General features: G+C 70.8%; 46 protein-coding genes and 1 riboswitch (1 of these 47 running past the window's edge). Of the genes, 25 read left to right on the top strand and 21 right to left on the bottom strand.

What is annotated here, in order from left to right; translation table 11 throughout:
- Window positions 1–763: the 3' portion of a glycoside hydrolase family 3 protein gene (locus tag ACTH43_RS09465; protein WP_441444658.1), read on the top strand. Its footprint begins 1,640 nt before the window's first position; 763 of the gene's 2,403 nt are visible here — the last part of the coding sequence; its start codon lies beyond the left edge, outside the window; the stop codon is at window positions 761–763.
- Window positions 764–851: 88 nt separating this feature from the next.
- Here ACTH43_RS09465 and ACTH43_RS09460 read toward each other — a convergent pair whose 3' ends face one another.
- Window positions 852–1,301 (bottom strand): type I restriction-modification enzyme R subunit C-terminal domain-containing protein, encoded by a 450-nt coding sequence (locus ACTH43_RS09460; protein WP_441444657.1) that lies wholly within the window; start codon window positions 1,299–1,301, stop codon window positions 852–854.
- Window positions 1,302–1,579: 278 nt separating this feature from the next.
- Window positions 1,580–1,672, top strand: a riboswitch (TPP riboswitch).
- A 235-nt stretch (window positions 1,673–1,907) separates the two neighbouring features.
- Here ACTH43_RS09460 and ACTH43_RS09455 point away from each other — a divergent pair.
- Together ACTH43_RS09455 and ACTH43_RS09450 are read left to right on the top strand one after the other, a co-directional pair.
- Window positions 1,908–2,708: a 3-oxoacyl-ACP reductase gene (locus tag ACTH43_RS09455; protein WP_441444656.1), complete on the top strand. Its 801-nt coding sequence runs from the start codon at window positions 1,908–1,910 to the stop codon at window positions 2,706–2,708.
- Entirely contained in the window at window positions 2,708–4,039 is a 1,332-nt protein-coding gene (locus tag ACTH43_RS09450) for an LLM class flavin-dependent oxidoreductase (protein ID WP_441444655.1), read from the top strand. The genes ACTH43_RS09455 and ACTH43_RS09450 overlap by 1 nt, the downstream gene beginning before the upstream one ends.
- 109 nt (window positions 4,040–4,148) lie before the next feature.
- Here ACTH43_RS09450 and ACTH43_RS09445 read toward each other — a convergent pair whose 3' ends face one another.
- The 6 genes from ACTH43_RS09445 to ACTH43_RS09420 all read right to left on the bottom strand — a co-directional run bounded on the left by ACTH43_RS09445 (window position 4,149) and on the right by ACTH43_RS09420 (window position 9,681).
- Complete coding sequence (locus ACTH43_RS09445; RefSeq protein WP_441444654.1) at window positions 4,149–5,009, bottom strand: endonuclease/exonuclease/phosphatase family protein; 861 nt, start codon at window positions 5,007–5,009, stop codon at window positions 4,149–4,151.
- A gap of 101 nt (window positions 5,010–5,110) precedes the next feature.
- Window positions 5,111–5,995, bottom strand: a complete 885-nt coding sequence (locus ACTH43_RS09440; RefSeq protein ID WP_441444653.1) for a MurR/RpiR family transcriptional regulator — start codon at window positions 5,993–5,995, stop codon at window positions 5,111–5,113.
- A 21-nt stretch (window positions 5,996–6,016) separates the two neighbouring features.
- Window positions 6,017–6,955 carry a carbohydrate ABC transporter permease gene (locus tag ACTH43_RS09435; RefSeq protein ID WP_441444652.1) on the bottom strand — a complete coding sequence of 313 codons (939 nt, stop codon included), beginning with the start codon at window positions 6,953–6,955 and terminating at the stop codon, window positions 6,017–6,019.
- On the bottom strand, window positions 6,955–7,875 hold the full coding sequence (locus tag ACTH43_RS09430) for a carbohydrate ABC transporter permease (protein WP_441444651.1): 921 nt from the start codon (window positions 7,873–7,875) through the stop codon (window positions 6,955–6,957). Before ACTH43_RS09430 ends, ACTH43_RS09435 begins: the two co-directional genes overlap by 1 nt.
- A complete protein-coding gene (gene ngcE, locus ACTH43_RS09425; RefSeq protein ID WP_441444650.1) occupies window positions 7,875–9,296 on the bottom strand; it encodes an N-acetylglucosamine/diacetylchitobiose ABC transporter substrate-binding protein in 1,422 nt (473 codons plus the stop codon). Before ngcE ends, ACTH43_RS09430 begins: the two co-directional genes overlap by 1 nt.
- Window positions 9,297–9,456: 160 nt before the next feature.
- Window positions 9,457–9,681: a hypothetical protein gene (locus ACTH43_RS09420; protein WP_441444649.1), complete on the bottom strand. Its 225-nt coding sequence runs from the start codon at window positions 9,679–9,681 to the stop codon at window positions 9,457–9,459.
- Between the two features lie 257 nt (window positions 9,682–9,938).
- Between ACTH43_RS09420 and ACTH43_RS09415 the strand changes: the two genes are divergently transcribed.
- From ACTH43_RS09415 to ACTH43_RS09405, 3 genes are all read left to right on the top strand, one after another.
- The gene (locus ACTH43_RS09415) at window positions 9,939–11,162 is read left to right on the top strand and encodes an IS110 family transposase (protein ID WP_441444648.1); all 1,224 of its coding nucleotides are present in this window, start codon (window positions 9,939–9,941) and stop codon (window positions 11,160–11,162) included.
- Between the two features lie 78 nt (window positions 11,163–11,240).
- Entirely contained in the window at window positions 11,241–11,828 is a 588-nt protein-coding gene (locus ACTH43_RS09410; protein WP_441444647.1) for a hypothetical protein, read from the top strand.
- Window positions 11,825–12,013 carry a hypothetical protein gene (locus tag ACTH43_RS09405; protein ID WP_441444646.1) on the top strand — a complete coding sequence of 63 codons (189 nt, stop codon included), beginning with the start codon at window positions 11,825–11,827 and terminating at the stop codon, window positions 12,011–12,013. The genes ACTH43_RS09410 and ACTH43_RS09405 overlap by 4 nt, the downstream gene beginning before the upstream one ends.
- Before the next feature lie 16 nt (window positions 12,014–12,029).
- Here ACTH43_RS09405 and ACTH43_RS09400 read toward each other — a convergent pair whose 3' ends face one another.
- Window positions 12,030–13,061, bottom strand: a complete 1,032-nt coding sequence (locus tag ACTH43_RS09400) for a Gfo/Idh/MocA family protein (RefSeq protein ID WP_441444645.1) — start codon at window positions 13,059–13,061, stop codon at window positions 12,030–12,032.
- Window positions 13,062–13,668: 607 nt separating this feature from the next.
- Here ACTH43_RS09400 and ACTH43_RS09395 point away from each other — a divergent pair.
- The 7 genes from ACTH43_RS09395 to ACTH43_RS09365 all read left to right on the top strand — a co-directional run bounded on the left by ACTH43_RS09395 (window position 13,669) and on the right by ACTH43_RS09365 (window position 21,033).
- Window positions 13,669–15,303 carry a sodium:solute symporter family protein gene (locus tag ACTH43_RS09395; protein WP_441444664.1) on the top strand — a complete coding sequence of 545 codons (1,635 nt, stop codon included), beginning with the start codon at window positions 13,669–13,671 and terminating at the stop codon, window positions 15,301–15,303.
- A 136-nt stretch (window positions 15,304–15,439) separates the two neighbouring features.
- Window positions 15,440–15,568: a putative transporter small subunit gene (locus tag ACTH43_RS09390; protein ID WP_345076133.1), complete on the top strand. Its 129-nt coding sequence runs from the start codon at window positions 15,440–15,442 to the stop codon at window positions 15,566–15,568.
- Window positions 15,569–15,722: 154 nt separating this feature from the next.
- On the top strand, window positions 15,723–16,172 hold the full coding sequence (locus ACTH43_RS09385; protein ID WP_441444644.1) for a DUF2871 domain-containing protein: 450 nt from the start codon (window positions 15,723–15,725) through the stop codon (window positions 16,170–16,172).
- Between the two features lie 137 nt (window positions 16,173–16,309).
- On the top strand, window positions 16,310–17,296 hold the full coding sequence (glpX, locus tag ACTH43_RS09380; RefSeq protein WP_441444643.1) for a class II fructose-bisphosphatase: 987 nt from the start codon (window positions 16,310–16,312) through the stop codon (window positions 17,294–17,296).
- A gap of 116 nt (window positions 17,297–17,412) precedes the next feature.
- Window positions 17,413–18,102 carry an NUDIX hydrolase gene (locus ACTH43_RS09375; protein ID WP_441444642.1) on the top strand — a complete coding sequence of 230 codons (690 nt, stop codon included), beginning with the start codon at window positions 17,413–17,415 and terminating at the stop codon, window positions 18,100–18,102.
- 261 nt (window positions 18,103–18,363) lie between these two features.
- Window positions 18,364–19,605 carry an amidohydrolase gene (locus tag ACTH43_RS09370; protein WP_441444641.1) on the top strand — a complete coding sequence of 414 codons (1,242 nt, stop codon included), beginning with the start codon at window positions 18,364–18,366 and terminating at the stop codon, window positions 19,603–19,605.
- Between the two features lie 477 nt (window positions 19,606–20,082).
- Entirely contained in the window at window positions 20,083–21,033 is a 951-nt protein-coding gene (locus ACTH43_RS09365; protein WP_441444640.1) for a VOC family protein, read from the top strand.
- 120 nt (window positions 21,034–21,153) lie between these two features.
- On the opposite strand, the gene ACTH43_RS09360 is transcribed toward ACTH43_RS09365, so the two are convergent.
- Entirely contained in the window at window positions 21,154–21,360 is a 207-nt protein-coding gene (locus ACTH43_RS09360) for a hypothetical protein (RefSeq protein WP_441444639.1), read from the bottom strand.
- Window positions 21,357–22,073, bottom strand: coding sequence for a DsbA family oxidoreductase (locus tag ACTH43_RS09355; protein WP_441444638.1), 717 nt, complete (start codon window positions 22,071–22,073; stop codon window positions 21,357–21,359). Before ACTH43_RS09355 ends, ACTH43_RS09360 begins: the two co-directional genes overlap by 4 nt.
- Window positions 22,074–22,436: 363 nt before the next feature.
- Between ACTH43_RS09355 and ACTH43_RS09350 the strand changes: the two genes are divergently transcribed.
- The 8 genes from ACTH43_RS09350 (at window position 22,437) to ACTH43_RS09315 (ending at window position 36,548) form a co-directional block, all read left to right on the top strand.
- Window positions 22,437–25,217 (top strand): ABC transporter transmembrane domain-containing protein, encoded by a 2,781-nt coding sequence (locus tag ACTH43_RS09350; RefSeq protein WP_441444637.1) that lies wholly within the window; start codon window positions 22,437–22,439, stop codon window positions 25,215–25,217.
- 112 nt (window positions 25,218–25,329) lie between these two features.
- Complete coding sequence (locus ACTH43_RS09345; RefSeq protein WP_441444636.1) at window positions 25,330–26,787, top strand: UDP-glucose dehydrogenase family protein; 1,458 nt, start codon at window positions 25,330–25,332, stop codon at window positions 26,785–26,787.
- A 128-nt stretch (window positions 26,788–26,915) separates the two neighbouring features.
- Window positions 26,916–28,154, top strand: a complete 1,239-nt coding sequence (locus ACTH43_RS09340) for a glycosyltransferase family protein (protein ID WP_441444635.1) — start codon at window positions 26,916–26,918, stop codon at window positions 28,152–28,154.
- The gene (locus ACTH43_RS09335) at window positions 28,144–29,487 is read left to right on the top strand and encodes a glycosyltransferase family 4 protein (protein WP_441444634.1); all 1,344 of its coding nucleotides are present in this window, start codon (window positions 28,144–28,146) and stop codon (window positions 29,485–29,487) included. The genes ACTH43_RS09340 and ACTH43_RS09335 overlap by 11 nt, the downstream gene beginning before the upstream one ends.
- Window positions 29,484–30,749 carry a glycosyltransferase family 4 protein gene (locus ACTH43_RS09330; protein ID WP_441444633.1) on the top strand — a complete coding sequence of 422 codons (1,266 nt, stop codon included), beginning with the start codon at window positions 29,484–29,486 and terminating at the stop codon, window positions 30,747–30,749. The genes ACTH43_RS09335 and ACTH43_RS09330 overlap by 4 nt, the downstream gene beginning before the upstream one ends.
- Window positions 30,749–32,725, top strand: coding sequence for an ABC transporter ATP-binding protein (locus ACTH43_RS09325; protein WP_441444632.1), 1,977 nt, complete (start codon window positions 30,749–30,751; stop codon window positions 32,723–32,725). Before ACTH43_RS09330 ends, ACTH43_RS09325 begins: the two co-directional genes overlap by 1 nt.
- Window positions 32,725–35,166 (top strand): phosphotransferase, encoded by a 2,442-nt coding sequence (locus ACTH43_RS09320; protein ID WP_441444631.1) that lies wholly within the window; start codon window positions 32,725–32,727, stop codon window positions 35,164–35,166. Before ACTH43_RS09325 ends, ACTH43_RS09320 begins: the two co-directional genes overlap by 1 nt.
- On the top strand, window positions 35,163–36,548 hold the full coding sequence (locus ACTH43_RS09315) for a UDP-glucose dehydrogenase family protein (RefSeq protein WP_441444630.1): 1,386 nt from the start codon (window positions 35,163–35,165) through the stop codon (window positions 36,546–36,548). Before ACTH43_RS09320 ends, ACTH43_RS09315 begins: the two co-directional genes overlap by 4 nt.
- A 270-nt stretch (window positions 36,549–36,818) precedes the next feature.
- On the opposite strand, the gene ACTH43_RS09310 is transcribed toward ACTH43_RS09315, so the two are convergent.
- The 5 genes from ACTH43_RS09310 to ACTH43_RS09290 form a co-directional block, all read right to left on the bottom strand.
- Window positions 36,819–37,436, bottom strand: a complete 618-nt coding sequence (locus tag ACTH43_RS09310; protein WP_441444629.1) for an endonuclease domain-containing protein — start codon at window positions 37,434–37,436, stop codon at window positions 36,819–36,821.
- Window positions 37,437–37,900: 464 nt separating this feature from the next.
- Window positions 37,901–41,038, bottom strand: coding sequence for a YhgE/Pip family protein (locus ACTH43_RS09305; RefSeq protein ID WP_441444663.1), 3,138 nt, complete (start codon window positions 41,036–41,038; stop codon window positions 37,901–37,903).
- Between the two features lie 89 nt (window positions 41,039–41,127).
- Entirely contained in the window at window positions 41,128–42,048 is a 921-nt protein-coding gene (gluQRS, locus tag ACTH43_RS09300) for a tRNA glutamyl-Q(34) synthetase GluQRS (RefSeq protein ID WP_441444628.1), read from the bottom strand.
- Between the two features lie 10 nt (window positions 42,049–42,058).
- Window positions 42,059–42,706, bottom strand: a complete 648-nt coding sequence (locus ACTH43_RS09295) for a GNAT family N-acetyltransferase (RefSeq protein WP_441444627.1) — start codon at window positions 42,704–42,706, stop codon at window positions 42,059–42,061.
- Window positions 42,707–42,752: 46 nt separating this feature from the next.
- Window positions 42,753–43,547, bottom strand: a complete 795-nt coding sequence (locus tag ACTH43_RS09290) for a hypothetical protein (RefSeq protein ID WP_441444626.1) — start codon at window positions 43,545–43,547, stop codon at window positions 42,753–42,755.
- A 200-nt stretch (window positions 43,548–43,747) separates the two neighbouring features.
- On the opposite strand from ACTH43_RS09290, the gene ACTH43_RS09285 reads away from it, so the two are divergent.
- Window positions 43,748–44,284, top strand: coding sequence for a peptidylprolyl isomerase (locus tag ACTH43_RS09285; protein WP_441444625.1), 537 nt, complete (start codon window positions 43,748–43,750; stop codon window positions 44,282–44,284).
- Between the two features lie 120 nt (window positions 44,285–44,404).
- Here the strand turns inward: ACTH43_RS09285 and ACTH43_RS09280 are convergent, their stop codons facing one another.
- The 3 genes from ACTH43_RS09280 to ACTH43_RS09270 form a co-directional block, all read right to left on the bottom strand.
- Entirely contained in the window at window positions 44,405–45,592 is a 1,188-nt protein-coding gene (locus tag ACTH43_RS09280) for a hypothetical protein (RefSeq protein WP_441444624.1), read from the bottom strand.
- 99 nt (window positions 45,593–45,691) lie between these two features.
- Window positions 45,692–46,462 (bottom strand): VIT1/CCC1 transporter family protein, encoded by a 771-nt coding sequence (locus ACTH43_RS09275; protein WP_441444623.1) that lies wholly within the window; start codon window positions 46,460–46,462, stop codon window positions 45,692–45,694.
- Window positions 46,463–46,639: 177 nt separating this feature from the next.
- Window positions 46,640–48,901, bottom strand: coding sequence for an MMPL family transporter (locus ACTH43_RS09270; protein ID WP_441444622.1), 2,262 nt, complete (start codon window positions 48,899–48,901; stop codon window positions 46,640–46,642).
- A gap of 169 nt (window positions 48,902–49,070) precedes the next feature.
- Here ACTH43_RS09270 and ACTH43_RS09265 point away from each other — a divergent pair, with 169 nt between their 5' ends.
- Entirely contained in the window at window positions 49,071–50,225 is a 1,155-nt protein-coding gene (locus tag ACTH43_RS09265) for a DNA glycosylase AlkZ-like family protein (protein WP_441444621.1), read from the top strand.
- A gap of 366 nt (window positions 50,226–50,591) precedes the next feature.
- The gene (locus tag ACTH43_RS09260; RefSeq protein WP_441444620.1) at window positions 50,592–51,509 is read left to right on the top strand and encodes a rhomboid family intramembrane serine protease; all 918 of its coding nucleotides are present in this window, start codon (window positions 50,592–50,594) and stop codon (window positions 51,507–51,509) included.
- A gap of 837 nt (window positions 51,510–52,346) precedes the next feature.
- On the opposite strand, the gene pcp is transcribed toward ACTH43_RS09260, so the two are convergent.
- Window positions 52,347–52,976 carry a pyroglutamyl-peptidase I gene (pcp, locus tag ACTH43_RS09255; protein WP_441444619.1) on the bottom strand — a complete coding sequence of 210 codons (630 nt, stop codon included), beginning with the start codon at window positions 52,974–52,976 and terminating at the stop codon, window positions 52,347–52,349.
- Window positions 52,977–53,025: 49 nt separating this feature from the next.
- On the opposite strand from pcp, the gene ACTH43_RS09250 reads away from it, so the two are divergent.
- The gene (locus tag ACTH43_RS09250) at window positions 53,026–53,691 is read left to right on the top strand and encodes a GNAT family N-acetyltransferase (protein ID WP_441444618.1); all 666 of its coding nucleotides are present in this window, start codon (window positions 53,026–53,028) and stop codon (window positions 53,689–53,691) included.
- A gap of 46 nt (window positions 53,692–53,737) precedes the next feature.
- Here the strand turns inward: ACTH43_RS09250 and ACTH43_RS09245 are convergent, their stop codons facing one another.
- Window positions 53,738–55,576, bottom strand: a complete 1,839-nt coding sequence (locus ACTH43_RS09245) for an ABC transporter ATP-binding protein (RefSeq protein ID WP_441444617.1) — start codon at window positions 55,574–55,576, stop codon at window positions 53,738–53,740.
- Window positions 55,573–57,399 (bottom strand): ABC transporter ATP-binding protein, encoded by a 1,827-nt coding sequence (locus ACTH43_RS09240; protein ID WP_441444616.1) that lies wholly within the window; start codon window positions 57,397–57,399, stop codon window positions 55,573–55,575. Before ACTH43_RS09240 ends, ACTH43_RS09245 begins: the two co-directional genes overlap by 4 nt.
- Window positions 57,400–57,671 lie beyond the last annotated feature (272 nt).

Here is a 57,671-nt window from a genome sequence, read left to right as displayed (position 1 = left end):
CGGGCTACGGCTCGCCGCCTTCGCCGCGCTGCTGCCGTGCGGGACGGCGCTCGCCTCCTCCTGGGACCCGCAGGCAGTGCGCGAGCTCGCGGCCCTCCACGGCCAGGAGATGCTGCGCAAGGGCTCGGACATGGTCCTCTCGCCCGGGATGAACATCCACCGCGACCCGCTGTGCGGCCGCAACTTCGAGTACTTCTCCGAGGATCCGGTGCTGACCGGCGCGATGGGGGCCGCCATCGTGGCGGGGGTGCAGTCCCAGGGCGTCTCCGCCTGCCCGAAGCACTTCGCCGCCAACAACCAGGAGACCCAGCGCAACGTCAACGACTCCCGCGTCTCCGAACGGGCGCTGCGGGAGATCTACCTGCGCGCCTTCGAGATCGTGGTGCGTGACGCCGCGCCGCAGAACCTCATGACCTCGTACAACCGCATCAACGGGGTGTGGGGCCACTACCACTACGACCTCGTCACCACCGTGCTCCGCGGCGAATGGGGTTACGAGGGCAACGTCATCAGCGACTGGTGGATGCGCAGCGCGCAGGACCCGCTCTTCCCTGCCCTGCGCGACAGCGCCTACCGGGTGCGTGCCCAGGTCGACGTGCTGATGCCCGGCTCCGAGGTCCACTTCGGCACCACGCGGGAGGACGCGATCATCGACTCCTACGAGGCGCCCGACGGGATCACGCTGGGGGAGATGCAGCGCACCGCGAGCAATGTGCTGCGCTACCTGCTGCGCAGCGGCGTCACGGAGCGCCGCCGGCGGTGAATCCCGTGGCGCCAGCCCGTTTCGGGACGGATCGCTGTGCGGCTGTCAGGCGTCCCCGGGCAGGGGGAGGCTAGCAGCGCCAGGCCGACTAACGTGCCCCGGCCTGCACGGCAGGTGCCGCCGCGCGCTCGATGTCGTGCAGCACCGTGACCACGGCATTGGCATCGTCTTCGCTCGGCGACGAGTGAGCGCACCAAGATGCCGAGCCCGCGCTCACCTTCTCCCGCGCCTCCGGGGTGCCATCGCCCTGTTCGATGAGGATGCGTTCGAGCTCATCGAGGTCGGTCTCGGTCAGGGGCAGGTTGCGGCGCAGACGCCGGATGGCGGCAGGGTCGTCGTGCTCGCGGATGTAGGCGGTCACTTTGTCTCGGAACCGGGCCTGGTTCACGCCGACGGCGACCAGCGGCAGATCGACAGAGCGGGTTTGTCCGAGGTCGTCCTCGAAGTCGGTGAAAACGGCCCGGCGCTGGCGGGTGCCGAGGAGCTGCACGAGCGATCGGAGGGCACGCCGTGCCCGTTCGAGCACCGGCAGGATCACGCCCTCCCACCAGGCCTCCCCCGGCCACGTCCTCCAGTAGGCCTCGCCGGGGTCGTAGAAGGCGAGGCCGCCGAGGGCGCCGACGGCCGAGATTTCGAGCCTTTCGTCGTCCGCCCCCCGAGGGCTTTCCGGAGATGAGTCCTGATTGCTGAGGTGGTGGGGCGGCGCCGGACGGGCCCTGAGCTGAGCACGTCCCCGCGCGAACGGCTCCGAGCTCGGCCGCCCGGCGGGCAGTCATGAGACGAGGGCCTGCGGCGGTCGATGTGCTGGTACGGTCCATGATCGACACGGGGTGCCCCGACGGGGCTGAGATCACACCCGGTGAACCTGATCGAGTTCGTACTCGCGGAGGGATGTCGTCGATGAGCTGTGTGCTGCTGTGCTGCACGCCGTCGTCCCATGCACTGGTCCTCGCGGCGCAGGCCCCGCCTGCCGCGGCGGCGGAGGCGGCCTCGCTCCGTGCCCGAGCTCCTCGGACCCGACGATCAGGTCCTCGTGTCCGTTCCCGCGCGGTGCCGAGCCCCGGCACGGCACCGCTCCTCGTGCGTTGCGCTCCCACCCGCTGTGCGGCGGATGCGCTCGCCTGCCTGAAAGGACCGGCTGACCATGACCTCACCGACCCTCGACCCCACCTCCCGCACCGTCCCCGCGATCGCTGAGCAGGTCGTTCTCGTCACCGGGGGCGCGCGCGGCCTCGGTCGCGCGCTCACCGAAGCCTTCCTGCGCGAAGGCGCTCGGGTCGTCATCAACCATCTCACCAGCGAGGACGCCGCGCATGACCTCGCCAGCCGCCACCCGGGCCGTGCCGTCGCCGTCCGCGCCGACGTCCGGCAGCGAAGCCAGGTCGAGACCCTGTTCGAGCGGGCCGAGGCTGAGTTCGGCCTCCCCGTCGGCACCGTCGTGAACAATGCCCTGCCCGGCTTCTCGTTCAACGGCGACGCCCGCGCCAAGGCGCACGAGATCACCTACGATGCCTTCTCCGCGCAGTTCTCCGGCGCCGTGCAGGGTGCGCTGAACACGATCCAGGCCGCGTTGCCCGGTTTCGCCCGGGTGGGCTCGGGGCGCGTGGTCACCATCGGCACGAACCTGTTCCAGGACCCGGTCGTCCCCTATCACGACTACACCGCGGCGAAGGCGGCGCTGCTGGCACTGACCCGCACCTTTGCCGCCGACCTCGGCCCGCGCGGCATCACCGTGAACATGGTGAGCGGTGGCTTGCTGCGCACCACCGACGCGAGCTCCGCGACCCCCGAGGCGGTCTTCGACGCGATCGCCGCGAGCACTCCGCTGCAGTCGGTCACCACTCCCGCCGAGCTCGCCGATGCAGTGCTCTTCTTCGCCTCTCCGTGGTCCCGGTCCGTGACCGGGCAGAATCTCGTCGTCGACGGCGGGCTGGTGAAGAACTGATGGCCGCCGCGCCCCGCCGCCAGGTGCGGCTGAACCTGTTCGCGCACGCGTGCGGCCACCACGCCGCGGCCTGGCGGGCGCCGGGCTCCTCGGTGTCGCGTCTGGGCGACATCACGTACTGGGAGGAGCTCGCACGGATCGCAGAGCGCGGTCGACTCGACGCGCTCTTCCTCGCCGACGGCCAGTCGATCGCGCCCGCCGGGGCCGAGCGCGGGCCGACATGGTTCCTGGAACCGATCACCGTGCTCACGGCGATGGCCCGCGCCACCGAGCGGATCGGGCTGGTCACGACGGTCTCGAGCACCTTCTGGGACCCGTTCCACGCCGCTCGCCTGCTGGCGAGCCTCGACCACATCTCCCACGGTCGGGTCGGGATCAACGTGGTCACCTCGATGACCGACGACGAGGCTCGCAACCACGGCATGCCCGCGCTGCCCGATCATGCGAAGCGCTACGCCACCGCGGGGGAGTTCATCGAGGTGCTCCAGGGGCTGTGGGACTCATGGCCCTCCCAGAGCATCCTGGCCGATCCGGAGGGGGTGTACGTCGAAGCGTCCCTGCTGCGACCGCCACAGCATCACGGGGAGTCCTTCCAGGTCGCCGGGCCGCTGAACGTGCCGACGCCGCCGCAGGGCCGCCCGGTGCTGTTCCAGGCCGGGGCCTCCGAGCCGGGCCGCGAGCTCGCCGCCCGCCACGCCGAAGGGATCTACGCGGTGGCCTGGGACCTCGAGTCCGCGCTCGCCTACCGCTCGGACATCCGCGCCCGGGCCGCCGCGCTGGGCCGCGCCCCGGAGACGATCGCGGTGATGCCGGGCCTGGTCGTCCACGTGGCCTCGACCGAGGAGGAAGCCCGGCGGATGCGCGCGGACCTCGACTCCCGCCTGCCGGTCGCGGACTCCCTGCGCCAGCTCTCCTTCTTCATCGGCCAGGACGCCTCGGACTGGGAGCTCGACGCCACCGTGCCACCGCTCCCGCCGCTCGAGGAGTTCACCGGCCCGAAGGGGCGCTACGCCACGGTGCTGCGCATCGTCGACTCCGTGCGGCCGACCGTGCGCGAACTGCTGGGGCTGCTCGCCGCCGGCGGCGGCCACGCGACCGTCATCGGCACGCCGGAGTCGGTGGCCGACGAGATCGAGCGCTGGGTCGACGCGGGCGCGGCCGACGGCTTCAACCTCATGCCGCCCACCCTCCCAGGCGGGATCACGGACTTCGTCGACCAGGTCGTGCCCGTGCTGCAGCGGCGCGGCCGGTTTCGTCGCGAGTACGAGGGGGCCACACTGCGGGAGCACCTGGGTCTGCCCGAGGCTAGGCCAGCGACTTCTCCTCTGTGAGGGCGACCGGTGCGGCGGTCCGCTCGATGGCGTGCCTGAACACGTTCCCGCGGGAACGCTTTCAGGGCAGCGGAACATCGTGCGGCGAGCTCGGACGGTGCTGACTAGCTCAGCTCGGTGACATCGGTACCCGCACCCGCGCCCGCACCGGCAGATGATCGCTCGGGAACACCCCATCGGGGCGGGAGTCGTCGATCCGCGCGTCCAGCACCCGCACGCCCTGGCTCAGCAGGATCCAGTCGATGCGGAACTCGGACTCCTCGACCTCCCCGAAATGGGGGAAGGTGCTCCAGGCGGGGCTGAGCTGCTGCTCGGCCGCGAGCCAGGAGTCCTGCAGCCCGAACTCGTCGACCAGGACCGAGTAGGCAGGGGAGGCGCAGGCCACGGAGTTGAAGTCCCCCGTGGTGATCGTGGGCAGTCCGAAGAGATGGAACTGCTTCAGGTGGTCTGCGATCAGCTGCGCACCCTTGGCCTTGGCCTGGGTGATCACATGATCCAGGTGGGTGTTCAGATGCACCAGCTCCTGCCCCGTCACCCGGTCCCGGAACCGTGCCCAGACCGCAGCGCGCGGACCGGCGTTCCCCCAGGTCGCCGAGCCGATCTCGCGGGGGCGGTCGGAGAGCCAGAACTGGTTCCAGGTGAGCAGCTCGAGACGCTCGGTGTCGTAGAAGATCGGATTGATCAGCCCCTCGCCGCCACCGAGGGTCCCGACGCCGACGCTGCGGTACGCAGGGCCGAGCCCGGCTTCGAACGGGCCGTAGGTCCAGCCCTGCATCTCCTGGAGGCCCAGCAGGTGAGGCCGCTCCGCGGCGAGCACCGCCTCGATCGCGGGGGCGCGACGGGGCCAGTGCCCCGGATCCTCCGCCGTGGTCGAATCGGTCTGGAAGAGGGCGTTGAAGCTCATGACCCGCAGCGCAGCGGCGTCGTCGGTTCCTCGGTCGGTGGGAACGGACTGAGCGGGCACGGTCATCGGGACTCCTGGGACGGGGTGGGGTGGAAACAAAGTGCGGGGCGAGGGAGAATCGGCGGGGTGACGGCAGGGCCGGCGGTCAGGGTCGACGGCTCAGCCGGTCACCAGTACCGTTCGAGCGCCTCCTCGACGGAGGTGAGCGCGGCGAGGGAGCGGTCGTAATGGCGCACCACGACTCCGCTGGCGAGACAGTCGGCGAGGAACATCTCGGAGATCCGACTGGTGAGGGTGCCGGTGCGCATCGGGGTGCGGTCCTGGACGGCCAGCAGCACGTGATCGGCGATGTCGGCCGCGGGGGAGCGGGACAGCCGAGTGATCAGCACCGTGGTGCATTCCCGACGTGCGGCCTCGGTCAGCTGGGGGACGGCCTCGCTCTCGGTCCCCGTCTCGGAGACCACGATCAGCACGTCGCCGGGCCGTGAGGCGGCCAGCCCGATCACCGCCGACGGCGGGTCGTGGAAGCTGGTCGAGGGGATGGAGAGGCTGCGCAGCTTGTGCTCGAGGGAGATGGCGACCGCATGGGCGGAACCTGCTCCGGTGGTGTAGACGTGGCTGGCCTCGCCGATCGCCTGGGTGATCAGGGAGAACGTCTCCTGGTCGAGCAGGCGGGCGGTCTCCTCGATCGAGCGCGCACCGAGCACCGACAGGCTGCTGACCAGGTCCGGCAGCGGCGTCTCCGCCGTGATGTCGCCGGTGACGCGCAGCGCCGGGTCGGCGCTGCTGCGCTGCTCCGCCGCGAGCACCAGCTCCGTGCGCAGGTGCGAGAACTTCTCGATGTTCAGTGACCGGCACAGTCGGGTCACCGACGCGGCGGAGGTGCCGGCGAGCGCGGCGTACTCCGTGATCGTCATCCGCCCCACCTCGGCCGGGGACTCGAGCGCGGCGCGCGCCAGGAGCTGCTGCTGCGGCGGAAGCGTGGGCAGCGCGGTGCGGAGCAGCGGCAGGATCGGGAGCTGCTCGCGCTGATCGTGCACTTCTGGGGTCATGGGGACGAGCCTTCCTGTCGATCAGCGCAGGGCGCCGGTGGTCAATCCCGACTGCACCTGTCGTTGGAACACGATATAGACCAGGAGCACGGGCACCATCGAGATGATCAGGCCGGCGAAGAGCTGGGCGATCGAGGTCGGGGAGGTCTCGTAGTTCTCACCGAGTGCGAGGGCCACCAGCCCCTGGCTGAGCACGAAGTTCGACCGTTCCTGATCCTGCTGCGGATTCAGCACTTGGGGGAGCAGGAACTGGTTCCACTGGCCGAGGAAGTTGAACACCCCGATCGAGATCAGCCCGGGGCGTGCCAGCGGCAGCATGATCCGGAAGAACACCCCGAAGTGTCCGGCTCCGTCGAGGAACGCCGCCTCGGAGAGCTCGTTCGGCAGGGTGCGGAAGAAAGCGGTGAGGAAGAAGATCGAGAAGGGCAGCGAGAACGCGGCGTAGACGAGGATCAGCCCCACCGGGGTCGCGAAGAGCCCCAGCGCCTGCACGATCCGCACTAGCGGCACGATCGCCAGGAAGACGGGGAACGTCATCCCGGCCAGGTACAGCCAGTACAGGACCCGGCTGCCACGGAAGGGGTAGCGCGCCATGACATAGGCGGTCATCGCCGAGAGGGTCATCGTCAGCAGCACGCCGCCCGCGACCACCAGCACGGTGTTGAGGAAGAACGCGCCGATGTTCGATTCCGCCCATGCCCGGGCGTAGACGTGCAGCCGCAGCTCTCCGGGCGGGCCGAAGGGGCTGTTGTAGATCTCCACGTTGGTCTTCAGCGAGGACATCAGGATCCACAGCAGGGGGACCGCCACCACGAGCGCCCAGATCACCAGGACCAGCTGAGGGGTCTTGCCCAGCAAGCGGGACGGCCAGGAGTGGCCCGGGAGACGTTCCGGGGCCGTCGGCTCAGCGGTCGTCCGGTCAGCAGCCGTCGGCGCAGCAGTCTTCGGTTCAGCGGTCATCAGTACTGCATCTCCTCACGACGGGTCAGGCGGAAGGTCACCAGGGCCAGCGCCACCGAGGCGAGCATCATGACGGTGCCCATCGCCGCGGCGTAGCCGAACTGGGAGTTGAACGAGAAGGCGGTGCGGTAGAGGTAGGTCGACATCACGTCGGCCCCGAAGTCACCGGCGGTGCCGGTCATCGTCATCACCGCGACCAGGGCGTAGGAGTCCAGCGTCCCGATGCCCAGGTAGATCAGGGCCGTCTGCGCATGGGTCCAGATCAGCGGGAGGGTGACGTGGAAGAAGCTGCGCACCCTCCCCGCGCCGTCCAGCGCCGCCGCCTCGTAGAGCTCGGTGGGCACGCCGCCCATCGCGGAGAGGAAGAGGACCATGTAGAAGCCGACGGAGGACCACACCGAGGCCAGGGCGACGGCGAGCAGGATCGTGTCGGGGTTGCCCAGGGGCCCGTTCGGGATGATGGTCAGCAGGTCCGTGCCCAGCGCCTGCAGCACGCCCTGGAGCAGCCCTCCTCGTGAGGCGTAGAGGTAGCTGAACATGATGCCGATGATCACCACCGGCACCACCTGCGGGAAGAAGAACAGCACCCGGTACAGCTCGGCGCCCCGCATGGCCCGAAGATTGCCCGCGCCTCCGCGGGTGATCAGCGCCGCGAACAGCATCGCGAGCCCGAGCGTGAGCACCGGGATCACGATCAGCAGCACGGCGTTGTTCGAGACCGCCCGCCACCACGCCCCGTCCCGGAACAGCCGCAGGTAGTTATCCAGCCCGACGTACTCCAGGGAGGGCGTGAAGCCGGTCCAGTTCGTGAACGAGATCTGCACGCCCTGCGCGAAGCTCGACAGCACGAAGACCGTGTACAGGATCAGGCCGGGGGCGAGGAACGTGATGATCAGGGGCCAGCGTCCGCGCTGGTGCATCAGCGGGTCTGCTTCCGGATCGCGGTGTCGGCCTTCACCTCGTCGGCCTTCTTCTGGCAGCGAGCCAGGAAGCCGTCGACATCGAGATCGCTCAGCAGCAGCGCCATCAGCGCCGCCCGTGTCTCCTCGGCGAGGCTCGGGTACCAGGCGGAGAACTTGACGACCTGCCACGGCTCGACGGCGTTGGAGCGGTCGATCATCTCGGTGATGGTCCCGAACGCCTCGCTGAGCTCCTGGCCCTCGTGGGCGCCACGCACCATGGTCACGGAGTTGCTCAGCTCGGCGTAGTTGCGTGAGGCGTCCTTGCTGAGCAGCGCGCGCAGGAACTCGAAGGCGGCGGGCTGGTTCGCGGCCGCTGCCGGCACGTACCAGCCGGCCCCGGGGTTGTTCGGCACCAGATCGGCCAGCGCCGGGTCGGGGGAGGGCAGGGCGCCGGCGGTCATCCGGAACCCTTCGGGGATCGCGGACTTCATCTCGTTCTCGAGCCACGCGCCGACGGGGATGAACACCGCCTCGTGGTCCAGCCAGGCGGTCTGCGACTGGACGTGGGTCATCTGGGCGACGCCCGGGAGGATCAGCTCATCGGTCCTGAGCTGCAGCAGCGCTTCGGCCGCATCGCGGATCGCGTCCTGGTGCCAGGCGCCGTCCTCGAGGTTGTCGACGTTCTTCCACACGTCCTGGCCGCCGAACTTGGCCACCAGCGGCTGCAGCACGCCTTCATCGAAGTAGTTGGCGTGCATGCCGGTGAAGGCCCAGGGGTACATGCCCTCGGCCTTGATCTTCGTGGACAGGCTCATCAGATCGTCCCAGGTCGCGGGCACGTCCCAGCCCTGCTCCTCGAAGAGGGCGGCGTCCCGCCAGATCCCCCAGGCGTACTGCACCGTGTTCAGGCCGACCAGCTGACCGTCGACCATGCCGGCCTCCCGGACGCCTGGGTTCAGTGACTCCTCGACGGTGATCTCCGGATCGTCCCAGCTCGGCGCAGCGAGCAGGTCCTCGAACGTGGCCAGCTGGTCGTTGGCGGCCAGCGTGGACACGTCCAGGGCACCGGAGCCGGAGTTCTGGAACAGATCCGGCGGGGTCCCGTTGACGAACTGCGGCTGCAGGGTGCTGAGGTCCTCGGTGCGCACGATGTCCGCGCTGACATCGGGGTGCTTCTCGAGGAACAGCTCTTCGGTGAAGTCGAGGTGGGGGACCCCGCCGCCGCCGTCGAAGACGAAGGCGCTGAGCTCGCCTTCGCCGATACCGAAGGGATTGTCGGGGCTGGTCGGCGCGCTGCCCTCACCGCCGTCGGCGTCGCCGGAGGCGGGCGCCCCGGAGGTCGCACAGGCGGAGAGGCCGCCGATGCCGAGCGCACCGGCGAGGCCGAGGAAGGAGCGACGGGAGGAGCGGGGAGTGCGGGGGCCGAGCGGAGCAGACATGGCAGGCCTTTCGACGTCCGGAGGGTGAGGGTGCCAGCCTGAGCGCCGATCATGGCCGCCCGGTGACATCCTGATGAAAATATGACACAGAACTGGCTGAAATGGTGTGAACAATTTTCATCACCGGACGGGCGGGGCGAAAAAGAGCTGCCGGACGTCCTCAGACCCTGGCCAGGATCGCGTCGGCGAACACCACGGCAACCTCCGGGATGAGCTGCAGGTTGAACAGCGGCTCGAACAGCTCCGCCTCGAGGAGGAGCAGGCCGTGCGCTGCCGTATCGACGAGGTCGATGCGCGCGTACAGGGGAGTGGAGAGCCCGGTGACCTCGGCGATGGTGGAGAGCACCTGCTCTGCGAAGGCGCGCTCGGCGGCATCCGCAGACACCTGCTGAGGGGTCTCCCGGTAGCTCCCCCGTTACCTTGTGAGCACCCCTGATGGTCGGGGGTCTGGTCGCTCGGCCGGGTATGGCTTTGTTGCCCTGCCATCCATGGTCCGGGGGGTGTTGCCGCCCGGTCGAGAGACACGCGTTGACCGCTGATAGGGACACGGCCCAGCTCGTCTGAGGTCTCTTCGTAACGTGGGTGCCGGCATCGGGTGTCAAGACTGCGACCAGCAATGATGCTCCAAGGAAGGAAAGCATCATGGACACACGATTCGCGGTCGTCATCGGCCTGGACGTCGGAAAGACCGCCCATCACGCCTGCGCACTGGACCCGAACGGGAACAAGCTGTTCGACAAGCCGCTCCCGCAGGACGAGACCAAGCTCCGCGAGCTGTTTACCCAGCTGCAGAACTACGGCGAAGTTCTGATGGTGGTCGATCAGCCCAACACGATCGGAGCTTTACCGATCGCGGTCGCACGAGACTCCGGCTGCTCCGTCGCCTACCTCCCTGGGCTGGCGATGCGGAAGGCCGCAGACCTCTATCCGGGCAGTTCAAAGACCGATGCGCGGGATGCGTTCATCATTGCTGACACGGCCCGCACCATGCCCCACACGCTTCGGCAGGTTGACCGCGACAGTGAGGTTCTCTCGGCGCTCAAGGTCCTTGCCGGCTTCGACGAGGACCTCGCCCACGAGACCACCAGGGCGCTGAACCGGATCAGGTCTCTGCTCACGCAGATCCATCCTGCGCTCGAGCGCGTCTTCGTCGGCGGCTGCCTGGCCACCGGGCTCGTCCTGGACCTGCTGGAGAAGTTCGGCGGCCCGACCGGATTCAAGACTGCAGGCCGGGCCAAGGTTCTACGGTTTGCCCGGTCCCATTCGCGCCGCGATCCCGAAGCGCTGATCGACCAGATCTTCAAGGCGCTGGGCGAGCAGACCGTCATCGTCCCAGCAACCTCTGCAGTCGAGCTCGTGATCCCCAGAGTCGCTGGTCAAGTCAAGGAACTCAAGGAGCAGAGGGCGACGGTGGCGCGGGAGGTCGAGGCCATGCTGGAGGACTTCCCTCTCGCCTCGGTCTTGATGAGCATGCCGGGGATCGGCATCAAGACCGCCGCCCAGATCCTCCTGAACATCGGCGACGGCTCCGCGTTCGAGACCCCGGGCCACCTCGCGGCCTATGCCGGAATCGCGCCGGTCACACGAAGATCCGGGACCTCGATCCGCGGAGAGTTCCCCGCCAGATCCGGCAACAAGCGCCTGAAGAACGCACTGTTCTACTCGGCCTGGGTCGCCTCGAACCACGACCCGATCTCCAAGGCCTACTACGATCGCAAACGCGCCGAGGGCAAGCGCCACAACGCCGCCGTGATCTGCCTGGCCCGCCGCCGCTGCAACGTCATCTTCGCGATGCTCCGCGACGGCACCTACTACCAGGCCCCAGAACCCGTCCCTACTCCCGAGCCGGCCGCCCTCGCGGCTTGACTCGAAACATAGGGACACCCCCCCACGCAGCCCGCCGCCTCGTGCCAGCAGCGCACCTTTGGAGATCGCATGGGTTAAGTGCCCATCGACCAGGTACAGCGCCTTCTCGTGGCCTGCGGAGAGCTCAGGCACCTCGGGCTGCAGCATCACCGTGCGCTGCTCGGCGAAGATTTCGCGCCCGAGCGCCAGGGCCGCAGGATCGCCGGGGCGCAGCAGCCCTGCCAGCTGCGCGCCCGCACCCACTGTCGGCTTCAGCACCACGTGCCCGCCACCGGGACCGGAGTGCGCCGCGGAGAGCGCTGCGATCAGGGAGGCCTCCTCCGCGTGGAAGGTGGTGGGGATGCCCGGGATCCCCGCCTGCTCGAGCTCGGCGAGGTAGTGCTTGTCCATGTTCCAGCGCACCAGGGCGGGTTCATTGAGGATCTTGGTGGCCGCTCCGGCGCGGTCGAGCCAGGCATCGAACTCTGCTGGCCGCAGCGAGTAGTCCCAGGGGCTGCGCAGCACCACCAGGTCGAAGTCAGCCCAGTCGACCTCGGGGTCGGCCCAGTCGACGGCCCGGGCCTCCGCGCCGCGCGCGTGGAGCGCCCGCAGCAGCGGGCGGGCATCGAGCATCGTGTCGGCCGCGGGGAAGCGTGCGGGATCGGTGACGACGAGGCCGAGGGATGACATGGCGCGACCTTAGCGGCCCCAGCGGCTTAGCCGCCTTGCAGCGGGTCGGCCCGCACTCCGCCGTCGGCTGCGAGCAGCTGCTCGTCGACCTCGTGACCGACTCCTACCGCCTCGTCGTCGCCGCGCTGCCGCGCAGGCTGCGCCCGATCGATCCGGAGACCTTCGAGGGCCCCCTCCCCTGACCGATCGGGGCGCGCCTCAGGCGCCCGGGCCCACCCCGCTGAGCCGGTAGGCCTCGGTGAGGATCTCCATCGAGGCCATCGCTTCGCGTGGGCCGATCCAGAACGGCTCCGGATCCTCGAGATGCTCGTAGAAGTCGCGGATCAGCAACTCGTGGGAGACGCCCCAGTAGGAGCGGCCCCCGGAGGTGACCGAGCGCTCGCCGAGAGTGTCCACGCGCCCGTCGGCCCAGCGGATCGTGAGCCCGCCCTCGGTGCCGCCGCGCAGGCACACGTACGCGTTCTCGCAGTCCAGCTCGATCTCGACCGGACGGTGCTGGGGCGCGGTGAGGGTCGCGTAGAACGAGGTGGTCACGCCGCCGGGGTGATGCAGCAGCAGCTCCGCGGTGTCCTCGACCTCGATCAGATCGCCGAACCTGCGGGTCGCCACGTGACCGTCGGTGCGCTCCACACCGCCCAGCAGCCACTGCACCAGGTCCAGAGTGTGGATCGCCTGATTGATCAGCAGGCCGCCGCCCGAGCCCGCCCACGTGCCCCTCCAGGGCTTGGCGCGGTAGTAGTCCGCGCTGCGGGTCCACACCACCGAGGCCCAGGCCCCGCGCACCGCGCCGAGCTGCCCGGAGGCCAGCATCTCGTGCAGGCGCTGGCTGGCGAGGTTGTAGCGGTTCTGGAAGCAGATGCCGACCTTCGCGCCGCCGGCGCGCCCGTCGGCCGATTCGACCGCATCCACTAGCCGCTGGCCCTCGGCGAGGGTGTGCGCGAGCGGCTTCTCCTGCAGCACGTGCACCCCGGCGGCGAGCGCCGTGAGCGAGGGATCGACGTGCTCGTCGTGCGGGGTGGTCACGTGCACCGCGTCCGGTGCGAGCGCATCGATCAGCTCCTGGGTGCTCGCGAAGCCGGGCACGCCGGTGGCCTCCGTGGCGCGGGAGAGCGCCTGCGGGTCCGTGTCCGCCACACCCACGAGCTCGAGGCCCTCGATGTCCCGGATCGCTTCGAAGTGGACCACCGAGACATCTCCGCAGCCGATCAGCCCGATGCGCTTGCTCGCCATGTGTCCTCTTTCCTGGCCGCTGCGGCGCGGCCGACGTCGATGCTCCGCCACTTTACGCGGCTCCTCCCAGGGCTCGTGCGGCCGGGTGCATCATCATGCGCCCATCCCGGGGAGGAGTGCATTCCTGTGAATGGAGATGCAGGACACTGCCCCGATCTAGTTGTCCGACAATGAGTTTGAGCGCTCTGACCTGCAGATGTATCCGATAAGTTACCGATGAGGTGGCTATGCCGGGACCTCTGTGCGAGTATCTATACGGCCCCAAGCGCGGAGAGTGCTGGCGGAGCCGCCCCGATGAGGGGTCGGCGCCAGTCCCTCGCCGTTGCGGTCCCATCCTCGGAGCAGGTGTTTCTCACCGCCCGAGTCGATGCCGGACGGCACGCGCCCAGGGGGTCGATTGCCGGTCGGCCCACTGGTGGCGCCACCCCTGAGCGCAGCGCGCACTGCGCCGCACCACGGTGCGCGCAGCACAGCAGGCGGGGGACCGGGTGAAGGAGATCGATTCGCCGCTACGGAAGGAAGTACAGTGCCGCCCGCTTCAGGAGAGATAGTCCAGCTCGGGATCATCGGAGTCATCGCCCTCCTGCTCCTGTTCTACGGGGGCACGATGTGGATGTCGGTCGCGATCTCCCGCAAGAAGGAGAACGCCGACGACTACATGACCGCTGGCAACAACATCGGCTTCGGCGTCTCCGCCGCCTCGATGACCGCCACCTGGATCTGGGCGTCCTCGATGTACGCCTCGGTGACCGCCGGCTACACCTACGGCGTCTCCGGCCCCATCCACTACGGGCTCTGGGGCGCGCTGATGATCCTGTTCATCTACCCCTTCGGGAAGCGGATCCGCAAGGTCGCCCCCCGCGCGCACACCCTCGCCGAGGTGATGTACGCCCGCCACGGCCGCTCCTCGCAGCTGATGCTCGCCGGCTCCAACGTGCTCGGCTCGGTCATCTCGCTGACCTCCAACTTCATCGCCGGTGGCGCGATCATCGCGATGCTCTCCCCGCTCAGCTTCGGCGCCGGCATCCTGATCATCGCCGCCGGCGTGCTGATGTACACCCTGTGGTCCGGCTTCCGCGCCTCCGTGCTGACGGACTTCGCCCAGGTGATGGCGATGCTCGGTGCGGCCGTCATCATCATCCCCGCGGTCTTCTTCCTCGCCGGCGGGCCCTCGATGTTCGCCGAGGGGGTCGCCAACGGCAACGTCACCCCGCAGCAGGAGAGCTTCTTCTCCTCCGACGCCTTCATGAACCAGGGCGCTCCGTACATCGCCGCGGTGCTCGCCTACGCGATCGGCAACCAGACCATCGCCCAGCGCCTGTTCGCCGTGCGCGAGGACCTCATCAAGCCCACCTTCATCACCGCCACGATCGGCTACGGCGCGACCGTGATCGGGATCGGGATGCTGGGCGTGATGGCGCTGTACCTGGGCGTCGAGCCCATGGGCGGCGATGTGAACAACCTGATGCCGCAGATGGTGGGCACCTACCTGCCCGTCGCGCTGGTCGCGCTCGCATTCATCATGATCATCGGCTCGCTGTCCTCGACTGCAGACTCCGACCTGGCCGCGCTCAGCTCGATCGTGATGACAGACATCTACGGCCAGTCCGTCGGCCGCAAGAACGTGAACCCGAAGCTGATGATCCTCATCGGCCGCCTCACGATGATCGTCGCCACGGGCCTGGCCCTGTACTTCGCCACGGCGAAGTTCAACATCCTGGACCTGCTGGTCTTCGTCGGCGCGCTGTGGGGCTGCCTGGTGTTCCCGGTCATCGCCTCCTTCTACTGGAAGAAGGTCACCAACAAGGCGTTCACGCTCTCCGTGATCGCCGCCCTGGTGGTGTTCCTGCCGGTGCGGTTCACGCTGATCCCGATCACCGGTGCCTGGGCACTGGTGGTCGAGCTGCTCGCCATCATCGGCGTGGGCGTGGTGCTCGGCATCATGAGCTTCGGCTTCTTCGGGAAGCGCGTGGCCGTGATCGTCGGCGTCGTCTCCATCCTCGCAGTGCTGCCCTTCGGCTTCGGCTACCTGCGCGACTTCGAGACCCTCTCCGGCTCGCTGGTGGCCTACTCGGTCTCCTTCCTGGTCTGCTACCTGCTGAGCTTCCGGTCGACGCAGAACTTCGACTTCTCCTCGATCCGCAAGGTCACCGGCGATTTCGACGACGAGACCCTCACCGCCGATGAGGACATCGACCTCCCGGGCGCCACCGCTGCTGTGGGGCGTTCGACCGACAGCTGATCAGCCCGTCCACGGCAACTGCGCCACCCCTTCGTGGCGGCTGCGCCATCCATTCGCGGCAACCGGACCGGCCGCCGCTCCGTCCCCCGCGTGACCGTGCTCCGGCCGGTCCGCACCCTCTGAGAGGAGAACAGTCATGACCGCTCTGCTCACCATCTACGTGCTGATGTGGCCCGTGCTCGTGCTCGGCATCCTGATCACGATCGTCCGCGGCTTCGCCAAGGACGCCAAGGAAGCCCGCGACGAAGGCCGCATGATCGTCTGATCCGGGACTGTCTGACCCGGTCCCGGGCCATGCACCACGACGGCGCCCGTCGCCCCCGCACTGTCGGGGACGGCGGGCGCCGTCCTGCACGGACCAGCGCAGATCAACCCTTTGGCCGATCACAGGACTCGGCACGCTTTCTAGTGTTGATGACATGAACCGACTGCTCAGCACCTCATTCGTCTACATGATCCTCGGCGTCGCCTCCGGCCTCTTCTACCGCGAGTACACCAAGGCCACCGACGCTCTCGGGGTCGACACCCAGCTCAGCACCCTCCACACCCACTTCCTAGCGCTGGGGATGCTGGTCTTCCTGATCGTGCTGGCTCTGGACGCGGTCTTCTCCCTCACCGGCCGCCGCTCCTTCACGGTATTCTACTGGACCTACAACATCGGCCTGCTGCTCACCGTGGTGATGCAGGCCGTGCGCGGCATCCTCACCCTCGACGGCCAGGACCCCGCGACCACCACCGCCGCGATCCCCGGCATCGCGGGCCTCGGGCACATCATCCTCACCGTGGGACTGTTCGCCCTGTTCGTCTCCCTGCGCGCAGCCCTCAAGGACCGCACCGTGGCAGCGGAGCGGGAGTCCGTCACCGCCTGAGGGCGAGGGGCCCCGAGTCTCCTCGCGCGCACTCCGCTCCGGGTAGAGTCCGAGGAGCACGTCAGGCACCGCTCGGCCTGTCGAGACGGCAGGTTCGGGCCATGACATCGCCCTGAACTCGACGACGAGGAGACCTCATGATCACCCCCGCCTCCAATGCTCCCGACCGCAACCTCGCCCTTGAACTCGTCCGGGTGACCGAGGCGGCCGCCATCGCCGGAGCGCGCTGGGTCGGTGCGGGGGACAAGAACCGGGCCGACGGCGCAGCGGTCGACGCGATGCGCTCCTTCATGGACACCGTGCAGATGAACGGCACCGTCGTCATCGGCGAGGGGGAGAAGGACGAGGCCCCCATGCTCTTCAACGGTGAGTCCGTGGGCGACGGCACCGGCCCGGATGTCGACGTCGCGGTGGATCCGATCGACGGCACCCGACTGACCGCGCTGGGCTATAACAACGCGCTCGCGGTGTTCGCGGTCGCCGAGAAGGGGAGCATGTACGACCCCTCGGCCGTGTTCTACATGGAGAAGATGGTGGTGGGCCCGGAGGCCGCGGAGTTCGTGGACCTCCGGCTCCCGATCGAGCAGAACATCAAGCTGGTCGCCAAGGCGCTCGGCAAGCCGGTCAACCAGGTCACCGTGTGCGTCCTCGAGCGGCCGCGGCACGAACCGCTGGTCGAGCAGATCAGGGCGGCCGGGGCGCGCGTCAAGTTCATCATGGACGGCGACGTGGCAGGGGCCATCGCGGCGGCCCGCGGCGCCGGCGTCGACATGCTGCTGGGCACCGGAGGCACCCCGGAGGGCATCATCGCCGCCTGCGCGGTCAAGGCCACCGGCGGCATGATCCAGGGCCGGCTGGCCCCGATCGACGATGACGAGAAGCAGAAGGCGATCGACGCCGGGCACGATCTCGACCGCGTGCTGACCACAGATGACCTGGTCGCGACGGATAACTGCTACTTCGCGGCCACCGGCATCACCGATGGCGACCTGCTGCGCGGCGTGCGATACCGAGGAGACCGCATCGTCACCGAGTCGATCGTCATGCGCTCCACCTCCGGCACCGTGCGCATCGTGGAGGCCGAGCACCGCGCGGAGAAGTGGGACCGCTGGCTCACCGACTGAGCTCCGCGGTGGACTGAACTCGGTGCCGGAGCTCGGAGGCCGACCGTGCGGTGGCTACCTGTGAGTCGCCTTGCAGTTGAAGTCAATCTGACCATAACTATGCTTAATCTGGACACATGGCTCCCACCGCATCCGAGATCCACGTCGCCGTCGACCTCACCGTCCTGACCCTCCGGGACGGCGTGCTGAACGTGCTGCTGATCCAGCGCGAGGACGAGCCCCACCGAGGTGCCTGGGCGCTTCCCGGCGGATTCATCCAGCACGGCGAGGATCTCGATGCGGCCGCTTACCGGGTGCTGTCCGATGAGGCCTCGCTCGGCAGCGGCGCCGTCCATCTCGAGCAGGTGCGGACCTTCGGCACCCCCGGGCGTGACCCCCGCGGCCACGTCGTCTCGGTGTCCTTCATGGCGCTCGGCGCGGATCTCCCGGATCCCCGTCGCGGCGATGACGTGGCCGATGCCCGCTGGTGGGCGCTCGAGGACCTCGGCGAGGTCACGCTGGCCTTCGACCACGCCGCCGTGCTCGAATCCTCGATCGAACGGGCGCGCAGCAAGCTGGAGTACACCACCCTGGCCGTCACCTTCCTGCCTGAGGAGTTCACGGTCTCGCAGCTGCGCGGGGTCTACGAGAGCGTCTGGGGGACCACCCTGGATGCTGGCAACTTCCACCGCAAGGCCACCCGCACCGACGGCTTCCTCGTGGAGCTGGACCGGCATGCCGCACCCACCGGGGGGCGCCCGGCGCGCCTCTACTGCGCGGGTCAGGGCAGCTACCTGGTGCCGCCGCTGCTGCGCAACGGCGACTGAGGCCGCAGCTGCGGCGTCGTCCCCGTGATCGGGGTGTAATTGCGGCCTTCTGAGCGTCCGGCCTGCTGACCCTGGCCCGCTGACCCTGGCCCGCTGACCCGCTGACCCGCTGACCCGCTGACCCGCTGACCCGCTGACCCGCTGACCGTGACCCGCTGACCCTCTGACCGTGGCCCTTTGGCTCTGGCCCTCTGACGCTCCAGCCCGAGCGGCGCGCTCCGAGCGCGCCCGCCTGGGCGGGCATCATGGCAGGATCAGCGGGTGACTGATGACGCCACCACCCCCCAGCCAGACCTCGCCGAGGACACCCTCGCCGCCGCCTACGGCGCCCAGCGCGAGCAGGTCCATGCCCTCGCCCGCGCGATCCACGCGGATCCGGAGACCGCCTTCGAGGAGCGCCGCGCCCACGACCGCTGCGCCGGACTCCTCGAGGAGGCCGGTTTCACCGTCGAGCGGGGTATCGCCGAGTTGCCCACGGCCTTCCGTGCCACCCTCGGCTCCGGCTCCCTGGTGGCCGCGCTGTGCGTCGAGTACGACGCGCTGCCGGGGATCGGCCACGGCTGCGGGCACAATCTTATCGCCGGCGCCTCGCTCGGTGCCGCGCTGGCACTCGCGGAGCTCGTCCCCACGCTGGACGTGACGCTGCAGGTGATCGGCACCCCCGCGGAGGAGCACGGAGGAGGCAAGCAGCTGCTCATCGAGCGCGGCATCTTCGACGGTGTGCACCTGTCACTGATGAGCCACCCCACTCCGCACACGGACACCTATGACGTGCTGGGCTCGACCAGCCAGGCCGTCGGCCGCTGGCGCGCCACCTACACCGGTCGCGGCGCTCACGCCGCCGCCAATCCCACCGACGGCATCAACGCCAATGACGCCGCGGTGGTCGCGCAGGTCGCGGCCGGTCTGCTGCGCCAGCGGATCAAGGACGGCCAGCGCCTGGCCCTGGTTCCGCAGCAGTCCGGGGTCACGAACATCGTCCCCGAGACCGCCGTGGTCGACTTCGAATGCCGGGCGCTGACGATGCCCGAGTTCGAAGCGCTGCGCGACCAGCTGTTCGCCTGCCTCGAGGCGGGTGCGGTCGCGACCGGCGCCAGCCTCGAGATCGAGCAGACCGAGCCCGTCTACGAGCCGCTGCGCCAGGATGAGGTGCTGGGGGCCGCCTGGAATGCGGCGATGGAGCGACTCGGCCGGCCGCTGAACGGCTCGCTCGGTGTCATGGCCGCCTCGACCGACATGGGCAACGTGACGCAGCGGGTGCCCGGCCTCCACCCCTTCGTCGGCATCAGCGGTGCCGGGGGAGCGCTGCACACCCGTGAATTCGCGGGTCATGCCGCCTCCGTGGAGGGCTACCGGCTGATGGACGACGCCGCAGTGGCGATGGCCTGGGTGATCCGCGACGTCGCCACCACCGCGGGCTCCCGCGCCGCGCTCCTCGAGCGGGCGGAGCAGCTCGCCGCGGCTCATGCGGCGCGTCCGGACGTGACCGGGACGCCCGCCTGAGGGAGCGGGAACCGGCCGTTCCCCGGGTCTGCGGGCTCGACTCGGACCCTTGATGCGAAGGTGTGACCAGCAGGAACGTTCGTTCCAGTCGGTGGTGTGAGCCTCCACAGCGAGGGAACTAGGTCCCGGAACAAGTATCGTCGGGCCGCCTATCGTGGAGCCCACGCCTCCCCTCGAGCATCTCGAGGGTCGAGGTCGGGAGGGCCCCGAGTCGGCAGGGGAGAGCAGACTTGGGGACAGGGCGGTGAGCTGAGCTCACCGCCCTGAACCCTTTCCGGAGGGCCTCCACGAGCGTCCGCGCGAACGTCCGCGCGAGCGCCCGCACCGGCGCCTGCCGCCCGCCTCTGCATCTCGCGCCACAGCCCGGCGTGCCGCTCAGGTCATCGCCCATGAGCCACTCCACAGTCCGCTCTGGTTGAATTTTCTACCAACTCGGGGGATGATGGATCCATCGACCCCTCGATCGAAAGGATCGCCATGATCTCCTCCCCCCTCACCGCCACCGGCACGGAGAGCGACGCAGTGGATGAGCGGCACCTTTCCGGTGATCTCGCGATGGACGCCGTCACCTTGCGCGTCGGTGACATCGAGCTGATGAGCTCCTACTACGAGAACGCCCTCGCGCTGAGCCCGATCGAGGAGCGAGCGCGGGTGGACGGCGAGGTCCACCGCATCCTCGGCCGCGGGGACGTCCCCTTCGTGCGGCTGGTGGCCACCCCCGGTCTGCCCGCCGTGGACCCCGGCCAGGCCGGACTGTTCCATACCGCCTTTCTCTTCGAGGACCAGACTGCGCTCGCCGGCACCGTGCTGCGTGCCGCCCAGGATCCCCACTCCCGCTTCGCAGGCACCGGCGACCACCTCGTCTCCGAGGCCTTCTACTTCGCCGACCCCGAGGGGAACGGCATCGAGCTGTACTGGGACCGCCCCCGCGACCAGTGGCAGTGGAACAACGGCGAAGTCGCCATGGACTCCCTGTTCATCGACCCGCAGAAGTATCTCGGTGAGCACCTCACCGAGGACGTCCAGGCCGATCCGGGGATCCGCCCGGGAATCGTCGGCCACGTGCACCTGCAGGTCGGTGACGTGGAGGCCGCACGCCGGTTCTACATCGACACCCTCGGCTTCGAGGTCACCGCGGGCAACCATCCCGGCGCCCTGTTCGCCGCGGCCGGCGGATACCACCACCACGTCGCGATGAACACCTGGAACAGCCGCGGTGCCGGTCCGCGCGCCGCAGGCCTGGGGCTGGCCGACGTCGCCATCACCCTCCCGGCCCGGGTGGACCTCGACGCGCTGACCGCACGCCTCACCAGGGCGGGCATCGGATTCGCCGACGACGGCCGCTCCATCTCGGTCCAGGACCCCTGGGGGACTCCGGTCACCCTCAGCCTGCCCGGCACCAGCACCGAGGAGCTGCTCGCCCGCTGATCAGCGAGGACAGAGGAACGCCCGGACGCGCCCCAGTGGCGCATCCGGGCGTCCCTTCTTCTGTGCGGCTTCGTGCGGCTGGGTGCGGGTGAGCGTCGAGCTCACGCTGGCCTGGTCGCGCTAGTCGCAGGTGCCGTCCACCTCGCAGCTCGTCCCGCCCTGGATCGTCCCGCCCAGCAGGGAGGTGAGTGAGGTCAGCGCGACGGGGGCATCGGTCGTCTCCGCCGCAGGTGCCGCGAGTGCAGCCTCCGCCGTCGCCGCGGCGCAGTCCCTTGTCGCGTCGGCCCCGTCGGCCGTGCTGCCGGTGCCGTGCTGCATGCTGCTCATGCCTGGGCCCGCTCGGCCCGGGCCTCGTCGGCGATCTGCCGCAGCGCCTGACGGAAGGACTCCGTGGGGAGTGCCCCGGGGGCGGTGTACTTGTCGTTGAACAGGAAGAACGGCACACCGCGCGCGCCCATCGACGCGGCCTCGCGCACCTCTGCCTCGACCTTGTCATCGTGCGTCTCGCCGGCATGCGCGGCGCGGGCGGCCTGCTCGTCCAGGCCCGCCTCGACGGCGCGGGCGATCACGGTCTCGGTCTCGAACGGGTTCATGGTGCCGGTGAAGTAGCCGCGCTGGAGCTGCATGAAGAAGTCCGTCGCCGCGTCGATGCCGTGCGCCTCGCCGATGGCCTGCATGACGCGGTGCACGCCGCGGGTGTTCGCCATCGGCCGCCCGGTGACGTACTCGCGGCCCATCTCCTGGGCCATCTCCTGGATCTGCGCCTCCATCTCGCGCACCTTCGCCTCGTCCATGCCCTTGGCCTCGACCAGGTGGGCGATGTTGTCCTTCACGCTGTCGGTGGGCGAGGTCGGATCCAGCTCGAAGGAGTGGGCGCGCACGTGGACCTGGTCGCTGAGGCCCTCCGCCTCGATCGCATCGTGCAGGCGGGACTCGCCGATGTAGCACCACGGGCACACCACGTCGGTCCATACGTCGATCGTGATCAGCGGCTCGGTGGGCTCGCTCGGTGCGGTCCGGCTCTCAGGGCTCTGGGTCATCGGGATCCTCCGTCAGCGGTTCGGGGGTGGTGACACGGCCACCACTTTCCTTGAAAATTCTACTGCGCGGGCCCTCGAAAGGGCGGGGCGAGACGGGGTGGGGTGGGCGCTTCCGCTCCTGGCGCAGACTGAGGAAGTCCTCATCATCGTCTCACCTGGGGTTCACCGAGCCCGTCCAGCATGGGCACTGCCACGGACGATGACAGACTGGAGCGCCTCCCGCCCCGGTCCGTGCCTCCGGGCATCGCTACCCGACGTTCTCAGGACCGCCATGACCACCGTGAACCACCGCGCCCCGCACCACAGCCCCGCAGTCGCTGTGACCTGCCGGGCTGCCCAGCGATGCCAGGAGGAGCAGAGCGCATGAGCACGAACGCCACCCCCGACGTCCCCCTCCGGAACGCCAGGGACACCGAGCAGACGGCCGCAGAGCCCGCATGGATCGAGATCGGCTCCCCGAAACGTCGCACCGCACCGCCGACCTGGTCGGATGAGCTGGCGCGGGATGCCTGGGATGCGCCGGGCGCGGCGGATGAGACCGTGCACGCGGCCGCACCAGGAAGGTTCGAACTCCTGAAGCCGGCTGCTCCGGCCGACGATCCCGCCGGTGCCGACGTCGATGCCAACACCAGCGCGGCAGAGGCGACTCCGCACAGCCCCACCTCTCCGTCCCTGCGCGGGGTCCGGCTGCGACGAGCGCCCCGTGCCACGGCACGTCCGTTCCGACGTCCCGCAGCCCGCGACTCCGCGGGGGAGAGGTCGCCGCACCTCGCGGTCGAGGAGGTATCGCGCCCCGCAGCGGAGGACGCTATTCCCGCTGACCTCTGGGTCCAGGACCCAGCGGGTGAGCCGACGCCGTCCACCCACGAGATCCCGGTTCTCCCACCCGGCCCCGGCCCCGAGTCGCGTGGGGAGCCGGTGGCAGTCAGTCCCGAGGACCCCGAATCAGCGGAGCGGTGGCAGGTCATCCGCGATGCTGCTGCACCGGAGCCGGAGCCGGAGCCGGAGCCGGAGTTCGAGTTCGTGCCCGAGCCGGAGTCCGATACTGAACCAATGCCCGAGCCCGAGCCCGAGTCCGATACTGAACCAATGCCCGAGCCCGAGCCCGAGCCAGCGCCAGTGCGTGTGTCGGAGCCGATTGCGGAGCCCGAGCCCGTGGCCGGGCCTGAGTCCCTGCCGGAGCCAGAGCCGGTGCGTGAACCTGCCGGGCAGTCGCCGAGCCTCGTCGAGACTCAGGCTCCGCCGCGGCCCACGCTGACGCTGGATCCCGCGCCCACCGCGGATCCCGCGTCCACCGCGGATCCCGCGCCCACCGCGGATCCCGCGTCCACCACGGACCCCGCGCCCACCGCAGACCAGGCCCGGCGAGCCGGCACCCTCGGCGCCGCCCTCGACCTCGTGCTCCCCGATCTGCAGGCCCACCGCTCGACGCTGATCGTCGGCCTGGGCGCCCTGGTGCTGAGCATCTGGACTCTCGTCGCCCTGCCCTTCCCGCTCAAATACTCGATCGATGCCGCGCTCGCTGCGGCCGGCGCCGGCTCCACTGCCCCCACCGGCATCGGGGGCGACCCCGTCACCGCTCTGCTGCTCGCCGCCGGAGCGCTGGCTGCCCTGGTGGCCCTGCAGGCAGGATTCCGTGCCCTCGCGGTCGGCGCCCTGCACCGGATCGGCGGGCACGTCGCCACCGCACTGCGCGGTCGCCTGCTCGGTCATGTCCATTTGCTCGGCCCTGGGCGCGACGGCGAAGGCCTCGGCCGCACCGGCTCCCTGCTGACCGAGGACGTGGCACGACTGCGCGACCTGGTCGCGCACACCGGTCCGCGCCTCGCAGCAGGCCTGCTGGCACTGGCATCGCTGACCGTGATGATGCTGGTCGTGGAACCGATCGCCGCGGCGATCGTGCTGGTCACCGCGGGGCTCTACGCACTGGTGGCGCGGATTGCCCAGTCCGCGCAGCGACGGAAGGAGACGGCTGCCGAAGCCGACGGGGCACGCCTCGCCGAGACGGCCCACGAGCTGCTCGCCTCCACCCGCACCATCCAGTCCTATGGGCTCGAACAGCGGGCTCAGCGCAGCCTCGCCGAGCTCGGCGGTCGCTCCGCCCGCTCGCACGCTGTCGCCCGTCGCAGCAGCGCCGTCGGCGACTTCCTCGGCGAGCTGATCGCCGGGCTGGGCGTCGGCGCAGCGCTGCTCCTGGGCGGCTGGCGCATGAACGCCGGCACCATGACCCCCGGCGAGCTGACGATGGTGATCGCCGCTGTGCTGATCGCGGTGGTCCTGGCCCGCGAGATCGTCCACCACTCGACCGGGCTGCGAGCCATCGCTGCCGCCGGGGACCGGATCTGGGCGCTGCTCGAGCATCGTGCGGTGATCTCCGAGCCCGCTCGCCCCCAGGCCCTCGGCGCGCTGCGCGGAGAGGTGGTGTACTCGGCGCTCAGCACCGCTGGGCCGCGGGGCCCGCTGTTCGAGAACATCTCGCTGATCATCCCGGCCGGTCAGCACGTGGCCCTGGTGGGGCGCGACGGCACCGAGGCCTCCGCGCTCCTGTCCTATCTGCTGCGGTTGGACCAGCCCGACAGCGGGCGGGTGCTGCTGGATCGCTACGACACCCGCACCCTCGCCCTGGCGGATCTGCGCAGCGCACTGTCCGTGGTGCAGCGCGGATCGGCGCTGTTCAGCGAGACCGTGCGGGAGAACATCCGGGTGGGCAGGCCTGACGCCACCGACGACGAGGTCGTCGAGGCCGCTCGCCGCAGTGGCGCCGATGAGTTCATCACCCTGCTGCCCGAGGGGTACGACACCCTCCTCGCCCGCCGAGGTGCTGCGCTGACTGATGGGCAGCGTCGTCGGATCGCGATCACCCGGGCGCTGCTGCGTGACGCCACGGTGGTGCTGCTCGACGGCGCCGATGCCGAGCTGGACCCGGCCGACCACGAATCGGTGCATCGCGCCCTGGACTCCCTCACCGCCGGACGCACCGCTCTGGTCAGCAGCGACCAGCCGCAGTCGGTTCTCGATGCCGACCGGGTGCTGTGCTTCGAGAGCGGCGTGCTCGCCGAGGACGGCGCCCCCGGGCAGCTCGCCGAGGACCCGGACTCCTGGCTGGCGGCGTGGATGCGCGCCACGGGCGACACCTCCCGCTGACTCCAGCTCCTTCCCTGCCTTCCATCGCCACGTCACCTCGACGTCACCTGCGCCTGCCACGGTGCATACAGGGCCTGGCCCGCTCGGGGTCAGCGAGGAGGGAGCGACGCTGATGGTGATCTCCGTGATCGGAGTGGGGTACCTCGGAGCGGTGCATGCGGCCGCCATGGCCGAGCTGGGCCACGAGGTGATCGGCCTGGACATCGACGCCGACCGCATCGCCGCCCTCCAGGCAGGGCGAGCGCCCTTCCACGAACCGGGCTTCGAGGAGATCCTGCGCCGGGGGCTGCGCAGTGGCAGGCTGCGCTTCACCACGGACTACGCGGAGCTCGAGCCCGCCGAGGTGCACTTCCTGGGCCTGGGCACCCCACAGCGCAAGGACGGCTTCGGCGCGGACCTCTCTCATCTTGAATCCGCCATCGACTCCCTGCGCGAGGTGCTCGCGGCTCGTGGAGGCGCACCGACGCTGGTGGTGGGCAAGTCCACCGTCCCCGCCGGCACCGCCCGTCGGCTCTCCGATCAGGTCGAGCAGGTCGAGGGCGTGCAGCTGCTGTGGAACCCCGAGTTCCTGCGCGAGGGCTTCGCGGTGCAGGACACCCTGGAGCCGGACCGGCTCGTCTACGGGCTGCGCGAGCCCGAGGGGCCGCAGGCCGAGGCGGTGATCGCGATGCTCGACGCGGTCTACGCCGCGCTGCTCGCGGCCGGGGTGCCCCGCCTGGTGATGGGGTATGAGACCGCCGAACTGGTCAAGGCCTCCGCCAACGCCTTCCTGGCCACCAAGATCTCCTTCATCAACGCGATCGCCGAGATGTGCGAGGCCGTAGGCGGGGATGTCGCCGACGTGGCTCGGGCGATCGGGATGGATGACCGTATCGGGGCGAAGTTCCTGCGCGCCGGGGTGGGGTTCGGCGGCGGCTGCCTGCCCAAGGACATCCGTGCCTTCATCGCCAGCGCCGAGGAGCACGGTGTGGGGGAGGCCCTCGGTTTCCTGCGCGAGGTGGACCTGATCAATGAGCGTCGCCGGGCCCGGACCGTCGAGCTCGCCGGCGAGATGCTCGGCGGGGTCGAGGGCCGACGGATCACCGTGCTCGGCGCAGCCTTCAAGCCCGACAGCGATGATGTGCGCGACTCCCCGGCCCTCGATGTCGCCGACCGGCTGATGCAGGCGGGAGCGCGCGTCACGGTCACCGATCCGCAGGCCCTCGCCAACGCCGCCCAGCGGGTGCCGGGCCTGACCGTGGAGGCGGAGCTGGCCGCCGCACTGCGTGGCGCGGAGCTGACGCTGCTGCTCACCGAATGGCGCGAGTACCGCGACCTCGACCCGACCTGGGCCGCTGAGCTCGTCGCCGCACCGCACATGCTCGATGGCCGCACCGTGCTCGAGCCCCGGCGCTGGGCAGCGGCCGGCTGGGAGCTGCGGGCACTGGGCCGCTCCGCCCCGGCGCAGGCGACGACCCCGACGCAGACGGCGACCTCGACTCCGGAACCGACCGCGCACCCGGCCCTCGGCCCGGTCGGCCCGGCCGTGGCCCCGACTCCGATGCCCGGCAGAACCCTCACCTCCGCCTGACAGACCTGGTCATCGCCTCAGGTCGGCGAGCACTTCTACGGGATGAGAGCCTCCTCATCGACGACTCATCGACTCCTCATGGCCGCTCGGCATCCTTCTGATCGTCACCGAACGAGCAGGAGAGTCCGATGGACACCACGATCGCGCTGTACTCCCACGATTCCGTGGGACTGGGCCATGCCCGCCGCAACCGCGCCCTCGCCTATGCGCTCGCCGAGCAGCTGCCGGCGCTGACCGGCGGCGGCGTCAGCGGTCTGCTGATCGCCGGCCATCCGGACGCCGGCCGCGACCCGCTGCCCGAGGGCTGGGACTGGCTGGTGCTGCCCGGGATGACCCGCACCCGCAGCGGGTACGGCCCGCGCCGCCTCGGCATGGAACCGGATGCCCTGCGGGACCTGCGCAGCGCCACCATCGACGCGGCGCTGACCGCTCTGAAGCCGGACCTGTTCATCGCCGACCGCCACCCCTTCGGCATCGACGGCGAACTCGAGCCCGTGCTCGCGAACCTCCGTGCCTGCGGCACCGCCACCGTGCTGGGCCTGCGGGAGGTGCTCGACTCTCCGCGGGTCGCCAGCGCCGAATGGGAGGCCCTCGGCGGCGCCGAACACGTGGCCTCCTACCTCGATGCGGTCTGGGTCTACGGCGACCACCACGTCTACGACCCGCGCCTGACCGGCGAGCTGCCGCCTGCACTCGCGCGACTGGCCACCCCCACCGGCTATCTCTCCCACGGCCGACCCGCCGCCCGCCCGGCGACCCCCGGCCGCACCTCGCCGAAGCCGCCCCCTCCGTACGTCCTCACCGTCCTCGGCGGCGGCTCCGACGGCGCGGAGCTCGCCCGCCTCGCCGCGAGTGCGCAGCTTCCGAAAGGGCATCAGCACCTGCTGATCACCGGGCCGCAGATGCCCGAGCAGGAGATCGCCGAGATCCGTGCGCTGGCCACAGCCACGAGCGAGGCCACCACCGTGATCCGCAGCGCCGCGGACGTCCCCGAGCTGATCGCCGAGGCCGTCTCGGTGGTGTGCATGGGCGGCTACAACACGATGGCCGAGGTCATGGCGACCGACACCCCCGCCCTCGTCGTGCCCCGCCACCGCCGCCGCCAGGAACAGCCGCGCCGCGCCCAGGCCCTCGCCGCCGTCGGCGCCGTCGAGACCTGCGACCCCGAGACCCTGACCAGCGAGGACATCTCTGCCTGGTGGCGCCGCTCGGTCACCGGCCGCACCGACCGCGGCCACATCGACCTCGGCGGGCTCGCCATCGTCGCCCACCTCGCCGCCCAGCTTCTGCCAACCCCGCTTCTGGCCGCCCAGCTCCTGCCCGCTTCCGTCCCCGCCCACCCGGAGGTGTCCCGCCATGTCGGTTGAGAATCCCCACCGCATCGCCTACGTCCTGAAGATGTACCCCCGCTTCTCGGAGACGTTCATCGTCTCGGAGATCCTGGCCCGCGAGGCCGCCGGCGAGGAGATCGTGATCTTCTCCCTGCGCCCCCCGATCGATGCCCGCTTCCACCCCGAGCTCGCCCGGGTCCAGGCCCCCGTCATCCAGGTGGGCCGCTCCTCGAGCCCGCGCCGCCTCTGGGAGGTGTGGGGCGCGGCGATGGCCGATCCGGAGCTCGCCCCCGGACTGTCCGCGCAGCTCGGAGAGCTGGTCCGCGCCGGAGTGGACGACGCCGAGCAGGCGCTCGCCGTCGCGATGCTCGCCCGCGAGTACGGCGTGAGCCACCTCCACGCCCACTTCGCCTCGATGGCGACCACGGTCGCGCGCCTGGCCGGCCTGCTCACGGACCTGCCCTACTCCTTCACCGCCCATGCCAAGGACATCTTCCACCGCGATGTGGAGGACGAGGACCTCGCCCGGAAGCTGCGCGACGCGGACCACGCCGTCACCATCAGCGAGTACAACCGCCGCCACCTGCACTCACGCTTCGGCGCCCAGGACACCGCCCGGCTGGAGCTGGTGCGCAACGGGCTCGAGCTCGAGCGCTTCCCCTACCGCGGCCGCACAGGCCTCGCCGAGGTGCCGCTCCTGCTCGGGGTGGGGCGCCTGGTCGAGAAGAAGGGCTTCGACCAGCTGATCGACGTCGTCCGCGCCCTGCGCGAGGAGGGCCGCGAGGTGCGCGCCGAGATCGTCGGCGACGGCCCGCTGCGCGATGAGCTGGCCGCGAAGATCGACGAGCTCGGACTCCAGCAGCAGGTGCGAATGCTGGGACCGCGCACCCAGGAGGAGGTGCGCCATCTGCTGGACGTGGCCGACCTGTTCGTGGCCCCCTTCGTGATCGGGGCCGACGGCAATGCCGACGGGCTGCCCACCGTGCTGCTCGAGGCCATGGCCACCGGCATCCCGTGCGTAGCGGCCTCCGTCACCGCCGTCGGCGAGGTGATCATCGACGGCCGCACCGGCTGGCTGGTCCCCACCGGGGACACGACCGCACTGGTTGACGCCGTCCGCGAGGCGCTGGATCCCGCCACCGACCGGCTCGCCCTCACCGACGCCGCCCGGGAGCTGGTCGCCGCGGAGTACGACTCCCGCTCCCAGGCCCGCCGACTGCGCGCCCTCGCCGAGTGCTCCGCGCATCGCAACATCCTCACCCAGCCGATCGAGCTGCCTGCGCTGCAGCGGGCCACGCAGGCGCTCTCGCCCGCCGCTGCCCCGTCGGCCGCCCAGCCGATCGCCCCCGCCGGAAGGACCCTGTCATGAGGATCGCCTACGCCCTGCTCGACCCCGGCATCGGAGTGTTCGGCACCAAGGGAGCCTCCGTGCACGTCCAGGAGGTCATCCGCGCATTCCGGGCCGACGGCCACGAGGTGACCGTCTTCTGCACCCGCGTGAACGACGACATCCCCGCCGACCTCGCCGACCTCGAGGTGCGCCGCCACCGCCTGCCCAAGGGCAGCGGCGCGGAGCGTGAACAGGCCGTCGCCGCCGCCTCCGCCGCGATCGCCGAGGAGATCGCCGCCGGCGGCTTCGACCTGGTCTATGAGCGCTACTCCCTGTTCTCCGACACCGCCGCCCGGCTCTCGACACCTGCAGGCCCGGCAACCACCCCGATTCCCGCGATCACCGCGACCGCCCCGGTCACCCCGATTCCCTCGATCCTCGAGGTCAACGCGCCGCTGATCGCCGAGCAGCGCCAGCACCGGAGCCTGGCCGATGAGGCCGGGGCGCTCGCCGCGACCCGGCGCCAGCTGCGCGGCGTGACCCTCGTCTCCTGCGTGAGCGAGGCCGTGGCGCAGTGGACCCTGGACGAGGGCGCCGACCCGGCCCGCGTGGTCGTCACCCCCAACGGCGTGAACACCCGCCGCATCACCCCCGGCAGCCGCCCCGTCACCGCGCCGGGCCCGGAGGCGCCGGTCACCGTCGGCTTCGTGGGCACCCTGAAGCCCTGGCATGGCACCGATGTGCTGCTGCGTGCCTTCGCCCGCACCCGCGAGAACCTGCGCCTGGACATCTGCGGCACCGGCCCGCAGCAGGAGGAGCTCGAGCAGCTCGCCGCCGAGCTCGGCATCGCAGGGAGGGTCCGCTTCCGCGGCGCCGTCGCTCCCGAGCTGGTGCCCGAGATCCTCCACGAGCTGGACATCGCCACCGCCCCCTACCCGGCCGGGGAGCACTACTTCTCCCCGCTGAAGGTCTACGAGTACCTCGCAGCGGGACTGCCCACGGTCGCCTCCGCGATCGGCACCATCCCGGCGCTGCTCGGCCAGGGCGAGCTGGGCGTGCTGGTGGCGCCCGGGGACGTGGACGAGCTCGCCGCCGCCCTCGACGAGCTGGCCGCCGACCCTGCCCACCGCGCCCACCTCGCCAGGAGCTCCCGCGAGACGGCCGTGCGCGAGCACGACTGGAAGATCCGCTGCCGTGAGCTGCTGCGCCAGGTGGAGGCTGCGAGCCCGGCAGAGGCACGGAGTCCGGCCCTGGCTGCGAGCCCCGCTCAGGTTGCGAGCCTGGCCGAGGTGGGTGCCTGATGGCCATCGGCACCTCGCGCACCGGGATCGACCAGCGCGACCCCGCACCGCGCGACCCCGCCCCGCACGATCCCGCACCTCGCAGCGAACGCACGCCCCTGCTGCGCCGCCTCCTGGGCACCTCGGCGGTGCCGAAGAAGGAGCGCCTGGATCCCTCGGCCCTGCGCCGCACCCTCCAGGTGGTGCGCCCGCACCTGCCGCGCCACCTGCTGCTGTGCCTGGTCGGCATGATCGGGCTGTTGCTCGACGTCGCCTTCCGGGTGCTCGAGCCCTGGCCGCTGAAGTACGCGGTGGACGCCGTGACCTCGGCGCTCGGCGCTGACCTGCCCTCGGACGCCTCACCCTTCGGCCTGAACATCGAGCAGACGGTGATCGCCGCGGCGCTGGGCCTGGCCGTGATCATCGCTGGCCGTGCGGGCTCGAACTACCTCGCCACCGTCTCCTTCGCGAAGGTCGGCGCGCGCATCGCCACCGAGCTGCGCACCCGCGTCTTCGACCACATCCAGGCGCTGTCGCTGCGATACCACTCGCGCGCCTCCATCGGAGACACCTCACAGCGCCTCGTAGGGGACGTGGGGAGGCTGCAGGACGTCGCGGTCACCGCGGGGCTGCCGCTGATCGGCAACGTCATCACCCTCGCCGTGCTGCTGGTGGTGATGGTGATCCTGGATCCCTTCCTCTCCGGCATCGTGATCGCCACGGGCCTGATCTACCTGCTGCTGTCCCGCCGCTCCTCCCCGAAGATCGTGCGCGCCTCCCGCAGCACCCGCAAGGGCGAGGGCTCCCTGGTGGGCGCCGCCGCCGAGGCGCTCGGCGCGATCCGCGTGGTCCAGTCCTACGGCCTGGAGAAGACCGTCGCCCACGAGTTCGCCGGCGGCAACGAGAAGGCGATGAAGGCCGGGGTGAAGGCCAAGAAGTTGGCCGCCGGCCTCGAGCGCGCCACCGACGTGCTGGTGGGCATCGCACAGGGCACCGTGCTGGTCGTCGGCAGCCTGCAGGTGCTGCGCGGGGTGATGAGCCCCGGCGACATGGTGCTCTTCCTGACCTACCTGAAGATCGCGATGAAGCCGCTGCGCGACATGGCCAAGTACACCGGCCGGATCGCCCGCGCCTCCGCCTCCGGGGAGCGCATCGCCGACCTCATGGACGAGGAGATCGAGATCGCCGACCCCGAGCGCCCGGTGCCGATGCGCCACGTGCGCGGCACCGTCGAGTTCTCCTCGATCACCTCGCCCGACGGTCACGGCCGCCCCCTCTTCAAGGACCTGGACCTGAGGATCCCCGCCGGTCAGCACCTCGGGATCCTCGGCCCTTCCGGCGGCGGGAAGTCGACGCTGGTCTCCTACCTGCTGCGTCTGAACGAGCCGCAGGAGGGACGGATCCGGATCGGAGGCTACGACACCCGCTCGGTGAGCCTCTCCGATCTGCGCCGCCACGTGGCGATCCTCCCGCAGGAGTCGGTGCTGTTCACCGAGTCCGTGCGCGAGAACATCCGCTTCGGCAGGCGCGACGCCACGCCTGCCGAGATCGAGGAGGCCGCCCGCCGCGCCGGTGCGCACGACTTCATCGTGGGCCTGCCGGAGGGCTACGACACCGTGCTCGGCAACCGGGGCGACACCCTCTCCGGCGGTCAGCGCCAGCGCATCGCGATCGCCCGCGCCATGATCCGCCGTGCCCCGGTGGTGGTGCTGGATGAAGCGACGACCGGCCTCGACCCGGCCGCGAAGGCCCAGGTCAACGAGTCGCTGCGCGAGCTCGCCCGTTCCCGCACCACGATCTCCATCACCCATGACGCCACCACCGTGGCCGGGCTGGACCGGGTGCTCTGGCTCGAGGACGGCCGGATCCTCGAGGACGGCACCCCGGCGCAGCTCGCCGCCGATCCGGACTCCCACTACTCGCGCTGGATCGTCGAGCAGCGCGCCGCGGAACAGGCCCTCGACGCCCCACAGCCGAAGGGACAGGAGATCCGGTGATGACCATGACCGCCACTCCGCTGCAGCTTCTCAGCGACCACGCCCGCCTGCCCGGAGCCGCCGTGCTGCTGGAACCCGAGCAGCTGTCCACCCTGCTGGGGCGCGAGATCACCTTGGACCGGGTGCGCATCAAGCCCACCGCCTCGGTGCTCGTCTCCTACCGCGCCACCGTCCCCGCCGGGACGCGGGGGCAGGATCTCGCAGGCGTCGGCTGGGTGCAGCTGGTCGCCTCCCGCGACAAGCGTGGCAACATCCTGCACCGCGCCGAGCGCAGCGGGACGGAGATCCTCGAGCACACCACCACAGCCGACGGCCCGTACCTGCTCAGCGGCGGTCTCGACAGCGACCCGCGGCTGGGCCGCGAGATCCACCGCCTGCTGCACCGATGCGGAGACGAGACCGCCCTGCGGGTGCTGAGCTACAACCCCGGCCGCCACGCCGTGCTGCTCCTGCCCGACTCCGGCGAGGTGCTGCGCATCGCGGCCAGGCCGCTGGATGACCTGCTGCGGGTCGGTGAGTGCTGGCGGGAGCTGGGCCTGCCCACCGTCGCCCAGCGCCGCTGGCGCGGCCGCCCCTCGGTGCTGATCGGTGGGCAGTGGGGCCAGGGAGATCTTGCGGGGCTGTCCTGCCATCCCCACTCGATGCCGGCCGCCGCCCGGCTCGGCGAGATCATCGCCCGCCTGCATGCCGCCGACGTCTCCGGGCACAACCTGCCCGCAGCCCGCATCGGCGACCCGGTCCCCGCCACCGCAGAGGCCGTCGCCGAGCTGCTGCCGCACCGCGCACAGCAGGTCGAGCAGCTCACGCAGCGACTGCGCGCGACGCTCACGACCGACGGGCCCCTGGCCCTGATCCACGGCGACCTCTCCCCGGACCAGGTCCTGATCTCGGTCGACGAGACCGCCGTCCCTGGCGAAGGGCACCTGCCCCTGCGCGTGGTGGACCTGGACCGCTCCGGCCTCGGGCCGCGCAGCGCCGACCTCGGCTCCTGGATCGCCTCCTGCCTGCTCGCCGGTGTCGAGGAGCAGGCCACCGCCTTCCTCCGCGGGTACACCCGCCACCTCGCCCTGCCGCCGAGCGCCGAGCTCGCAGCCTGGACCGCCCGCGCCCTGCTCTCCTCCGCCCTGGACCCGCTGCGCCGTCACCGCGATGACTGGATGGAGCGGGTCGAGCGGCGCCTCGCGCTCGCCGAGATCGTCCTCGAACGGCCCGGCCGCCTGCCTCTGCCCGCCCCGGCCCCCGCGGCCCCGAGCACAGGGGAGCAGCAGCGCCTGGTCCCCACCACCGTCACCCATGACGGACGCGTGCTCACCGTGCACCGTGCGTGGGCCGACGACGGCCGCGGCCTGCCCCTCGAGCTCGAGGACAGCGCCCCTACCCGCTCTGGAGCCCGACTGCGCGCAGCCCGCCTCGACCCCGCCACCGGCCAGGTCACCGTGCTCGAGGACGGCACCGACCCGCGCCTGCCCGCACTGGCCCGCGTGCTCGGAGAGCATCCGAGCGGCACCGTCGTCTCGCACCGGCCCGGCAAACGCGCCGTGGTCCGCCTCGAGGGAGGCGAGGGCAGCGAGGGCGAGCACGCCGGGACCCGCTACGTGAAGATCGTCCGCCCCGGCCGTGCCGCACCGCTGCTGGAGGCCATCGACCGCTCCACCGCCTTCGAGGGCCCCTTCCGCACCGCCCGGGTGCTCGACGCCGACGACGACACCGTCACCTTCGCCGAGCTGCCCGGACACCTCCTGCACGACGGGCTCCCCACCGCTGACGGCACCTGGCGCCGCGCCTGGCGCGAGACCCTCGATGCCTGGACCACCGCCGTCGAAACCTCCCGCGACCGCGCGAGAACCGCGACCCTCCACGGACCAGCGGCGGAGGCCGAGGTGCTCGAGGCCTGGGGTGGACGTGCCGATGCCGTCGATCCCGCCGGGGCCGTCCTGCGCGGTCGCGCCCTGACGCTGGCCCGCAGGGAGCTGCTGCGCCTGGAAGACGTCGAGCGGCCTGCCCTGATCCACCGCGACCTGCACGACAAGCAGATCCTCTGGCAGGAGGGCGACCGTCCCGCCCTCCTGGACGTCGACACCGCGACCGCCGGTGATCCCGCCCTCGACGCCGCGAACCTCCGCGCGCACGCCACCTGGCGCGAGCTGCAGGGGATCTGGACCGAGGAGCAGGCCGCCGTGGTCCGCGACGAGATCGACCGGGCCGCCGCGCGCAGCGGCATCCCACCCGAGACCCTCGCCGCCTACGAGAGCGGCACCATCGCCCGGCTCGCCTGCGTCTACGCCTTCCGGCCACGGTGGCGCGGCGCTGCCCGCATCCTCGCCGCCTCCCTCGAGCCGGCCGGCCCCGGCCCTGCATCCCGGGCCTCCCTCCCCGCACCCGCGGCAGAGGACACCCCACTGGGCGGCGCCGTCGCCCACCTCGAAAGGAGCATGTCGTGAAGACCACCAAGATCTCCGTCATCGGAGTCGGGTACCTCGGTGCGGTGCACGCCGCCGCCATGGCCGACCTCGGCCACGACGTGGTCGGCCTCGACATCGACGCCGAGCGCATCGCCACCCTCCAGGCCGGGCGCGCCCCCTTCCACGAACCCGGCTTCGAGGACATCCTCGCCCGTGGCCTGGACGCCGATCTGCTCCGCTTCACCACCGACTACGCCAACATCGCCGACGCCGACGTGCACTTCCTCGGCCTCGGCACCCCGCAGCAGGCCGACGGCTTCGGCGCCGACCTGTCCTACCTCGAGGCCGCGGTCGACACGCTCGCCGAGGTGCTGCCCGTCCGCGGCGGTGCGCCGACGCTGGTGGTCGGCAAGTCCACCGTCCCCGCAGGCACCGCCCGCATGCTCGCCGGCCGCCTCGAGCAGATTGAGGGCGTGACCCTGATGTGGAACCCCGAGTTCCTGCGCGAGGGCTTCGCCGTGAAGGACACCCTGGACCCCGACCGGCTCGTCTACGGCGTGCACGACACCGAGGACCCCGTCGCCGCGCAGGCCGTCGCGATGCTCGACGCCGTCTACGCCCGGATCCTCGAACGCGAAGCACCCCGCCTGGTGATGGGGTACGAGGCCGCCGAGCTGGTCAAGGCCTCGGCCAACGCCTTCCTCGCCACCAAGATCTCCTTCATCAATGCCGTGGCGGAGATGTGCGAGGTCACCGGGGCAGACGTCACCGACGTGGCCCGCGCGATCGGCATGGACAACCGCATCGGCGCGAAGTTCCTGCGAGCCGGGGTCGGCTTTGGCGGCGGCTGCCTGCCCAAGGACATCCGCGCCTTCCTCGCCAGCGCCGAGGACAACGGCGTGGGGGAGGCCCTCGGCTTCCTCCGCGAGGTCGATGCCGTCAACGAGCGGCGCCGCGCCCGGGTGGTCACGCTCGCCGGTGAGATGCTCGGAGACCTCACCGGACGCCGGATCACCGTGCTCGGCGCAGCCTTCAAGCCCCTCAGCGACGATACCCGGGACTCCCCGGCGCTCGACGTCGCCTGCCGCCTGCGTGCCGCCGGGGCCATGGTCACGGTCACCGACCCCAAGGCGCTGCAGAACGCCGAACGCCGCCTCGGCGGACTGGTGGAGTTCGAGCCGGACACCTCCTCGGCACTGCGCGGAGCGGAGCTGACCGTGCTGCTCACCGAGTGGGACGAATACCGCGACCTCGACCCCGTACGTGCGGCCGGCCTGGTCGCGGCACCGCGGATGATCGATGGCCGCAACGTGCTCGACCCGCGGCAGTGGCGCGACGCCGGCTGGGAGATCAGCTCCCTGGGCCGGGCCAGTGCCCTGCCGGCGACCCCCATCACCGAGCGGGAGCCCGCCCTGGCCTGAGCATGAGCACAGCCGCTCCTGCCTACCAGCTATCTCCGGCCGTGCGGGCGCTGCTCAGGTACCGCTGCCTGGTCGGGTGCTGGAGGCCTGGTCAGGGGCTGGCCGGTGGTCGGGTAGTGGAGGTTTGGCCAGGGGGTGGCCGGTGGTCGGGTGCTGGGGGCTTGGTCGGGTAGTGGCGCCAGGGCGATGAGTACGGCGATATCGTCGTAGATGTCGCCCACACGCCAGTTCCCGACCATCATCCGGCGAGCGGCCGCCGGTTCTCGACCATTATCCGGCGAGCGGCCGCCGGTGGTCGCGCCGGCGGATGATCGCCAGCAGCTGGGATGCCGTCTCCTCCCAATCGAGGAAGACCTGCTCCCAGGTGAGCCGGGTGACCATGTAGCGCCGAGCCTGGAGCCGCAGGTCACGAGCTCTGTCCCGATGGTACTGCTGGGGATCGTGATGGAAGCTCACGCTGTCGCATTCGATGATCCAGCTCGCGCCGAGCTTCAGATCGACGCGGCCGACTCCCGGGATCTGCACCTGGGGCGTGACCGGGATGTGCAGCGACTCCAGCCACCATCTCACCGCTGTTTCCGTCCCGGACTCGGCGAGCGGCGAGACCCTGCCAAGCTGGGCCCGCCGCGCAGCGGGAAGGAAGGCGAGGAGACGCTGCACCTCGTGCATCGTGATGCTTCGCCGATTCAGCGCGGACTCCACGAGGATCGCCGTGTCGCGAACGGACAGGCACCGTGCGGCGTGCGCAAGGGCCAGCGGCAGATCAGCGACCGGGTCGCGGTCCGGCCAGATCCTCATCTCGGAGCCGTGCTTCACAAGGCCCGAGCCGGGGGCGCCGGGTACGAGGCCTCGGGGCCGGTACACGTGATCTCCCGTGTGCAGGGGCACCCAGAGATCGTGCTGTTCCGCTGCGGTGACACAGGTGGGTCGCACTCCCTGTTCCAGCAGGGCGACGAGGGCTTCAGGGGCCTCGTCGGTCACGTACCAGGTGCCGACCCGCCTCATCTGCCCCTGTCGGAGCAGTCGCCGACGAGTGGCGTCGGTGATGCCGAGACCCGGGAGATCTGATCTGTGTGCGATACCGGGGATTCTCATACCTGCAGTACAGGTCAAAGCTGGTGCGGACGAGGGCCGAGAACCTCCGCTGTGGAGGGAGCACCGCCGTGGAGGAAGCATCCGTTGCCGGCGCAGCAGCGGCATCCCCGGCCTCTCACTGACCGCCCCGGTCATTTCTGGCCGGATAATGGTCGAGTGCTGGCGTCAGGGCGATCAGTACGGCGAAATAGGCATAGTCATCGCTCCTGCGCCGGTACCCGACCATGTGCCGGTGTCAGCATGTGCTCGTGCCGGTGTCACCATGCGCCGGTGTCACCATATGCCGGTGTCTGGGCCGAGGCCCGGCGCCCCTCCTTCAGCGCGCCGGCCAGGCCCAGGGCGATGCCGAGGAGCAGCCACCCGCCGAGCCACTGCAGATCCCCGGCGGGGTCGATCCAGCCTCCGCCGATCGCTCCGCGGAAGGCGTCCACGGCGTGGGTCATCGGCAGATACGGGTGGATCACCTGGAAGAACTGCGGCAGCGTCGAGACCGGATAGGTGCCCCCGGCACCGGAGATCTGCATTGCGATCAGCACCAGCGCCACGAACTTCCCGACCGGCCCGAACAGGGCGCCGAAGCCGTGGTTCAGCGCCACGAACACCACCGAGGTGAACGCCGCCAAGCCCATCATCAGGGGCAGGTCGTTCATCGAGACGCCCACCAGCAAGTACAGGGCTCCCACGGCGATGGCGGTCTGCACCAGGCCCAGCAGCTGTGCGGGCACCAGGCCACCGGCCAGCAGTCGTACCGGGCCCACGCCGCGAGCGGCGGCCTGGGAGGAGAACGGCGGCATCATCAGGAAGATGGCCATGCCGCCCACCCAGAGGCTGATCGCGAGGAACAGCGGCGCCAGGCCCTCGCCGAAGCGGGTGAGCTCATGGGCGCGCTCGAAGCTCATCTGCACAGGCTCTGCGGCTGTCTCCGAGAGCGCGTCGCTCTCGTCGTCGGTGTAGGCGGGGATGTCGTCCTGGGACTCGGCGAGCCCGTCTCGCAGCTCCTCCGAGCCGTCCGCGAGCTCGCCCGCCCCGTCGTCGAGGGCGACCGCGCCGTCGGCCAGCTCGGTCGCCCCGTCGTCGACCTGTGTCGCGCCGTCGTGGAGCTGCGTGGCACCATCCTCGAGCTGTCCGGCACCGCTGGCGAGCTGCTGCGCACCGTCTCCGGCCTCGGATGTCCCGTCGACCAGCTGCTGGGCGCCGTCGGCTAGCTGACCGGTGCCTCCGGAGAGCTGTTCGGCACCGGTGCGGGCGGTGCCCACCCCGTCCGTGTAGCGGGTGACCCCGCCGGAGAGGGTCTGTGCGCCGTCGCTCGCAGTGCCGCTCGCTTCGGCGAGCCGGTCGGCGCCCGAGGCGACCTCCTGGGCGCCGGTGTTCAGGCGGCGTGCGTCCTGCGCGCCCTGTTCGAGCGCGCCGTAGGCCTCGGGCAGGGCCGTCGCTGCGGTGCGGGCCTGCTGCGCGAGGTCTGTAGCGAGGTCGGAGGCGCTCGTCCCCTGCTCGGGGGAGGGAGCGGCCGAGACGGCGTCGTCGCGCAGGGTGCTGAGGTCCTGTTCGAGGGTCGAGGTGTCCTCGGCGAGGGTCCCCGTGGCCTCGGAGAGGGAGGAGGTGCCCCGGGCGAGGGTCGAGGTGGTCTCGGAGAGCCCCTCGGTGTAGGTGACCATCGATTCCGCGGAGCCGGTCATGTCCGAAGCGATGCCGGCGATGTCGGTCGACTGCTCGGCCGCGGTGCCCGTGGCCTCCTGGGCCGTGGCCGTGTCGACGGAGGCCTGCTCGGCGTCGTCGCGCACCTGATGGGAGGAGTCCGCCGTGCTTGTGAGGTCCTGGCAGAAGGAGGCGTCGGCGCCGGAGGCCTCGCAGCGTGCGGCGAGAACATCGACCTCCTCGGTGTAGTCCCGGACGCTCTGCTCGCTGGTGGCGGCGCTCTCGGAGGCGGTGGTGGTGGCCTCGTGCGCGCTTTGCACGTCCTCGTCCAGTGCGGTGGCGTCCTCACCGATGGTGGAGGCGGCGTCGCGCAGGGTGCGGGCGTCCTCGGTGCGGTCGGTCGTGGTCTGGTCGAGGTTCTGCGCGGTCTCGTCCAGGCTGGTCACGGTCTCGTCGAGGGTCGTGGCCGTCTCGGAGACGGTGCCGGCGGCGGTGACCGGGTCGGCGAGTCGTCCCGGCAGGTCCGTGGCGATGCCCTCGAGAGCGTCGATCGCGGTGACGAGGTCCTCGCTGGTGCGCTGCACGCTCTCGGGGGTCACGCCGAGCTCGTCGGCGCGCTGCTGCGCGGCGGTGACGGTCTCGTCGAGCTGGCGGGTGCCCTCGGCGACCTGCCCGGCGCCGTCGGCGAGGGTGCCCGCGCCGGTCGCGAGCTCCGAGGTGCCGGTGGCGAGCTGCTGGGCCCCGCTGCGCAGCGGCTGTCCGTTCTCGTCGAGGGTCACCAGGCCCGTGCGGAGCTCGCGGGCGCCGGCGTCGAGGGTCGCGGTCCCGTCGCGCAGGGTGACCGCGCCGGTGCTCAGCTGGTCGAGGCCCACGACCAGGTCTAGGCTCCCGGAGTGCAGGGCGTGCGTGCCGTCAGCCAGCTCCGCACCGCCATCCACCAGCTGTGCTGTGCCGTCAGCCAGCTCGGTGCTGCCGTCGACCAGGTCTCCGGTGCCGTCGTGCAGGGTGGTGGCACCGTCGGTGAGCTCGCCGGCGCCGTCGACGGCATCGCCCAAGCCGTCGTGGATGGTCGTGAAGCCCACGTAGATCTGGCCCAGGTACTGCTCGAGCACGCTCGAGCGCAGCGAATCGGTCAGCGCTGTCCCCACGGACTTCGTGAAGTTGCCGCCCACGTAGTTCACCGAGTCGTTGGTGGTCACCGTGAGCAGAGCCGGAGCCGCGTGTTCGGCATCGCCGCCGAGGGAGGCGATGTTCGCCGAAAAGTCCGAGGGGATCTCGACGGTCGCGCCGTAGGTGCCGTCCGCCAGGCCACGATGAGCTTCACCGGGAGAGACCTCCACGAAGCGGTACACGGTCTCCTTGTCGAGGTCCAGGAGCGTGTCGGTGAACTCCGCGCCGACGTTCAGCTCGCTCTCCTCGCCGTCCGGGGAGGTGGCCGTGGCGCCCTCGTCCTCGTTCACCACGGCGGCGGTGATCTGGTCGAGGCTGTTGCTCGGATCGAGGAACGACCAGGTCATGTTGCCCGAGTAGATCAATGGGACCAGGGCAAGGCCGGTCACGAACAGTGCCGCGATCGGCTTCTTCCACTCACCGGGCAGCAGGGCCAGGGCTCCGCGGCCGACGGCGGAGAGCCCGCGACCGGTCGCTCCGAGGGCGCGGGCGAGCGCACCGCCCAGGACGCCGACGGCCGAGGACACAGCGCGGCGGGCAGTTGTGAGGACGGTGGACAGGGCAGAGAGGAGTGCACGGAGGAGTCGCATCACGCCGCACACGATACATTTGTGTATCGAGAAGTGTTACTGTTCGGCAATAAGTGTGGTGCGGCAAACGCCCGCAGACACCGACAGGGTCAGCCCGGCAGCTCGACCACCCACGGATGCCGCGGCGATGCGGCCGGGTCCCATCGCTCGAGAACGTCGGCCGCAGCACGGCAGCCGCGCAGCCCCAGCGAGTTCCCGATCCGGCCCATGACCTCGGGCACGCTCTCGCCGCGTGCCAGACGATCCCGCAGCGTCACCGCGCCATCGCGCTTTGCGAGCCGGGCCCCGGCGAAGTTCACCGCGAGCGGGACGTGCGCATAACCCGGCTCCGGCAGGCCCAGCAGCTGGGCGAGATGCGCTTGGCGTGGAGCCGAGCTGAGCAGATCATCAGCCCGCACCACCTGGTCCACTCTCGCTGCGGCATCATCGACCACCACGGCCAGGTTGTAGGCGACCACGCCGTCGCCGCGCCGCAGCACCAGATCATCGACCGTGCCCGTCACCTCTCCCGCCCAGAGATCGTGGATCTGCCACGACTCCACCTCGGTGCGCAGTCGGAGGGCCGGTGCGCGCCGCAGCTCCCACATCCGCTGTCGTCCCTGCTCGCGCGCGGCGAGGGTGAGGTCACGGCAGGTCCCGGGGTAGGCGCCGGGCGGAGCGTGCGGGGCGCTGGGAGCCTCGAGGATCTCCCGGCGGGTGCAGTAGCACTCGAAGACCTGGCCCTGCGCCTCGAGGCGGCTGATGGCCTCGTCGTACGCCGCCCCCCGCTCGGACTGGCGGACTACTTCCCCGTCCCAGTCCATCCCCAGTGCGGCGAGATCCTCGAGCTGTCGCTGCTCGGAGCCCTCCTTGACCCGGTCCAGGTCCTCGACGCGCAGATGGAAGGCGCGGCCGGTGCGGCGGGCGAGTGCCCAGGCGAGGATCGCGGTGCGCAGGTTCCCCAGGTGCAGGTCACCGCTGGGGGAGGGGGCGTAGCGGCCCGCGCCGGGCGGGTTCGGGGCGGCAGACATGCCGGCCAGTCTAGGAAGCGGGACGCACGAGCAGCACATCGCCCACCCGCCTGCCGGGCACGGGGCGCGCAGCTGCCGCGGGGCGGAAGCCGAGACGGGCCGCGAGGGTGCGCGAGGTGAGGTTGCGGGAGGCGGTCACCGCGATCACTTCGCGACCGCCCGGTCCGCGGTGCGGATCGGTGAGCACGGCGCGCATCGCCTCGCTGGCCACGCCTCGGCCGGTCATTCCGGGATCCAGTCGCCAGTAGGCGCTCAGCAGCTCGGAGTCGTCGGCTCGCAGAGCGGTGATACCCACGACGCCGAGCAGGCCTGCCGGCAGTTCCTCGGCCCCGCCATCGGCACCCTGTGGGCCGCCGCGCGGCGACTCGCACCGGGCGTCGGGCTCCGCCGCAGCCCGTGCCCGCACCGTGAAGTACCCCAGCCCGTCCCGCTCCCACGCGCTGCACCACTGCGCGAGCACCTGCCGCATCTGGGCGAGCTGCGTGAGCGGGGCGGTGGTGTCCTCGGCGAAGGCGCGGGGATCGGAGTGCAGCGTGAACAGCTCCTCGAGATCCTCCGCGCGCACCGGTGCCAGGCGCAGGCGGGTGGTGACGATCCCGGAGATGACGACAGCGCGGCGGTCACCGTCCGGGGACGGGACCGCCGCGCTGTGGTTCACGGACTGCTCCGTGAGGCGCTCACTCGTGAAGCACCGAGGCGCGGACTCAGGAGTCGCCGCGGTGGTTGCCACGCTTCTCGTCGTCGGCTGAGGAGGCGTCCGGATCGGAATCGACCTTGACCTCCTTGGGCTCCACGTCGGAGGAGCGGTCCTCACCCTTCAGGGCCGAGGCGACGTCACCGGCATCGGCCGAGCCGACGGTGTCGGAGACGGTCGAGGAGTCGGACTCATTCGCGGCGGACGCCGGGTAGTGCGCACGGGCGAAGTCGGCGGGCGGGGCCCACGGATCCTCGACCGGACGGGTCTTCTGCCACACGACGTAGCCGGCGGCGGCACCCGCGGCGGTCAGGCCCAGGATGAGCAGCACCTTGCCGGCACGGCTCTTCTTGGGCTGCGGCGTCGGCTCGAGGACGGCCGAGCGGATGCTGCCCTGGCCCTTGTCGAGCTCCTTGCGGGCGGCGTCGACGGCGGCCTTCAGGACGGTGCCGGTGGTCTCGGCGGTCTTGCGGGCGCGCGGGATGTAGTCGTCCTGCACGTCGTGACGGATCTTGTCCGCACGCGGGCCGAGGTTCTGCGAGAACTTCTCCGACTGGTCGCGGAGCTTGTCCGACTGCTCGCGCAGCTTCTGCTGGGCCTCGGGTGCGTAGTGGTCGTACAGCTCGGTCGCACGGGTACGAGCCTCGCGAGCGCCCTCGGACACCACGGGGCCCACCTGAGCGGCGAGCTTCTGCAGCTCCTCGACGGCGTTCTGGGCGTTCTGGCTGGTCGCACTCGCGGCATCAGCCGTCTTCGCGGCGTGCTTCTTAGCCTTCTTGGCTTCCCGCTTGGTGGTCAGCGCCATGGGGTTCCCCTTTCGGTCGAATCCGTCGGGTCGGGCCGACGGTGGTCCCTGGGCCCGGACAGTCGGAAGACCGTCACGAACCCGTGTGGCACAACTCTAACGTGAGCGAGTCTGCACGCTCACAGCAGATGAGAAGAAGCAGAGGTGCGCGGTGCCCGTCCAGTCGGTCGGCCAGGCGTCCCATGTGGGAGGATGTCGCCATGTTTGCAACTCTTCACACCAACCATGGCGACATCCGCATGGAGCTGTTCCCGAACCATGCCCCCAAGACCGTCGAGAACTTCGTGGGCCTCGCTGAGGGCGCCCGCGAGTTCTCCGACCCGGAGACCGGCGAGAAGGTCACCCGTCCGTTCTACGACGGCGTCATCTTCCACCGCATCATCTCCGGCTTCATGCTGCAGGGCGGCGACCCGCTGGGCACCGGCACCGGCGGCCCCGGCTACAACTTCGATGACGAGATCTCGGAGAAGAACTTCAACGAGCCCTATGTGCTCGCGATGGCCAACGCCGGCAAGCGCCGCAACGCGCTGACCGGCAAGCCCTCCGGCACCAACGGTTCGCAGTTCTTCATCACCGTCGGCCCCACCCCGCACCTGCAGGGCAAGCACACCGTCTTCGGTGAGGTCGCCGACGAGGACTCCAAGAAGGTCGTCGACGCCATCGAGGCCGTCAAGACCGATATGCGCGACCGTCCCCTCGAGGACGTCGTCATCACCTCGGTGACCATCGAGAAGTGATCCCCCGGGCGCTGTGAGGCGCTCGCTCCCGCTCGGCGCCGTCGGCGTCCTCGCGCTGCCGGCCCCGGCCGGCTGCGGGGACACCGGCGGCGCTCCTGCACCGGCCGACGGGGCCGGCGGTCAGGCGATGGTGAGCGTGGCGCGGATCGGGTCGTAGACGTGATCGGACTCGTCGTCGAGGAGCTCCTGGAAGCGCGGATCGATCCGCACCGTCGCCTCCGCGGTGTCCGCCGGGATGCGGAAGGTCGCGAGGTTGTCCGTGTGGTCGCCGAAGATCTGGTCCTCCCCCTGCTCGGGCGGGACCTCGGTGCCGTCCTCGAGCACCAGCGCGATGCGGCTGAGGTCCTTCAGGGAGGCGGTGTAGTCCTTCACCCAGCTGAGCTGGACCACCGCGAACACCTCGTCCTCGTCCGCCCAGCCCAGCGAGCCGCCGTGGGACTGGCCGCCGACGATGAACGAGGTCAGGTACGCGGAGTCCACCGTGCCGCGCAGGTGCATGACGTCCCGCACCACCCCGTCGGGCACCTCCACGTCGAGCACCTGGGCGTCGGTGACCTCGACGGTCGCGGCCTCGGGGTAGAGGGCCGGGGCGACGGTCTCCACCAGGGAGCCGTCGATCAGGGACAGCTGCTGGACGCCGTCGTCGACCTCGGTGTGCAGCGTCGCCGCCGCGGGCGACGGATCGGCCTCGACGACCGCGAGCACCGCGCCGCTGAGCTCGGTCTCGTCCTCCCGGGCGCGGGCCGCGCCGCGCTCCACGTTCCCGCCCACCGCCAGCGAGATCGCGGTGGAGACGGAACCGCGCGGGGCGGGCTGCCACTCGGAGTCCGTCGACTCCCACGTGGCCAGCAGGAAGGCGCGGCCCTCGGGCGGGCGGATCGTCGTGGCGGGGGCGCCGGAGAGCTCCTCGTCGGCGTCATCGGCGGCGGGCGGCTCCTCGCCCGTGAGCCGGGTGAAGACCTCCGCCGTCAGCTCCTCCAGCAGCGCGGTGCCGGTGACGGTCAGCGCGGACCAGGGGTTGCGCAGCGTCGTCGAGTCCTCGAGGGCCCTGACCAGGTCCGCCGCGTCCTCGGCGTCCTCGAGGACGGTCGGCGCGAGATCGACGGTGGCGACACCGTCGGCCGCACCGGCGGTCGACGGGGAGGGCGCTCCGGCGCCGTCGGCCGCGCCGTCGCCGCCCGCCGGGCCGCCGCGGAGGTCGGGGAGCGGCAGCAGGCCGCACCCGGCCAGCAGCAGGGTGGGGGACGCGAGGAGCACGCCGCGGCGGGCGAGGGTCGCGGTCGGGACGGACGGGCGTCGGGACGTCATGGACCGCTTTCGATGAGGGGATGTGACCGCAGGTCAGCCTACCATCCTGTCACCCGTGCAAAAGTCGCAGGCAGCTCGTGCGGCGACCGTCGTGCCGGGTCAGCCGACCGCGACGCCCAGGGCGGCCCCGATCCCGTAGGTCACGACGATCGCGAGCAGGCCGCCGACGATCGTGCGGGCCGTGGCACGGCCGGCGTCGGCCTGGCCCAGGCGGGCGCTGACCATGCCCAGCAGCGCGAGGGCCGCGACCACCGCGGCCATCGTGACCGGCAGGCGCAGCAGGGGCGGGGCGGCGAGGATCGCGATCAGCGGGACGATGCCGCCGAGGGAGAAGGAGACCAGCGAGGCCGCGGCCGCGCCCCAGGGTGAGACGACCGCATCGTCCTCGACGTCGTGGCGGAACCGGGTGTGCGCGGCGAGGGCGTCGTGGCGCTCGAGCGAGGTGGCGACGGACTCGACGACCTCCTCGGGGATGCCGGTCTCGGTGAGTGCCTCGACCAGGTGGTCGTGCTCGGCCGCGGGGTCGGCGGCGAGCTCGGCGCGGGTGCGGGTGATCAGGGCCCGGTCGGTGTCGCGCTGGGTGGAGACGGAGACGTACTCGCCCATCGCCATGGAGAGCGCACCGGCGACCAGCGCGGCGAGGCCGGCGATCAGCAGCCAGCGGATGTCGGCGGTGGCACCCGCGACGCCGACGGCGAGGCCGGCCACGGAGACGATCCCGTCGTTCGCGCCGAGCACGCCGGCGCGCAGCCGGTTCACCTGTTCGGAGCGCGAGGTGCGCTCCTGGCCGTGGTCGCGCGGGGTGCGGGCGGTGTCGGCGGCAGCGGGAGCAGGGGTGCCGACGGTCGGGGAGGGCGCGGCGGACGCCATGGCCCGAGGGTGGGGTGAGGGCTTGTCCAGGAGTGTCATGCCTCCACATTACTGTTTGGACTTTGTCCAAACAAGCAAGGTGAGGCTTCGCTGACCTGCGATGATGGAAGCCTATCCTTACTGCGCTACGCACCGGGAGCCGTGCCGAACACCCGCCAGGTCCGGCACGGCGAGGGCTCACTCGCCCGCGGGCATCGCCGCCGGGCGGGAGGGCCACCACATGCGGTCCCCGATCAGCGCGAACAGCGCCGGCACCAGCACGGTGCGCACCAGCAGAGTGTCCAGCAGGACGCCCAGCCCCACGATCAGGCCCAGCTGACCGAGCACCACCAGTGGCAGCACGCCCAGCGCCGCGAACACGGCGGCGAGCACCACACCCGCGCTGGTGATGACCACGCCGGTGGAGCCCACGGCCCGCACCATGCCCTGCGTGGTGCCATGGAGCGCCGCTTCGTGGCGGGCCCGGTGGACCAGGAAGATGGTGTAGTCCACGCCGAGGGCGACCAGGAACAGGAAGGCCAGCAGCGGCACCGTCACATCCAGTGCGGGGATGTCGAACAGGAGCCGGCCCGTCCACAGCCCCAGCCCGATCGCGGCGACGGAGCTGGCCACGTTCACGCTCAGCAGCACCAGCGGCGCGATCACGGCGCGCAGCAGCACGATCAGCACGATCAGCACCACGGCGAGGATCATCGGCGCCACCACCAGCAGGTCGCGGAGGGAATCGGCGCGCACGTCCATGGCGCTCGCGGTGGTGCCGCCCACCAGGGCGTCGGCTCCGGCCAGGGAGTGCAGCGCCTGGCGCAGCCCCTCGGCCTCCTCGATCGCGGCCGGGGACTCCGGCTGGGCGGTGCCGACGGCGGAGAGCACGGCCCACCCCTCCGGCGTGGTGCCGGTGACCGAGACGCGGTCGATGCCCGGCACCGACTCGGCAACAGCGATCGCCGCCTCCACAGTGCTGTCGGTGGCTTCGCGCACCACGATCACGTGCGGCGCGCTCTCGCCCGCGCCGTAGTGCTCGGCCATCGCGGCGAAACCGATGGAGGACTCGTTGGCGGAGGCGAACTGCTCGTCCTGCGCGAGCCCGATCCGGGTGCCCAGGAGGCCGGTGGCCAGCACCGCCATCAGCAGCACCGAGCCTACTGCGGCCACGGCGGGCCGACGGGTGACCGTGCGGGCCACGGCCGCGAAGGGCCCGTGCTCGGCGTCGTCACGACGGGTGACGGTGCTCGCCGGGCTCTCAGAGGTCTCAGCGGCCCCGGCGCTCTCCGCCGTCGCGGGCCTGGGCACGAAGGGCCAGAACACGCGCCGACCCACGACGGCCAGCAGTGCGGTGAGCGGGAACAGCACGGCGACCAGTGCCACGAACAGGCCGGCCGCGGCGGCGACGCCGAGCCCACGGGTGGCGGGCATGACTGCGGCCAGCAGCGTCATCAGGGCCAGCACCACGGTGACGTTCGAGGCGATGATCGCCGGGGCCGTGCGCTTCCAGGCGGTGGCGAGCGCCGCGCGGTGATCGGTGTGGGAGTGCAGCTCCTCGCGGTAGCGGGAGATCAGCAGCAGGGCGTAGTTCGTGCCCGCCCCGAACACCAGCACGCTGATCACCCCGGAGTCGAAGGCGAGGGAGAACTGCTCACCGAGCATCGAGGTCAGCGCGCCTGCGGCGCCGTCGGCCAGCGCCACGATCGACAGCGGCACCAGCCACAGGATCGGGGAGCGGTAGGTCAGCAGCAGCAGCACGGCCACCACCGCGATGGTCACCGCGAGCAGGGTGAAGTTCGCGCCGTCGAAGGCGCCGCGGATGTCGGAGCCGACGGCAGGGCCGCCGGTGACGGAGACGGTGAGCTCGGCGGGGACGGACTCGTCGGCCGCGGCGCGCAGGTCCGCGATCATCGCGTCGATCGTCTCGTCGTCCGCCTCGGAGTCGACGGTGGTCATCACCAGATTCGCCTCGCCGTCCTCCGAGGGCATGGGGCCGATCGCCTCGCGCCCGGAGACCTCGGCGAGGTCGGCGCGCAGGGCCTCGACGGCGGCGGCGTCCTGTGCGGTGAGGTCAGCGCCGTCGTCGCGGGTGACCACGGCGAACACCGGCTGGTAGCGGCTGCCCTCCATGGTGTCGGCGATCGCCGCCGCCCGGGAGGACTCGGAAGTCTCCGGCAGGGCGTCCATGCCGGCGGCGGGGCCGGCGCCGCGCAGTCCGCCGGCCATCGCGATCAGCAGCGCGACGAAGACGGCCAGCATCACCCAGGCGGAGCGGCGGCCGGTGAGGGCGGTGGCGACCCGCTCGGCGAGGCGGCCGACGGGCCCGGTGGGGCCCTCGGTGACGGTCGGGTCGGCGGCGGACGGTTCGGTGACGGTCGGGTCGGCGGCGGACGGTTCGGCGGCCGCGCCGGGATCACCGGCGCGGGACCGAGAACGGGAGGACGTGGAGGTGGGCACTGTGCTTCCTTCTGACGAAGACCGCTGGTGGCGGGCGAGGATCGGGCTCGTGGTCGAGTGGTCTCCACGCTATGGACGGCGCCGTCGGACCGGATCAACCTTTCGATGGATCCCTGGTTCGCCCGATGGATCCCCGGTGAGCCCGGACGGCCGCCAGTACGCTCGTGCCATGACCCAGAGACACCTCGCGGGCGCCCGGATCCTCGCCCAGGGCCTGGTCGGTGCGCCCCGCTTCGACGACCCCGCTGCGGCGGCGCGTGCCTTCGGCGCCCACCAGGGGCAGGACCTCGCGGGGGTGATGGCCTCACTCGCCCTGCGCACCGGAGGAGAGGTCGCCGCGGTGCTCGCCGCCTTCGACCGTGGGGAGGTGGTGCGCGGCTATCCGATGCGCGGCACCGTCTTCGCCGTCGCCGCCGATTCCCTGGCCTGGCTCACCGAGCTGTGCGCCGCTGGTCCGCTGCGGGCGGCGATCTCCCGCCGCGGGCAGCTCGAGCTGGAGGACCATCATCTGGAGCGGGCTCAGGAGGTGCTCGAGGAGGCCGCCGGGGAGCAGTCCGTGCCGGGGGTCGGTCGCGGGGTGCTGCGCAAGGAGCTGATGGCCGCGTGGGAGGCGGCCGGGATCCGCACCGACCAGGGGCGTGGATACCATCTGCTGTCCGAGCTGATCTCCTTCGGCATCGCCGCCTACGGTCCCTGGCGCGAGGGGGAGACGGCCGTGGTGCTCGCGAGGACCTGGCTGCCTGCCGGCAGCGACCTCGAGGGTGCCTTCAACGGTGAGGAGACCGCGGCCGTCGCCGAGCTCGCCCGGCGCTACTTCACCAGCCACGGCCCCGCGGGGGAGCGAGACCTCGCCTGGTGGTCGAAGCTGCCGTTGACGACGATCCGCGCGGCGATGCCGCAGCTCGAGGGCCAGTTGGAGAGCGGGTTCGCGGACAAGGACGGCCGGCTCCACGCCACGGCCGACTCCGCTCGCGGCGGCGACGGGGAGCGGCTGTGGTGGCGGCCGGGCCTCGCCGAGGAGTACGCCGGGCAGGAGAAGGAGACGATGCGCGAACTGCTGCTGCCCGGCTTCGACGAGCTGGTGCTGGGCTACCGCGACCGGCTCTACCTGATGGACCAGGCACGTCACCACGCGCTGGTCCCCGGCAACAACGGGGTGTTCAAACGTTCCGCGCTGCGGCGCGGCGAGCTGGTGGGCGTCTGGTCCCGTGCGGGGACGGCCGGGAAGCGGAAACTCGTGCTCGATGAGCAGCGGCCCGTGAGCGCGACCCAGCACCGACGGTTCGAGAAGCTCTTCGCGGCGTTCCCGTACACCGTGGCGTGACGGCACTGTTCCCGGGCAGCACCACGGCGACATTGCTCCGGGGCGGCACTGCACCGGCCGGCACCACGTCGGCATCACTCCGCGGTGGCACCACGGCGACCTCGCGCGGGGACGCGGAAGCGGACCGAGGTCACTGATGCCATGCGAGAGACGGTGACATCATGTACATGATGTCACCGCTTCTCCGAGCGGTGCATGGGTCGCGGTGGGGCGAGTGCCCGGTACCTCAGGCACCGGTGCGCCGCGCACCGGCTCCTCGCGGGCGCCGCGCACGGTCTCTGCGCGGGAGTCGCGCACCGTTCCCTCGCGGGCGCCGCGCACCGTGCCGCTCGGGCGCGGCCCAGGCCCGCGTGGTGGAATGAGGGCATGGAACGACCCAGCTACGGCTACAGCGCCGAGGACAATCCGGATCCGCAGGCCCCGCCGGTGTGTCCCCGCCATCCCGATCGGGTGAGCTACGTGCGCTGCAAGCGCTGCGAGCGCCCGGCCTGCCCGGACTGTCAGCGTCCCACCTCGGTGGGGGTGCTCTGCGTGGATTGCGAGCGGGAGATCTCCCGGCAGCAGGCCTCGACCCGGCCACGCAACGCGATGGGTGCCAGCATCGGCAAGCGCACCCCGTACGTCACGTACACCCTGATCGGCCTGAACGTGCTGGCCTATCTCGGGCAGATGGTCGCCCCGCAGATCGTCGTGCAGCTGGGACTGTTCGTCCCCTTCCGCGCCGTGGTGATGCCGTGGACCTTCTTCACCGCCGGCTTCCTGCACGGCGGGATCCTGCACCTGGCGCTGAACATGTACGCACTGTGGATCGTGGGACAGTACCTCGAGCAGGCCCTCGGCCATGTCCGCTACTCCGCGGTGTATCTGACCTCGGTGCTCGGCGGGCACGCCGCCGTGTACGTGATCGCCGATTCGCTGGGCCAGTCCTGGTTCACCGGCACTCTCGGGGCCAGCGGCGGCGTGTTCGGCCTGTTCGCCGCGATGTTCGTCGTCAACCGGCACCTGGGCGGGCAGACCGCGCAGATCCTGGTGCTGATCGGGCTGAACCTCGTCATCACTTTCACCGTCCCCAACATCTCTTGGCAGGGGCACCTGGGAGGCCTGGTGGTGGGTGCTGCGGTGACCGCGGGGATGTTCGCCCTGCGCCCCAAGGCGGCGCCGGGAGCGGATCGGCAGGCCCTGGCCCGACGCTCCGCCCTCGTGCACGCGGCCGTGGTCTCGGCGGTGGTGGTTCTGCTGCTGGTGCTGATCGCCGTCAAGACACTGCTGGTGCTCGGGCAGTGACCCTCGCGCCCGACAGCGGGCGCGAGTCGAGCACCGGGACGGGCCGGGGTGGCGAACGGGCGGGGATCGCGAGGATCCGCCGACTGGCCGCCCCGGCCCGTTCGCGATCCGGGAGCCGTTCCGGCCCGTTCGCGATCCGGCCCCTCTAGCACGGGTCGGAGCCGCCCCGTGACCGGATCGGGGAACTACACGGCTGTGGTTTTCCCCAGATGTGGACGAGAATGGGGATAACTCTGCGGACGCTTGGGGATTTCACGTTCTTGCTGTGGATAACCGGGGTTCGGTTGTGGATAGACGGTGGGGACAGTCTGTGGGGTGCTCGACCGGCGTGCGCATGCTCACCGTTCTGCTCCCGGGCACGCAGCCTGCGGAGACGCCACCCCGCCGTGCGCATGCGAACTCGGCTACCGGGCAGGAACAATTCCATGACCTGCGATAACGCAGATGGCTGCGGGCTGGCGCGCGATCAGTTCGAGGGGTGCGCAGGCGAGCATCCTCCCCTGCCGACGCGGGCCGCGACACGCCCGGGTTCTCCGCTGTACCTGCGGAACTACATCTTTGTCATTCGTCCACGGCTGTGGAAAACCCTGTGGATATCTTCTCGGAAGGAGCGAAGGAGAGCTGTTTCCCGGCCGATGGACGCCGTGATGCACCAGTTGTGCACATCAGGAAGCGAGGGGCCGTCCCGATCTGGCCGGGCCGGTTGACATGAGGTGGTGAGGCCGGTGGAAGGCGGTGAACGGGACGCGAGGCGGTGAACGGACGCGAGGTGGTGGGCTGCGTCGGCGGGACGTGGGGTCCGATCGCGTTCCTTCCGCGCCCGGCACCCTCTCGGTGTCAGTGCTCGGCGCCGCCGGCGAGGGGCGCATCGACCACGGTGCGCAGCGCCACCTCGACCATGGCTACGAGCGCCCGTGCCGCGGTGGGGGAGCCGACGACGTCGGCCGCGGGGACGTGCACGAAGCCACCACGGATCCCGGCGAGCGCCTCGTCCGTCGCGAGGAGATGCTGGAGCGCGTAGAAGACGTCGTTGCACACATAGGTGCCGGCCGTCTGCGAGACCGCGGCCGGGATCCCGTCGGCCGCGAGCGCGGCGACCATCGCCTTGACCGGCAGGGTGCTGAAGTAGCCGACCGGTCCGTCGGCCGCGACCGGCTCGTCCACCGGGCTCGCTCCCGCGTTGTCCGGGATCCGCGCATCGCGCACGTTGACCGCGACCCGCTCCGGGGTGATTCCCGTGCGCCCGGCGGCGAGGCCGACGGCGACCACCAGCGAGGGCCGATGTGTGCGCACCGCGGCGGCGAGCAGGTCCCCCGCTCGCCCGAACTCGACCGGCAGCTCGAGGGTCACCACCGTGAGCCCGTCAGCGCGCAGCAGCGGCGCGGCGTCGCGCACCGACTCCCAGGACTCGTTCACCGCCGCCCCGGCGAAGGGGGCGAATCCGGTCAGCAGCACGTCGGTCGTCATGGGGACAGCCTAGGGAGTTCGCGGGCGATAGGGCCCTTATCCTGTGCCGATGACGGATTCCCCGAGCTTCCCGGACCTCGTTGCCCTCCATCCGCCCTTCGGCCTCGTGCTGCGCGCCGGTGATCTCACCCTGCGCCCGCTCGCCGATGCGGATCTGCCCGAATATGCCGCGCTGCTGCGTCGGCCGATCTTCGAGGATCCGGAGTCCCCGGCGAAGTTCTGGTGGTACCGCGAGGAGCCGGAGGTGCGTGTGCGCAACGCCCTGAGCTTCCAGTGGCGGCTGCGCAGCGGCATCTCGCCGGAGGAGTGGACTCTGCCGCTCGGGATCTGGGCAGGGGGCCGGCTGATCGGCTGCCAGGACCTCTCGGCCGTGCGCTTCGCCGAGCGGCGCACCGTCACCTCCGGCTCCTGGCTCACGCTCGATGCCCACGGCAACGGCTACGGCACGCTGATGCGGCAGGCGATGCTGGTCCTCGCCTTCGACCACCTCGGGGCGACGCGCGCGGAGTCCTCCGCCGCGGTCGGGAACGACGCCTCCTTCGGGGTCTCCCGGGCCTGCGGCTACGTCGAGAACGGCACTCACATGTCCACCCTGCCGGGACCGACGGTGCTCGAGCAGCGGTTCCTGGTGACCCCGGAGAGCTTCCGTCGGCCGAGCGTGCCGGTCCAGGTCGAGGGCGTCACCGCGCCGCTGCGGGCGATGCTCGGGGTGTGAGATCGCGGCAGCTGTCCCGGGGACGGCCGCCGCGATCTCACGCGCCTCACATCGAGTCCTGCCACGCCTGGTAGAGCGCGGCGAAGCGGCCGCCGGCGGCGACCAGCTCGGTGGGGGAGCCGTCCTCGACCACCTCGCCGCCATGCACCACCAGCACTCGATCCGCGATCATCACGGTGGTCAGGCGGTGGGCGATGATCAGCGAGGTGCGATGCCCGAGCAGCTTCGTCAGCCCCTCCTGCACCATCCGCTCGCTGGGGATGTCCAGCGAGCTGGTGGCCTCGTCGAGGATCAGCACCCGCGGATCGGCGAGGAAGGCACGGGCGAAGGAGATCAGCTGCCGCTGCCCGGCGCTGACCCGGCCGCCGCGCTTGTTCACGTCGGTGTCGTAGCCGTAGGGGAGCTTCTCGATGAAGGCGTCGGCACCGATGGCCCGGGCCGCGGCCTCGATCTCCTCCCGGCTCGCGCCCGGCTTGCCGAGCGCGATGTTGTCCGCGACGGTGCCGGAGAACAGGTACGCCTCCTGGGTGACCATCACGATGTTGCGCGTGAGGTCCTTCATCGAGATGTCCCGCAGGTCCACCCCGTCCAGCGTCACCCGTCCCTCGGTGGTGTCGTAGAAGCGGGCGATGAGCTTGGCGACCGTGGACTTCCCGGCACCCGTCTGACCGACCAGGGCGATCGTCTGCCCGGCAGGGATGTGCAGGTCCATCGGCTGGAGCACCAGCGGGCCGTCCTCGGTGTACCGGAAGGCGACGCGTTCGAAGTCCACCTGCCCGGTCGAGGTGGGCAGCGCGGTGGGAGTGCGGGACTCCTTCACATGCGGCTGCACGGCGAGGAGGTTCGCGATCTTCTCGAGCGCCGCGACGGCGGACTGGAAGGCGTTGTAGAAGTTCGCGATCTCGTCCACCGGCTGGAAGAACCGGCGCGAGTAGAGCACCAGTGCCACCAGCACGCCCACCTGCAGGTCGCCGTTCAGCACGCGGAACCCGCCCACCACCAGCACCGCGGCGATGGTGATGTTCGCGAGCACGCGCAGCGCCGGCTGGTAGATGCCGAACACGTTGATCGAACGCAGCGAGGCGTCGCGGTAGTCCTGGGCGAGGCGATCGAACTCCGCCTGATTGCGATCCTCCTTGCGGAAGGCCTTGACCGCACGGACCCCGGCCATCGCCTCGACGAAGTGGACGATCAGCCGCGCCGAATGGGTGCGGATCGCGCGGTACTCGATGCGCGAGCGCTTCTGGAACCAGACCGTCAGCGCCACGCAGGGGATCAGCATCAGCAGCATCACCAGGCCGGTCACCGGATCCATGGTCACGATCAGCACGATCGTGAACACCATCGACAGCGAGGCGCCGACCATCACGTTCACGCCCGAGTCCAGCAGCTCGCGCAGCGCCTCCATGTCGGAGGTCTGGCGGGAGACGATCCGGCCCGAGGTGTAGGACTCGTGGAACTCGAGATCCTGCTTCTGGGTGAAGCGGAAGACCTTGCGGCGGAGGGCCAGCAGCATCTTCTGGCCGACGACGACCGACTGGCGCACGTAACCGTAGGTCAGCACGCCGCCGACGATCGCGGCGCCGACGGCCAGCGCCGCCGCCTGGTAGGCCGGGGTGGAGTCGCCCGCCATCAGGGAGGGCAGGCCGTGGTCGATGCCCCAGGCGATGATCGCAGGCCCGGCCACGACCGCCAGCTGTGCGAAGACGACCATGATCGCCATCAGCACGAACTGGCCCTTGACCGGGGAGATCAGCTCGCCGAGCAGGGCGAAGGATCGCTGCCGGGACGCCTTGTTCTCCTCGGCGGTGTAGGACTGCTCCTCCGGATCGTTCTGGTCCGGCTGCTGGTTCGTCGGTGGATTCTGCGCTGCGGGGTTGCTCATCGGCCCTCCTCCTGGATCGCACGGAGCTCGAGCTCACCGGTGAGGGTCTCGATGTCCTGGTCGCGGCGTCGCTCCTCCTCCTGATGGGCGATCACCCAGCGGTAGCGGGCGGAGCTCGCCATCAGCTCGGTGTGGGTGCCGACGTCGACCACCCGGCCGTTGTCCAGCAGTGCGACCCGATCGGCCAGGGCCACGGTCGAGGTGCGGTGGGCGACGATCAGGGTGGTGGTGCCCGTGAGCACCTCGCGCAGGCGCTCGGTGACGGTCTCCTCAGTCCTGGTGTCCAGGGCCGAGAGCGGATCGTCCAGCAGCAGCACAGCGGGCTTGGCGGCGATCGAGCGGGCCAGGGCCAGGCGCTGCCGCTGCCCGCCGGACAGGCTCATCCCCTCCTCACCGATGCGGGTGTTCACGCCGTCCGGCAGGTCGTACGCGAACGTGGCATCCGCGGTGCGCAGCGCGAGGTGCAGCAGCTCCTCGGCCTGCTCCTCGCTGAGCGAGGCGTCGGCGCCCAGCAGCACGTTGTCACGCACCGAGTCGGAGAACAGGGTGGCGTCCTCGAAGGCGACGGCGGTGAGGCTGCGCAGGTCGGTGAGGCCCATGTCGCGGACGTCGACCCCGTCGATGGTGATCGTGCCGGAGGTGACGTCATACAGCCGCGGCACGAGCTGCAGCAGGGTGGACTTCCCGCTGCCGGTCACGCCCACCAGGGCCATGGTCTCGCCGGGCAGGATCTCGAGGGTCGCGCCGTCCAGGACGTCGGGCACATGGTCCGGGGCGTCCTCGTAGCGGAAGTGCACGTTCTGAAGCTGCACCGCGCCGGTCGCGGCGACCGGATCGATCAGGGCCGGTGATTCGGGGGAGGTGATGGTGTTCTCGGAGTCCATCACCTCGTAGTGGCGGTCCAGAGCAGTGGTCGCGTTCACGGCTTGGCCCAGCAGCATCCCCAGCATCCGCACCGGGCCCACCACCAGGGTGGCGGTCGCGAAGTACGAGGCGAGCTGACCGGTGGAGATGTCCCCCGAGGCGGTGAGATGCAGGCCCACCAGCAGTGCCACGCCGAGCGCGAGCTCCGGCAGCATGAACATGAACATGTCGAAGCGGGCGATCGCGGTGGCCTTGCGCACCTCGGTGCGGCGCAGCTCCTCGGCCTGCTCGGTGAAGCCCTCGAGGGCCGACGGGCCGCGACCGAAGGCCTTCAGCACGCGGATGCCCTGGACCGACTGCTCGATCGTGGTGGCGAGGTCGCCGTTCTGATCCTGCGAGAGGCGGGAGAGCACGGAGAAGCTGCGGTTGAAGCGGTAGGCGATGATCGTCACCGGCACCGCGGCGAGGAAGAAGATCAGCGCCAGGATCGCGGAGGAGCGGATCAGCAGGGCCATGCCCACGGTGATCGTGACGACGTTGGTGACGGCCATGATCATGCCGAAGGCGATCCAGCGGCGGATCTGGTTGATGTCGGTCATCATCCGCGAGAGCAGCTGACCGGAGCCCCAGCCGTCGTGGAAGGTGACCGGCATGTGCTGGACGCGGCGGTAGAAGCTCACCCGGATCTGCTTCTCGACCGTGGTCGAGGGCGCGACGGCGAAGGTGCGACGCAGCCAGATCAGGGCTGCCTCGACGATGCCCAGGGCCAGCACGATCGCACCGCCGGTCCAGATGGTGGCACCGGTGGCATCGACCTCGAGGCGGTTGACGATGAATTCGAGGACCTGCGGGATCATCAGCGCGACGATCGACGCCGTCATGGCGCTGAGCAGACCCAGATAGAGGCGGAAGCGAATCGGACGGACCGTCTGCCAGAGACGGCGCATGGTGCCGAGCATGGGGGAGAGAACCTCAGGGGGATCGGGGGCCCGACGATCGGACCAGAGGCTTAGCTTAGTCAACTATCCCGAGGAGAGGAACCCGTTAAGCGTATTCCCTGGGGGCGTGCCCCTCGCTCGCGAACGCCGCACCGGCCCGGCGAACCTCCGGTCAGCGGGGCAAAGGTGGGCCTATGGGGCGTTCTATCGCCCCACTCTGCAACGCTCGGAACAGGGCAGGGGGTCGGGCCTCCGGTCAGCGGGGCAAAGGTGGGCCTACGGGGCGTTCTATC

Origin of the sequence: Brachybacterium sp. (assembly GCF_052095815.1) — a bacterium.
GTDB lineage: Bacteria > Actinomycetota > Actinomycetes > Actinomycetales > Dermabacteraceae > Brachybacterium.
The sequence above is the reverse complement of the archived record's forward strand: the minus strand, read 5'-3'. Positions and strand labels throughout refer to the sequence as shown.

Coding starts and splice junctions, on each gene's coding strand:
- ACTH43_RS09275 (WP_441444623.1), bottom strand. CDS start 46,462: ATGGCGTCCGCCGCGCCCTCCCCGACCGTCGGCACCCCTGCTCCCGCT.
- ACTH43_RS09345 (WP_441444636.1), top strand. CDS start 25,330: ATGGTGATCTCCGTGATCGGAGTGGGGTACCTCGGAGCGGTGCATGCG.
- ACTH43_RS09440 (WP_441444653.1), bottom strand. CDS start 5,995: ATGACCCCAGAAGTGCACGATCAGCGCGAGCAGCTCCCGATCCTGCCG.
- ACTH43_RS09240 (WP_441444616.1), bottom strand. CDS start 57,399: ATGCTCGGCACCATGCGCCGTCTCTGGCAGACGGTCCGTCCGATTCGC.
- ACTH43_RS09365 (WP_441444640.1), top strand. CDS start 20,083: ATGATCTCCTCCCCCCTCACCGCCACCGGCACGGAGAGCGACGCAGTG.
- ACTH43_RS09450 (WP_441444655.1), top strand. CDS start 2,708: ATGGCCGCCGCGCCCCGCCGCCAGGTGCGGCTGAACCTGTTCGCGCAC.
- ACTH43_RS09330 (WP_441444633.1), top strand. CDS start 29,484: ATGAGGATCGCCTACGCCCTGCTCGACCCCGGCATCGGAGTGTTCGGC.
- ACTH43_RS09350 (WP_441444637.1), top strand. CDS start 22,437: ATGAGCACGAACGCCACCCCCGACGTCCCCCTCCGGAACGCCAGGGAC.
- ACTH43_RS09340 (WP_441444635.1), top strand. CDS start 26,916: ATGGACACCACGATCGCGCTGTACTCCCACGATTCCGTGGGACTGGGC.
- ACTH43_RS09320 (WP_441444631.1), top strand. CDS start 32,725: ATGACCATGACCGCCACTCCGCTGCAGCTTCTCAGCGACCACGCCCGC.
- ACTH43_RS09415 (WP_441444648.1), top strand. CDS start 9,939: ATGGACACACGATTCGCGGTCGTCATCGGCCTGGACGTCGGAAAGACC.
- ACTH43_RS09455 (WP_441444656.1), top strand. CDS start 1,908: ATGACCTCACCGACCCTCGACCCCACCTCCCGCACCGTCCCCGCGATC.
- ACTH43_RS09395 (WP_441444664.1), top strand. CDS start 13,669: ATGTGGATGTCGGTCGCGATCTCCCGCAAGAAGGAGAACGCCGACGAC.
- ACTH43_RS09390 (WP_345076133.1), top strand. CDS start 15,440: ATGACCGCTCTGCTCACCATCTACGTGCTGATGTGGCCCGTGCTCGTG.
- gluQRS (WP_441444628.1), bottom strand. CDS start 42,048: ATGTCTGCCGCCCCGAACCCGCCCGGCGCGGGCCGCTACGCCCCCTCC.
- ACTH43_RS09290 (WP_441444626.1), bottom strand. CDS start 43,547: ATGGCGCTGACCACCAAGCGGGAAGCCAAGAAGGCTAAGAAGCACGCC.
- ACTH43_RS09430 (WP_441444651.1), bottom strand. CDS start 7,875: ATGCACCAGCGCGGACGCTGGCCCCTGATCATCACGTTCCTCGCCCCC.
- ACTH43_RS09400 (WP_441444645.1), bottom strand. CDS start 13,061: ATGGCGAGCAAGCGCATCGGGCTGATCGGCTGCGGAGATGTCTCGGTG.
- ACTH43_RS09245 (WP_441444617.1), bottom strand. CDS start 55,576: ATGAGCAACCCCGCAGCGCAGAATCCACCGACGAACCAGCAGCCGGAC.
- ACTH43_RS09445 (WP_441444654.1), bottom strand. CDS start 5,009: ATGACCGTGCCCGCTCAGTCCGTTCCCACCGACCGAGGAACCGACGAC.
- ngcE (WP_441444650.1), bottom strand. CDS start 9,296: ATGTCTGCTCCGCTCGGCCCCCGCACTCCCCGCTCCTCCCGTCGCTCC.
- ACTH43_RS09265 (WP_441444621.1), top strand. CDS start 49,071: ATGACCCAGAGACACCTCGCGGGCGCCCGGATCCTCGCCCAGGGCCTG.
- ACTH43_RS09435 (WP_441444652.1), bottom strand. CDS start 6,955: ATGACCGCTGAACCGAAGACTGCTGCGCCGACGGCTGCTGACCGGACG.
- ACTH43_RS09325 (WP_441444632.1), top strand. CDS start 30,749: ATGGCCATCGGCACCTCGCGCACCGGGATCGACCAGCGCGACCCCGCA.
- ACTH43_RS09280 (WP_441444624.1), bottom strand. CDS start 45,592: ATGACGTCCCGACGCCCGTCCGTCCCGACCGCGACCCTCGCCCGCCGC.
- ACTH43_RS09385 (WP_441444644.1), top strand. CDS start 15,723: ATGAACCGACTGCTCAGCACCTCATTCGTCTACATGATCCTCGGCGTC.
- ACTH43_RS09375 (WP_441444642.1), top strand. CDS start 17,413: ATGGCTCCCACCGCATCCGAGATCCACGTCGCCGTCGACCTCACCGTC.
- glpX (WP_441444643.1), top strand. CDS start 16,310: ATGATCACCCCCGCCTCCAATGCTCCCGACCGCAACCTCGCCCTTGAA.
- ACTH43_RS09405 (WP_441444646.1), top strand. CDS start 11,825: ATGACATGGCGCGACCTTAGCGGCCCCAGCGGCTTAGCCGCCTTGCAG.
- ACTH43_RS09285 (WP_441444625.1), top strand. CDS start 43,748: ATGTTTGCAACTCTTCACACCAACCATGGCGACATCCGCATGGAGCTG.
- ACTH43_RS09250 (WP_441444618.1), top strand. CDS start 53,026: ATGACGGATTCCCCGAGCTTCCCGGACCTCGTTGCCCTCCATCCGCCC.
- ACTH43_RS09260 (WP_441444620.1), top strand. CDS start 50,592: ATGGAACGACCCAGCTACGGCTACAGCGCCGAGGACAATCCGGATCCG.
- ACTH43_RS09335 (WP_441444634.1), top strand. CDS start 28,144: ATGTCGGTTGAGAATCCCCACCGCATCGCCTACGTCCTGAAGATGTAC.
- ACTH43_RS09305 (WP_441444663.1), bottom strand. CDS start 41,038: ATGCGACTCCTCCGTGCACTCCTCTCTGCCCTGTCCACCGTCCTCACA.
- ACTH43_RS09360 (WP_441444639.1), bottom strand. CDS start 21,360: ATGAGCAGCATGCAGCACGGCACCGGCAGCACGGCCGACGGGGCCGAC.
- ACTH43_RS09355 (WP_441444638.1), bottom strand. CDS start 22,073: ATGACCCAGAGCCCTGAGAGCCGGACCGCACCGAGCGAGCCCACCGAG.
- pcp (WP_441444619.1), bottom strand. CDS start 52,976: ATGACGACCGACGTGCTGCTGACCGGATTCGCCCCCTTCGCCGGGGCG.